The organism is Kitasatospora sp. NPDC048365 (genome assembly GCF_043200835.1).
GTDB classification, from domain to species: Bacteria; Actinomycetota; Actinomycetes; order Streptomycetales; family Streptomycetaceae; genus Kitasatospora; species Kitasatospora terrestris.
On the sequence record NZ_JBICYJ010000031.1, the window covers coordinates 1 to 57,671 of the forward strand.

The window sequence follows — 57,671 nt, forward strand, 5'->3', positions numbered from 1 at the left end:
CCCCCCCCCCCCCCCCCCCCCCCCCCCCCCCCCCCCCCCCCCCCCCCCCCCCCCCCCCCCCCCCCCCCCCCCCCCCCCCCCCCCCCCCCCCCGGCGGCTTGCGTGTCCCCGTCCGGTCAGACGGCCGGGAACGGGTCCAGGTCCGGCTTGAGCACCTGGCCCGGCGCCGGCACGGCCTGGTCCACCAGGTAGGAGGTGACCAGCGCGTTCAGCGCCTTGGAGCGGCCGACCGCGCAGTGCTCGATCACGTCGACGGTCACCAGCACCGCGCTGTCCAGCTCGCGCTGCATGTTCTGCGCGAACCGGTACTGGGTGGCCGGGTCGTAGAGGTTGCCGATCACCATCAGCGGGTTGGCGGTGTGCCGGTTCCACGGGCCCGCGTACCGCTCGACCTCGCGGGCCGGGGCCGGCCAGGTCGCGCAGGCCGGCGCGTCGAAGGCCTGGTAGCGGCCGAAGGTCGGCGCCTCGATCTCCCAGGCGCGGGCGATGTTGGCGAACACCTTCGGGTTCGACGGGTACGGCTTGTCCTGGCAGTTGACGCCGTAGTAGGAGTCGTCCGAGGTGTACGGGGTGTCCGCCGGGACCTCGCGGAGCGCGTTCGGGGCCGCCACGGCCAGCGCCTCGGCCTCCGCCACCGGGACCTGCGGCTCGGCCGCGAGGCCGAAGGTCTGCGCCGGGGAGATCACCTGCTGCAGGGCCTGCAGCGAGCGGGCCAGCGGGGCCTGCCGGGTCTGCGCGTACAGCGCGTTGGCGACCTCGCTCGTGAAGGTCGACAGGGTGACCACCGAGCCGTTCGGCAGCGTCACCGGGCCGGTCCGCAGGTGGTCGCGGATGGCGTCGAACTTGGCCCGGGTGTCGCCGGCGCCGAACGCGCAGCGCGGCGCGCCGACCGCCGCGCAGCGGCGCAGGTACTCGTCCAGCGCCAGCTCGAAGCCGCCGGCGGCGCGCTGCCGGTCGTACTCCAGGCCGTTGTGCAGGCGCAGCTGCGGGTCGACGTTGCCGTCGACGATCACCGCGCGGACCTTGCTCGGGTACATGTTGGCGTAGGTGGCGCCGATCAGCGTGCCGTAGGAGAAGCCGGCGAAGGTCAGCTGCCTGTCGCCGACGGCCTGGCGCATCCGGTCGAGGTCGCGCACCACGTTCATGGTGGACATGTGCTCGATCAGCGGGCCGGCGTTGCGGCCGCACGCGGTGGTGTAGTCGCGGGTCGCGGCGAGGGTGTCGCCGATCTCGGTCGCGGTGACGGGCACGCCGGTCATCCGGTTGAAGACCGCGTCGGCGTCCTCGGTGGTGGTGAAGCAGCGCAGCGGGTTGCTGCGGGCCACGCCGCGCGGGTCGAAGCCGACCAGGTCGAAGCTGTCCGTCACCCGCTTCTCGAACCGGGTGGTGGTGGCCCACAGGTAGCCGCTGCCGCCGGGGCCGCCGGGGTTGAGGAAGAGCGAGCCGATCCGCTTCGCCGGGTCGGCGGCCCGGCGGCGCATCATCGCGATGCCGATCTTCTCGCCGTTCGGGTGGGCGTAGTCCAACGGCACGGGGTAGACGGCGCAGTCGTAGATCCCCGGGTCCGGCTTGGACGGATCGGGATTGCACGGGGTCCACGCCACCGGGTCGACCTTCGGCGCCACCGGTGCGGGGTCGGCCGTGGCCGCCCCGGCCGAACCGGCGACCAGGGCGAGCGCGCCGGCCAGTGCCACCGCCGCCGCGGGCATACGGAGCCGCAACAAGGATGTACCTCCTCGGGTGTCGGGCAAACCCGGTCAGCGTGGCACTGCCGTCCGCTCAGCGGAATACCTCACGATGATGAAAGCTTTTCAGTTTATTTACCATTCAGGCGAGTTGACTCTCGGCGGCCGCCGCTTCGCGGGCGAACGCGTGCAGCAGGTCGTGCAGCCGGTAGTGCCCGGGCAGGTCCTGGAGCAGCAGGTTCTCGTCGACCAGCGCCTCCAGCTCCGCGCAGGCGGCGGCCGGGTCGAGCGCGGCGGCCGCGGCGGTCGAACGCGCGGTGTAGTCGCGGCCCGGGTGGGCCGCGAGCATCCGGAAGAACCGCCGGCCGGGCTCCGGCAGCCGCCGGTAGGAGAGCTCGAAGGCGGTGCGCAGCGAGCGGTCGCCGGCCGCGATCGCCCGCAGGCCGCCGACCTCCAGGTGTTCGGCCAGGTCGGGCAGGCCCCAGGCGGGCCGGGCGCGCAGCCGGGAGGCGGCCAGCGCCAGGGCGAGCGGGAGCCGGCCGCAGAGCCGGGCGATGTGCCGGGCGGCCTCGGGGGCGGTGGCGATCCGCTCGGGCCCGGCGACGGCGGCCAGCAGGTCGACGGCCTCGTGCGGGCCGAGCGGGTCGAGTGCCAGCGTGGTCGCGCCGTCCAGGCCGGCCAGCCGGCGCCGGCTGGTGACCAGCACCAGGCAGCCCGGCCCGGCCGGGACCAGCGGGCGGACCTGCGGCTCGTCGGCGGCGTTGTCCAGCAGCAGCAGTGCCTCGCGGCCGTGCAGGCGGTCGCGGAACAGCGCGGCGCGGTCGTCCAGCCCGGCGGGCACCCGGGCCTCGTCCACGCCGAGCGCGCGCAGCAGCCCGTCCAGGACGTCGGCCGGGTCCAGCGGTTCGTGGTCCGGGTCGAAGCCGCGCAGGTCGACGTAGAACTGGAGCTGGCTGAACCGGCCGGCCCGGGCCAGCTCGTGGGCCGCGCGGACCGCGAGGCGGGTCTTCCCGACCCCGGCCATGCCCTCGATCGCGGTGACCTGGACGGTGGCGGGCGAGCCGACCGGTCCGGCCGCTGCGTCGAGCAGCGCCGCGAGTTCGGCGCCGCGCCCGGTGAAGGTCGCCAGGTCGGCCGGGAGTTGGCGCAGGACGGTGACCGGGCCGGGCGGGGTCCGGCCGGCCGGGGCGGCCGGCTCGCCGGGGGCGGGCCCGTACCGGGTGTGCGCGGCGGCCGGGCCGGCCGGGCCGAGCAGCCGCTGGTGGAGGGCGGCGATCTGCGGGCCGGGCTCGATGCCGAGGTCGGCGGCGAGCGCGGCCCGCAGCCGGCGGTAGACCGCGAGCGCCTCGGCGCGCCGCCCGGCCGCCGCCAGGGCCTCGATCAGCAGCGCGTGCACGCCCTCGCGGTGCGGTTCCTCGGCGGCCAGCCGGCGCAGCACCCGGACGGCCTCGGCGGTGCGGCCCAGCCGCAGGTCGGCCCGGGCGGCGAGTTCGGTCAGCTCGATCCGGGCCTCCAGCCAGCCCGGCACCTCGTCGCGGTGCAGCGGGTCGGAGGGGACGTCGGAGAGCGGGACGCCGCGCCACAGGTCCAGCGCGGCGGCGGTCGAGCGGGAGACGGTCTGCCAGTCGCCGCGCCGGGCGGCGGCGCGGGCCGCCTCGCCGTGCGCGCCGAAGATGGTGGCGTCCAGTTCGGTGTGCGGGTCCAGGTCGATCCGGTAGCCGGAGCCGGTGGTCTCGATCCGTACGGCCGCCTCGCCGAGCAGCCGACGCAGCCGCAGGACGTGGCTGCGCAGGGTGGCCCCGGCGGCCCGGGGCGGCTCGTTGCCCCAGACGGCGTCGGCGAGTTCCTCCACCCCGACGGTCTGGTTGGGACGGCACAGCAGGCTCGCCAGCAGGACCCGGACGCGGGACGGCACGGTGACCGTCGAGCCTGCGACGCGGATCTCCAGGGGCCCCAGGAGGCCGAACCAGATCGTGCCACCGGCCATGACTCCCCCGAAGGACTCGCGCGGTCTGCGGTGTGATTGAACCCACATTGAACAGTTCCCGTCAATGAGCGGTGCATGCCGCACACCGCTTGAACACGACTTGCACAGACCTTCCATCGGACTTGAACGCCGGTCCGCCAGGCTGTCCGGCGTTGATCGCGTCGAAGATCCTCCGCCGCCTGCCGATTGGTGATGATCCCGTTGCTTGCTCTGGAAGTGCTGACGTGACCGAGAACGATTCCGTGCCGGCCGGCCGGCTCGCCCGGCTGATCCCCGCCGACCCGCTCCGCCGCCGACTGCTGGCGATCCGCTTCGCCGGCGCGACCGGCCGCGGCGTCTTCCTCAGCGGCAGCGTCGTCTACTTCACCCTGCACGTCGGGCTGTCGGCCGGTCAGGTCGGCCTCGGCCTGTCCGCGTCGGGCTTCGCCGGACTGGTCTCCTCGGTGCTGTTCGGCATGATCGCCGACCGGGTGCACAAGCGGACCCTGCTGTGCGCGCTGGTCGGCCTGGTCGCGGTGGGCTTCGGCCTGTACTCGCTGGTCTCCACCGCCACCGAGTTCTACGTCCTGGTGGTGCTGATCGCCTTCCTCGACTACGGCACCGGACCCACCGAGAGCGCGATCGTCGCCACCCTGGTGCCGGACGGCGAACGGGTCCGGCTGAACGCCATGATGCGCTCGGTGTTCAACATCGGCTTCAGCGCCGGCATCGGCGTCGCCGCCGTCGCCGCGCTGAGCGAGCGGCTGCTGGTGCTGATCCCGATCGGCTCCGCGGTCCTGCTGGGGGCGGCGGCCGTGCTGGTCACCCGGCTGCCGGCCGGCGCCCCGACCGGTACCGCCCGCCGGCCCCGCCTGTTCGGCGCGGTGCGGGACCTGCGCTACCTGAGCGTGGTCGGGCTGTCCGCCGTGCTCGCCTCGCACATCAGCCTGCTGATGGTGGTGCTCCCGCTGTGGACCCTCACCGAGACGGGCGTCCGGCCCTTCCTGGTCCCGCTGCTGCTGGTGATCAACACGGTGTTCGTCATCTTCTTCCAGGTCAGGGCCAGCCGGGGCGCGGAGACGGTGGCCGGCGCCGCCGCCACGGGCCGACGGGCCGGCCTGTGGATCGCGGCCGGCTGCGCCGCCGTGTCGGTCACCGCGGTGTGGCACGACGCCGTGCTGGCCGCCGCCGCCGTCGTCGCCACCGTGCTCGCGCTGTCGGTGGCCGAGGTGATGCAGGCGTCCTCCGCCTGGGGCCTGGCCTTCGGACTCGCCCCCAAGCACGCCGCGGGCGAGTACCTGGGCGCCTTCGACCTGCACGTGGCCGGACAGAACGTGGCCGGCCCGGTCCTGCTGTCCGGACTGGTCATCGCCCAGGGCTTCTGGGGCTGGATGGCGGTCGCCGGCCTGATGGTCGCCGCCGCGCTGCTGATCGGACCGGCCGCCCGCCGCAGCGCCGAGGCGATGGCGGCCAAGTCCGCCGAGGCCGGGGCCGAGGCCCCCGCGGCCGCGGAGGAGACGGTATGACCGGCGTCGGCCGCGCCTCCTTCACCCAGGAGCGCTTCTACTTCCTCAACGAACTCCAGCCCGGCAACCCCGCCTACGTGGTCGCCTTCGCGCTGCGCATGGAGGGCGCCCTGGACCGGGCCGCGCTGCGCGACGCGCTGCACCGGGTGGCCGCCAAGCACGAGGTGCTGCGGACCGGATTCGCCGTCCGGGACGGCGAGCTGGTCCAGCGGGTGGCCGAACAGGCGGAGCCGGAGATCACCCTGCGGGACGCCGGCCCCGCCGACCGGGCCGGCCAGGACGCCGAACTGCGCGCCCTGGTCGCCGCCGAGGCGGCCCGGCCGTTCGACCTGGCCGCCGGGCGGGTGCTGCGCGCCCACGTGGTCTCCTGGACCGCGGACCAGCACGCCCTGGTGGTGCTGGTCCACCACATCGCCTGCGACGGCTGGGCGGTCGGGCTGCTCCTCGACGACCTCGCCGAGGAGTACTCCACCGGCGCCGGCGCGCCCGCCGGACCGAGCTACCTGGACTACGCCCGGGCGCAGCGCGCGCTCTGGTCGAAGAACACCCGGCGGCTCGACCACTGGCACCGGACGCTGGCCGACGCGCCCCGGCTGACCCTCCGCACCGACCACCCCCGGCCGGGCGTGCTGAGCTTCGCCGGCGCGGTGCTGCGCCGCCCCGTCGATCCGGAGCTGATCGGCGCCCTGACCGCCTGGGCCAAGGAGCGCGGCACGACCCTGTTCGGCGTCGCGCTCACCGCGTACGCCAAGGTGCTGGCCGCGTACGCCCGGCAGCAGGAGGTGGTGATCGGCGTCCCGGTCGCCAACCGGCTGGACGAGGAGGAGGAGCGGCTGGTCGGCTGCCTGGTCAACACCCTGCCGATCCGGGTCGACCTCACCGGGGACCCGGACTTCGCCGCGCTGACCGCCCGCACCTGGCGCACCGCGCTCACCGCGCTGGGCCACCAGGACGTGCCGTTCGAGCAGATCGTGCGGGCCGTCGGCGGGGAGCGGCAGCTCAGCCACGCGCCGCTGTTCCAGACCATGCTGACGGTGCAGAACTTCAGCTTCACCGTGCCGGAGTTCGCCGGGCTGCGCACCACCGAGGTGGACGTGGAGATCGAGGCGGCCAAGTTCGACCTCGCGCTCACCCTGGACGTCTCGACCCGGACCCCGTTCCTGCGCGTCGAGTACTCCACCGAGCTGTTCGAACCGGCCACCGCCGAACGGCTGTTGGACCAGTACCACACCCTGCTCGCCGCCGTCGTCGGCGACGGCGAGCCGGACCTGGTCGCGCCGGACGAGCACCACCGCCTCACCGTCGGGTGGAACCCGCCCGTCCCCGAGCGGGCGGCCGAACACCCCTCCGTCCTGGGCGCGTTCGTCGGCCACGCGGCCCGTACCCCGGACGCGGTGGCGCTGGTGCACCGGGGGACGAGCGTCTCGTACGGCGAACTGGACCGCTGGTCCGACCGGATCGCCGCCGGGCTGGCCGCCGCCGGCGTGGGCCGCGGCGACCGGGTCGGCCTGCTGCTCGGCCGCTCGCCCGTCGTGGTCGCCGCGATCCTCGGCGTGTGGAAGGCCGGCGGGGTGTACGTCCCGCTCGACCCCGAGTACCCCCGGCCGCGGCTGGAACTGATCCTGGCCAGCGCCGCGCCCGCCACCCTGCTGGTCGAGCCCGCAACCCTCGGCCCGGCCCGCGAGCTGGCGGGGGAGCGCACCCTGCTGGACGCCACCACCCTGGACGGGCCGACCCCGGCGGACGGGGCGCTGCCCGCGCCGGACGACCTCGCCTACCTCATCTACACCTCCGGCTCCACCGGCGTGCCCAAGGGCGTGATGGTCCGTCACCGCGGCCTGAACGCGCTCTGCGACCCCACCCCGGCCGGCCTGGAGACCGGCCCCGGCGACCGCTGGCTGGGCGCCCACTCCTTCTCCTTCGACGTCTCGGTCTGGGAGATGTGGGGCGCGCTGTCCTCCGGCGCCCGGCTGGTCGTCGCCGACCAGGCCGACCTGGTCGACCCGTCGCGGCTGGCCCGGCTGGCGCACACCGAGCAGGTCACGGTGCTCAGCCTCACCCCCGGCGCCCTCTACCGCCTGCTCCCGCCGTTCTTCGACACGCTCGGACCGGGCAAGTCCCCGGTGCGGTACGTGGTGCTGGCGGGCGAGGCGCTGAGCTGGTCCCGACTGGCCTCGCTGGTCGACCCGGAGCGGATGCCCGCGGTCTTCGTCAACATGTACGGGATCACCGAGGGCACCATCCACGTCACCGTCGCCCAGGTCCCGGCCGCCGACCTCGGCGAGGTGCGGGACGGCGACATCGGCGTGCCGCTGCCCTCCGCCCGCTGCTACGTCCTGGACGGCCGGCGGCGGCCCACCGGCGTCAACGTGCCCGGCGAGCTGTACGTCGGCGGCGACCTGGTCGCCGCCGGGTACCTCGGCATGCCCGAGCTCACCGCCGCCCGCTTCGGCGCCGACCCGTACGCCCCGGGCACCCTCTACCGGACCGGCGACCTCGCGCTGTGGGCGCCGGACGGGCGGCTGGTCTACCTCGGCCGGGAGGACGCCCAGGTCAAGATCCGCGGCTTCCGGGTGGAACTCGCCGACGTGGAGGCCGCGTTCCTGCGCCAGGCGGGCGTGCGCTCCTGCGTGGCCGCGGCCGAGGCCGACGAACTGGTCGCCTTCGTGGTCGCGGACCCCGCCCTCGGGGAACGCGAACTGCGCGCCCTGGTCCGCGAGGAGCTCCCCGGCTACCTGGTGCCCTCCCGGATCGTCCCGGTGGAGCGGATCCCGCTGAACGCCAACGGGAAGATCGACTCCCGGCGGCTGCTCGCCGAGGCCGCCGGCCCCGCCCCGGCCGCCCCGGCTCCCGCGTCCGCCGCGTCCGCCGAGCACCGGTCCGGCGACCGGTCACTGACCGAGCGGATCCGGGCGATCTGGGCCGAGGTGCTGCGTCGCCCGGACCTGGAGGCCGGCGACAACTTCTTCGACGTGGGCGGCCACAGCTTCGCCCTGATCACGGTGCAGCAGCGGATGGCGGAGATCGGCCTGGAGATCTCGGTGACCGACCTCTTCCGCTTCGGCACGGCGGCGGCCTGCGCCGCCCACTTCCGGCCGGCGCCGACCGCGCCCGCCGCCGACGAACAGCTCGCACAACGCCGGCAGGGCCGCGAACAGCTCGCCCGCCGGCGGCGACTGAGCAGAGGGGACGAGCATGCCTGACGACCTGGGACAGGACCGGATCGCCATCATCGGGATGGGGATCCGGCTGCCCGGCGCCGGACGGGACCTGGACCGCTTCTGGCACAACATCGAGCACGGCGTCGAGGCGATGAGCTTCTTCGACCGCGAGCAGCTGCGGGGCTGGGGCTGCCCGGAGGAGGTGATCGACCACCCGGACTTCGTCCCCGCCCGCTCGGTGATCGAGGACCACGACTGCTTCGACGGCCGGCTGTTCGGCTACTCGCCGCAGGACAGCGTCCTGATGGACCCGCAGCAGCGCGTCCTGCTGGAGTGTGCCTGGAGCGCCCTGGAACACGCCGGCCACCCGCCGATCGCCCCGGACGGCAACCGGGTCGCCGTGCACGTCGGCACCGGACTGAACGCCTACCTGCTCGACGTCCTGTGGCCCAACAAGCGCGCCGTGAAGGCCGCGGGCGGCCTGCAGATCCTCAGCTCCAGCGACAAGGACTACGCCGCCACCCGGATCGCCTACAAGCTCAACCTCCAGGGCGCCGCGTTCACCGTCCAGACCGCCTGCTCCACCTCGCTGGTCGCGGTCCACCTGGCGGTGCAGAACCTGCTCACCTACGAGGCCGACCTCGCCCTGGCCGGCGCCGCCTCGGTCGCCCCGCCCACCCGGCGCGGCCACCTCCACGAACCCGGCGGGATCCTCTCGCCCGACGGCCGCTGCCGGCCGTTCGACCGCGCCGCCCGGGGCACCGTGGGCGCGGACGGCGGCGCCGTCGTCGTGCTCAAGAGGCTGGAGGACGCGCTCCGGGACGGCGACACCGTGCACGCGGTGATCGCCGGCACCGCCGCGCTCAACGACGGATCCCGCAAGGCGGGCTTCACCGCCCCCGGCGCCGACGGCCAGGCCGCCGCGATCCGCGCCGCGCTGGCCGTCGCCGGCCTCGAACCGGACGCCGTCGGCCTGATCGAGGCGCACGGCACCGGCACCATCCTCGGCGACCCGATCGAGGTCTCCGCGCTGCGCGCGGTCTTCGACACCGACCGGCCGGACCGGCAGCCGGTCGCACTCGGCGCGCTCAAGTCGATCATGGGGCACCTGGACACCGCGGCCGGCGTGGCCGGCCTCGTGAAGACCGTCCTCGCCCTGCGGCACCGGACCATCCCGCCGGTCGCCCGCTTCACCGAGGCCAACCCGGCCCTGGACCTGGACAAGTCGGTGCTCTACGTGCCCACCGAGGCCGCCGAGTGGCCCGCGATCGACGGGATCCGCCGGGCCGGCGTCAGCTCCTTCGGCATTGGCGGCACCAACACCCACGTCGTGCTGGAGGAGGCCCCGCCCGTCCACCGGACCGGCCGCCGGCGCCGCCCCGCCAGCGAACTGGTGCTGGTCTCCGCGAAGACCGAGGACGCCGCCACCCGCGGACTGGCGCGGCTGAACGAGCACCTCGCCGACCTGCCCCCCGAGGACCTGCCCGACCTCGGCTTCACCCTCCGCACCGGCCGGGTCGAGTTCCCCTGGCGCGGCTGCCTGGTCCGCACCCCCGACGAGGAGCTCAAGCCGCTCCGCCCGGTCCGCCGGGCCCGCCCGCACAACGCCGAGCGCGGCGTCGCCTACTACTTCACCGGCGGCGGCCGGGTGCCCGGCAGCCCGCACACCTACAACCTGGACCCGCACTTCCGGGCGATCGTCGACCGGGGCTACGCCGAACTGCGGCTCCCCGAGGGCGAGTACGACCACGACACCCGGCACCTGGCGCTCCGGTTCGCGCTCGCCATGGGCTGGGTGGACGCGCTGCGCCGGCGCGGCGTCCGCCCGGCGGCCCTGACCGGCCAGGGCATCGGCGCACTCTCCGCGGCCTGCGCCGCCGAGGTGCTGACCTTCACCGAAGCGATCGGCCTCGTCCTGCGCCGGCCGCGCGACGGCATCCGCCCCGCCCCGGCCGCCGTCCCGCTGTACACCCCGGACGGCACCCCCGTCGGCGCCGACCAGGCCGCCGACCTCGACTACTGGACGGCCCGGCTGTACGAACCGCACGACCGCGAGTTCAGACAGCCGGACACCGGGCCCGACGTGGCCGCCTGGGTGGAGATCAACACCCAGGCGCTGGCCCGCGTCGACGTGGAGCTGCCACCGCTCTCCAACGGCTACGACCGGCTGCTCGCCACCGTCGGCCTGCTCTGGGAGATGGGCATCGGCGGGCCCTGGGACCCCGAACTCGACCGGGGACTGCGCCGGATCCCCGCCCCCGGCTACTCCTTCACCCCCACCCGCCACTACCTCGACATCCCCACCGCGACCACGGAGAGGCACCCGTGATGAGAGAGCACCAGGACACGGCACCCGCCACCGGGTTCGCGCAGCTCTGGATGGAGGTCCTCGGCGTCGACGAGGTCGACCCCGACGACGACTTCTTCGACCTCGGCGGGCACTCGCTCGCCGCACTCCGGCTGTCCACCCTGATCCGGCAGGACCTCGGCCTCGCCGTCGAGCTCACCGACGTGCTGGAGAACCCGCGCTACGGCGACCTGCTGGCCGTCGCCGTCCAGGCCGCGCCGGAGCGCGTCGCCGAAGGCGGCCGGGCATGACCGTGCCGGACACCCCGCTCGACACCCGGACCCCGCTCGCCGCGTGGATCCCGCTGCTCGTCGACCTCCTCGGCCTCCCGGCCGAGGAGGTCGCGGCCCGCTCCCGGCAGGAGTCCTTCACCGCGCTCGGCGGCACCTCCCTGCAGGCCATCGCCCTCACCGCGGACGGCCAGCGCCACCTCGCCCGGGACGTCGAGGTGGCCCGGCTGCTCGGCACCCTCCCGCTGGCCGAGGCGCTGGCCGGAGCCCGGGCGTACGTCCGCACCGACCCCGCCCCGCGCCCGGCCGGCGCCGAACCCCGCGACCGGGAGCTGCTGCCCGGTCAGAAGGCCATGCTCGCCGCCCACCTGGCCGGCCGCGACCAGGCCTACCACCTGATGTTCACCCTGCAGCCGGACGGCCCGCTCGACCCCGACCGCACGCAGGCCGCCCTTCACGCCCTCACCGCCCGGCACGAGTCGCTGCGCACCCTGTTCACCGAGCACGCCGGGGGCGCCCGCCGGACCGTCCTGCCCGCCGGCCACACCCCGCGCCTGCTCCACCAGCGACTGCCCGACGGCACCGACCCTGTCCGCGCCGTCCACGAGCTGTACGGACGGCGCGCCGCCGAACTGCTGCGCCCTTTCGAACAGCCGCCGGTGGTCTTCGTCCGCACCGACACGGGGGAGCGGACCCTGCTCACCGTCCTGGTGCACCACGTGCTGGCCGACGGCTGGAGCATCGGCGTGCTGTGGCGCGAGTTCGCCCGGCTCCACCAGGACGGCCCGGCCGTGCTGCCCGCCACCGCGCCCTCCCCGGACTGGACCGCCACCCGGCTCGCCGCCAAGGAGGCCGACGGCACGCTCGCCGCCGCCACCGACCGGGTCACCGCCAGGCTGGCCGGCGCCCCGCTGGTCGCCGCCCTCCCCGGCGACCACCCCCGCGCCGAGGAGGCCGACGGACGCGGCGAACGGCTGCTCCTCGCACTCGAACCCGCGCTCGCCGACGCCGTCGAACGGCTCGCCCGGCACGCCCGCACCACCGTCACCTCCGTCCTGCTCGCCGCCTGGGCCCTCGCCGCCGCCCGCCGCGCCGCCACTGATGACCTGTTGCTCGGCGTCGCCGCCTCCGGCCGGTCCGAGGCCGGCATGGCCGACCTCGTCGCCCTCTGCACCCGGATCGTCCCGGTCCGCTGCCGCACCGGCGGGCGGCAGACCGCCACCGACTACGTCCGCGCCACCGCCGCCGCGCTCGCCGACGCCGTCACCGACGCCGACCTGCCCTTCGCCCACGTCGTCGGCGCCCTCGCCGGAGAGGTCGACGGCAGCCGCAACCCGGTCGCCCAGATCGGCTTCGCCGCCCACCACGACCTGGTCCCCGACAGCTTCGACACGGCGGACGGCAGCCGGTGGCAGGTGCACGAGGGCCACTGCCACGGATCGGTCTTCGACGCCCTGCTGTTCGTCCAGGACTGGTCGCGGCGGCCCCGCCTGGCCGTGGAGTACGCGAGCTCCGCCCAGAGCGCGGCCGACGCCGGCGAGCTCACCGAATCCTTCCGGGCCGTCCTCGCCGAACTCGCCGCCCGGCCCGACCGGCCGATCGACGAGGTCACCGGCCTCTCCGCCGCCCAGCACCGCAGACTCGCCGAACTCGGCGACGGCACCCCGTTCGCCACCGACGACGACCTGTGGACCCGCTTCGAGCAGCAGGCCGCGAGCCGGCCCGACGCGCTCGCCGTCGACGACCCGTATGCCGGTGTCACTCTGACGTACCGTCAACTCCATGCCCACGCCCTCGCCCAGGCCGAGCGGCTGCGCGAGGTCGGCGTCCGCCCCGGCGACCGGGTGGTGCTGGAACTGCCCCGCTCCGCGGCCGAGGCCGTCGCCGTCCTCGGCGTGCTCAGCCTGCCCGCCGCCTACGTCGCCGTCGACCCCGGCGTCCCCGCCGACCGCCGTGCCCGGATCGCCGCCACCACCACCCCCACCGCCCGCATCGGCGGCACCCCCGACGACCCCGCCCTCACCGCCGTCCCCACCTGCCCACCCGCCACCTTCCCGGAGCCGGCCCAGCCCACAGCGGCCGACCACGCAGCCGCCGTCCCGGCCGTTCTGGCCGGTCCGTCGTCAGGCGGCACGCCTGCCGTCCCGCAGGGATCCCCGGTGGCCCTCCTCCCGGAGGGGGTTCCGGCTGCTGCCGGCGCCCGTGCCGGGGCGGCGGCGTACATCTCCTTCACCTCCGGCACCACCGGCGAGCCCAAGGGCGTCGTCGTGCCGCACCGCGCGGTGTTGCGACTGGCCGACGACGAGCGGCTGTTCGCCGACCCCGCCGCCGGTGTCCGGATGCTGCGGCTCTCCCCGCTCGCGTTCGACGCCTCCACCCTGGAGCTGCTGGTCCCGCTCGCCACCGGTGGCACGGTGGTCGTCCACCCGCCCGAGGAGCCGACCCCCGCCGGCCTGGCCGCGTTCCTGCCGGCCTCCGGCACCACCCACGCCTGGCTGACCTCCGGCCTGTTCCACCTGGTCGCGGACCACCGCCCGGAGGCGTTCGCGGGCCTGCGGCAGCTGTTCACCGGCGGCGGCGTGGTCTCGCCGGACCACGTCCGCCGGGTGCTGCGCCGGTGCACCGGCCTCCGGGTCACCAACGGTTACGGCCCGACCGAGAACACCACGTTCACCGCGGTCTGCCACGCGGACGGCGCGCACGAGGTGCCCGACCCGTTCCCGATCGGCTCCCCGGTGCGCGGTACGGCGCTGCGGATCGTGGACGCCGCCGGCCGCCCGGTGCCGCCGGGCGCGGTCGGCGAACTGCGTGCCGCGGGTGCGGGTCTGGCCGACGGCTACCTGGGCGATCCGGAGCGCACCGCCGAGGTGTTCACCGACCTCGCGGGGCTCCGCGAGTACCGGACCGGAGACCTGGTCCGCTGGGGTGCCGACGGCCGGCTGCGCTTCCTGGGCCGGGCGGACCGGCAGGTGAAGATCGCCGGTCACCGGGTCGAACCGGTGGCCGTGGAGCGCCGGATCCGGGAGCAGCCCGGGGTGCTGGACGCCGTGGTGTTCCTGGCCGCCGAGCGGCTGTGCGCCGCGGTCAAGGCCCCGGACGGGCTGCTGGCCGCGGTCCGCGAGGCGGTCGAACCCGGCCTCGCCCCGTACGAGCGCCCGCAGCGCTGGCTCGCCGTGGATGCCTTCCCGCTGGACCGCAACGGCAAGGTCGACCTGCGCGCCCTCGCCGCCCTCGCCGCACCGCCCTTCCTCACCGCACCACCCGCTCTCACCGCGCCGTCCACGCTCACCGCACCACCGCCCGAGACCGCATCCGCCCCCGCCGCCGTGCCCACCGCCGTGCCCGCCGCCGACCTGGAGGAGCTGATCTCCGAGGCTTGGGCCGAGGTGCTGGGCACCGACGACTTCGACCCGGACGAGGGCTTCTTCGACGTGGGCGGCGACTCGCTGGGCGTGGCGCTGGTCCGCCGCCGGCTCCAGGAGCGGCTCGGCGGCCGGCCGATCCCGCTGACCGACCTCTACCGCTTCCCCTCCGTGCAGGCCCTGGCCGCCCACCTGCGCACGACGACCACGGGAGTTCCGAGATGAGCCAGGAGATCGCCGTCGTCGGCATGGCCGGCCGGTTCCCCGGCGCCGCCGACCTGGATGCGTACTGGTCGAACGTGCTGGCCGGTCGGGTCACCGTGAGCCGGCTCGGCCGGGCCGAGCTGCTGGCCGCGGGGGTGCCCGCCGAGCGGGTGGACGACCCGGGCTACGTTCCGGTGCGCGGTGCCGTGGCCGACCCGGAGCTGTTCGACTCCGCGTTCTTCGGTGTTCCGCCGCGCGAGGCGGACCTGATGGACCCCCAGCAGCGGCTGTTGTTGCAGACCGCCTGGGAGGCGCTGGAGTCCGCGGGCCTGCTCACCGACGGCGTGCCCGGCCGGGTCGGGGTGTTCGCCGGTGCGGGCTTCAACTACTACCTGCAGCAGCACGTCCTGGCCGATCCGGAGGTGCTGGAGACGGACGGGCTGCTGTCCGTGGTCCTCACCAACGAGAAGGACCACCTGGCGACCCGGATCGCGTACCGGCTGGGTCTCGGCGGCCCGGCGATCACCGTCCAGACCGCCTGTTCCACCTCGCTGACCGCCGTGCACCTGGCCTGCCAGAGCCTGCGCACGGGCGACTGCGACGTGGCCCTGGCCGGCGGCGCCTACCTCGCGCTGCCGCAGGAGTCCGGCTACCAGTACGAGCCGAAGGGCATCATGTCGCCGGACGGCAGCTGCCGTCCGTTCGACGCGGGCGCCAACGGCACCGTGCCCGGCAGCGGTGTGGGCATGGTGGCGCTCAAGCGCGCCGAGGACGCCCGCCGGGACGGCGACCTGGTGCTCGCGCTGATCTCCGGGTCCGCGGTCAACAACGACGGTGCCGCCAAGGTGGGTTACACCGCGCCGGGGGTGGCGGGCCAGGTCGACGTGCTGGCCCGGGCGTACGCGGCGGCCGGGGTGGATCCGGGCACGGTCGGCTACCTGGAGGCGCACGGCACCGCCACCGAGGTCGGCGACGCGATCGAACTCGCCGCCCTGCACGAGGTGTTCGGCGGCACCGGGGCCGGCTGCTCGCTCGGCTCGGTCAAGGCCAACATCGGGCACCTGTCCGCGGCCGCCGGTGTGGCGGGCCTGATCAAGGCGGTCCTGGCGCTGCGGCACCGGCAGCTGCCTCCGCTGGCCGGGCTGACCGAGCCGCGGGCCGAACTGCTGGACCCGAAGAGCCCGTTCACCGTGGACACGGTGGCCCGCGACTGGCCCGCCACCCCCGGTCGGCCGCGCCGCGCCGCGGTCAGCTCCTTCGGCCTGGGCGGCACCAACGTCCACCTCGTCCTCACCGAGGAAGTGTCTCCCGAGCCCGCCGAACCCGCCCCCGCCGAAGCGGGCGTGGACCCGGAGCTGCTGGTGGTCTCCGCCCGTACCGAGGAGGCGCTGGGCACCGCCGCCGAACGGCTCGCGACCCACCTGCGCGACCACCCCGAACTGCCGCTGCGCGACGTCGCGGTGACCACCCGCGAGCACCGCCGGCACTTCCCGCACCGCCTCGCCGTCCTCGCCGGCGACCCGGCGGCCGCGGCCAAGGCGCTGACCGCGGCCCCCCGCCGCACCGCGCTGCGCCGGCCCGAGGTGGTCCTGCTCTTCCCCGGCCAGGGCGCCGAGGCGCCCGGCATGTCCGCCTGGCCGTACGACCGCTACCCGGGCTTCGCCGCCGACCTCGACCGGGGCGCCGACCACGTCCGGGGCCTGCTCGGCGTCGACCTGCGCGAGCTGCTGCTCGGCAGCGACCCGGACGGGCTGGTCCACCGGACCGACCTCACCCAGCCCGCGCTGGTCCTGCACGAGTACGCGCTGGGCCGCCTGCTGCTCTCCTTCGGGGTGCGGCCGGCCGCGCTGATCGGCCACTCGGTGGGCGAGTTCGCCGCCGCGGCCCTGGCCGGGGAGCTCGCGCTGACCGAGATGCTCCGGCTGGTGGCGGAGCGGGGGTCGCTGATGCAGCGCGCCCCGGAGGGCAGGATGCTGGCCGTCCTCGCCGCCGAGCCGGTGGTCCGCCGCCACCTGGACGGCCTGCCCGAGCTGGACCTGGCCTCGCTCAACGCCCCCGAGGTCGCGGTGGTGTCCGGACCGGTCGAGCCGATGCTGCTGCTGCAGGACCGGCTGGCGGCCGAGGGCGTGCCGCACCGGCCGCTGCCCGCCCGCCGCGCCTTCCACTCCCGGATGATGGCCGAGGCGGCCACCGCGCTCGGCACGGTGGCCGCGGGCATCCCGGCCCGGCCCGCCACCGTCCCGGTGGTCAGCACCGTCGACGGCCGGGTGCTGCCCAAGGGCGGCATCCGCCCGCCGGGCTACTGGGCCGGGCAACTGCGCAGCCCGGTCCGGTACCAGGCCGCAGTGGAGGCGGTCGCCGACCGCTCCCGGCTGGTCCTGGTCGAGGTCGGCCCGGGCACCGGCCTGATCGGCAGCGCCCGGCAGATCCCGGCCGTCCGGGACGCCGCCACCGTCGCCCTGCAGCCCCGGCGCGGTGAGCTGCTCGGCGGCCTCGGGCAGCTCTGGGCGCACGGCGTCGACCTGGACTGGGCCGCCGTCCGGGCCGGCGCCCCCACCGCCCGGGTCGCCCTGCCCACCCACCCCTTCGCCGCCACCCGGCACTGGCTGGCCGCGCCGACCCCGGCCGCGTCTGCCGACCCCGCGGCCGACAACGCCGCAGACCCCGCCGCCGTCGACGCCGACGACCCGCTCGCCCTGGTCCTCGACATCTGGCGCACCCTGCTCGGCGTCCCCGACGTCGCCGCCGACTCCGACTTCTTCACCCTGGGCGGCGAGTCCCTGCTCTTCATCCGGATGATCTCCCAGGTGCAGCGCCGGCTCGGCACCCCGATCGACATCGGCGCCCTCGCCGACTCCCCGACCCCGCGCGCCATCGCCGCCCAGGTGGTGGCCGGATGACCGCCCGCACCGACCTCCGGACGCTGCTCGGCTTCAACCCCGACCCGACCCCGGCCCCGCGCACCCCCGTCCACGAGGCGATCTGCCGCCAGGCCGCCCGCACCCCCGAGGCCGTCGCCCTGCGGTACGGCGACACCGCGCTCACCTACCGGCAACTGCTGGACGACGCGGCCGTGCTGGCCGGCCGGCTCAGGGGCCGCGGCATCGGCCCCGGTACGGCGGTCGGCCTGGCCGCCCGGCGCGGCCCGGAGCTGGTCACCGCCGTCCTCGGCATCCTGCTGTCCGGCGCCGCGTACGTCCCGCTCGACCCGCAGCACCCGCCGGCCCGGCTGCGCCGGATGCTGGAGTCCACCCGGGCCGCCCTGCTGCTCACCGACGGGGCCGCGCCGCTGCCCGACGACCTGCCGGTCCCGGTCCTCCCGGTCACCGGCACCGCGCTGGTCGGCGCCCCGGTGGACTGGCGCTCCCTCACCGCCGGGCCGTCCGTCGTCGACGGGCTCTGCTGCGTCATCTTCACCTCCGGCTCGACCGGCGAGCCCAAGGGCGTCGAGCTGACCCACGCCGCCCTCGCCAACCGGCTGGCCGGCATGCTGGAGCGCCACCGGCTCGGCCCCGGCGACGTGCTGCTGCAGAAGACCCCGTACACCTTCGACGTCTCGCTCTGGGAACTGCTGCTCGCCTTCCTCGCCGGTGCCACCCTCGCGGTGGCGCCGCCGGAGGCGCACCGCGACCCGCAGGCCCTGGTCGAGCTGGTCAGGCGGTACGGCGTCACCATGGTCCACTTCGTGCCGTCGATGCTCGCCCTGTTCGTCACCGAGCCCGGGGTCGAGGAGTGCAGCACCCTGCGCACCGTCCTGTGCGGCGGCGAGGCGCTGCCGCCGCGGCTCGCCGACACCCTGACCGCCGCCCTGCCGCAGGCCGAGGTGCACAACATGTACGGCCCCGCCGAGGCCACCATCGACGTCACCGGGTGGCGGTGCCGCCCGCGGGAGACCGGCGACCTGGTCCCGATCGGCCGCCCGCTCTCCAACGTCCGCGCCTACGTCGTGGACGAGTACGGCGAGCTCGCCCCGGTCGGCGTCCCCGGTGAACTCCTGCTCGCCGGGCCCTCGCTGGCCCGGGGCTACGCCGGGCGGCCCGACCTCACCGCCGAGCGCTTCGTCGACCTGCCGGTCGCCGGCCGCACCGAACGGGTCTACCGCACCGGGGACCTGGCCCGCTGGGCCCCGGAGGGGCACCTCGACTACCTCGGCCGGATCGACACCCAGGTCAAGATCCGCGGCCAGCGCGTCGAACTCGGCGAGATCGAGGCGACCTTGCGCCGCCACCCCTCCGTCCGCCACGCCGTCGCCGTGCTGCGCGAGGGCCGCACCCTGGTCGCCTACGCCGTCCCCGTCGACGGGCCCCCGGACGCCCTCGACGAGGCCGGCCTGCGCGCGCACCTCGCCGAGCACCTGCCCGAGCACATGGTCCCGGCGAGGATCGTCCCGCTCGCCGAGATCCCCACCACCGCGCACGGCAAGGCCGACCGCAACGCCCTCCCGCCCCCGCCCCGCCGTCGGCGCACCGAGCACTGAAACGCAGAAGGACCCCAGCTCCGCTGGGGTCCTTCAGTGGTGTCCGAGGGGGGACTTGAACCCCCACGCCCGATAAAGGGCACTAGCACCTCAAGCTAGCGCGTCTGCCATTCCGCCACCCGGACAAGGTGTCTGTCGTTGCGGCTCCGTGCCGCGCTGACAGGAGTAACAGTAGCAGTGATCGCCTGCGACTCCCAAAACCGTCCCCGCGGCCGCACCGGGGTCGGGAACTGCGGGAATGGCCTTGGGACGGGCGGCGGGCTGGGAGAGGATGGCGGACAGGTGCCCCGGGGCGGGCTGAGGACGAGGTGGGAGCGTGGTGGAAGCATGACCGAGGCCAGCGGACGTACGGTGACGGCCGAGTCGGAGGTCGCCGAGATCTGCCGTGACCTGATCCGGATCGACACCAGCAACTACGGGGACGGCTCGGGCCCGGGCGAGCGCAAGGCGGCCGAGTACGTGGCCGAGCAGCTCGCCGAGTTCGGGCTGGAGCCGAAGATCTACGAGTCCGCCAAGGGGCGGGCGTCCACCGTGGTGCGGATCGAGGGCGAGGACCGGTCGCGGCCGGGCCTGCTGATCCACGGCCACACCGACGTGGTTCCGGCCAACGCCGACGACTGGACCCACCACCCCTTCTCCGGGGAGATCGCCGACGGCTGCGTCTGGGGCCGCGGCGCGGTGGACATGAAGGACATGGACGCGATGACCCTGGCGGTGGTCCGCGACCGGCTGCGCACCGGCCGCAAGCCCCCGCGCGACCTGGTGCTGGCGTTCGTCGCGGACGAGGAGGCGGGCGGCACGTACGGCGCCCGCTACCTGGTGGACAAGCACCCGGACCTGTTCGAGGGCGTCACCGAGGCGATCGGCGAGGTCGGCGGCTTCTCCTTCACCGTCAACGACCAGGTGCGGCTGTACCTGGTGGAGACGGCGGAGAAGGGCATGCACTGGATGCGTCTGACCGTCGAGGGCCGGGCCGGGCACGGTTCGATGGAGAACGACGACAACGCCATCACCGAGCTGTGCGAGGCGGTCGCCCGTCTCGGCCGGCACCGCTTCCCGCTGCGGATCACCAAGACCGTGCGGGCCTTCCTGGACGAGCTCTCGGACGCGCTGGGCGTGCGGCTCGACCCGGAGAACATGGACGAGACGCTGAAGGTGCTCGGCGGCATCGCCAAGATGATCGGCACCACGCTGCGCAACACCGCGCAGCCGACCATGCTCGGCGCCGGCTACAAGGTGAACGTGATCCCGGGCCAGGCCACCGCGCACGTGGACGGCCGCTTCCTGCCCGGCTACGAGGAGGAGTTCCTGGCCGAGCTGGACAGCGTGCTCGGCCCCCGGGTGAAGCGCGAGAGCCTGCACTACGACAAGGCGCTGGAGACCAGCTTCGACGGCGACCTGGTGGAGGCCATGCAGAGCGCGCTGCGCGCCGAGGACCCGATCGCCCGCGCGGTGCCGTACTGCCTGTCGGGCGGGACGGACGCCAAGTCCTTCCAGGACCTCGGCATCCGCTGCTTCGGCTTCGCGCCGCTGCAGCTGCCGCCGGACCTGGACTTCGCCGGCATGTTCCACGGCGTGGACGAGCGGGTGCCGGTGGACGGCCTGAAGTTCGGCGTCCGGGTGCTGGACCGGTTCCTCGACGCCTGCTGAGGCACGTCCCGACCGTCCCGACCGCCCTCCTGGTCGATCATCCGTTCTTCCTATCACCGGTGCGGGTGAATCCGTGGCCGCCTCCGTTTCCCCTGCGAAGGCGCCTCGTTCACCCGTATGCAGCCCGGGGGAAAGCGGGCTGCGGATATCGACCAGGAGGAATACATGAAGGCCAAGAAGATCGCTGCCGTTGCCGCTGCCACCGGTGGCCTGGTGCTCGCCGGCGCGGGTGCCGCCGCCGCCCACGGCGGTGCGTCCGCCGCCGGTGTCGCCACCAACTCCCCGGGCGTGCTGTCCGGCAACCTGATCCAGGTTCCGGTCCACGTCCCGGTCAACGTCTGCGGCAACACCATCAGCGTGATCGGCCTGCTGAACCCGGCGTTCGGCAACAACTGCCAGAACTTCTGAGCCGGGGCCGTCCGCTGCCGACGGTCACGTGACACCCGCGCCCCCGAGCGGAGGATTCGCCGCTCGGGGGCGCGTGCTTTTCGCCTTCACCACCACGCCGTTCGATTTTCTCACCCGATCGGATGAACGGGCGGAATCCGGCCGATCCTTTGTCGCCGGAGGTCGTTGTGTCTGTACCGGCGAGGAAATCGTCAAGTATTCCGACAATCAGAAATCAGGGGAGTCAATGCGACAGGTCGCAAAGAAGGGCCTCCTCACTGCCATGGCCACCGGCAGTGTGCTGGCCTCGACCGCAGGCTACGCGTACGCGGCGGGGAGCGACGCCCAGGGCGCCGCGGCCGGCTCGCCCGGTGTGGGCTCCGGCAACGCGGTCCAGGCGCCCGTGGACATCCCCGTGAACGCCTGCGGCAACACCATCAACGTGATCGGCCTGCTCAACCCGGCCTTCGGCAACAACTGCGGCAACACGAGCGGCGCGCACACCGGCGGCTCGCACACCGGCTCCGGCAGCCACGCCGGCTCCTCGGCGAGCGGCTCCACCACCGGCTCGCCCGGCGTCGCCTCCGGCAACAACGTCCAGGCCCCGATCAACGCCCCGGTCGACGCGTGCGGCAACTCGGTCAACGTGGTCGGCATCGGCAACCCCGCGTTCGGCAACGACTGCGGCAACCACGCCGCCCCGCACCACAAGCCGCCCACCACCCCGCCCGGCGACGACTGCCCGCCCGGCCACCCGGGCGACCGCACCCCGCCGGCCACCCAGACGCCCCCCGGCACCGGCTCCACCGGCGGCAACCACACCCCGCCCGCCACCGAGACCCCGGGCGGGACGAACGGCACCCCGCGCACCGGCGGCGGCACCCCGGACAGCGGGGTCGTCCCGGCCTCGTCGACCACCACCACGGCCACCCCGCGCACCGTCGACACCGCCGCGGCCGAGACCGCGGCCGGCGACCGGCTGGCCTCCACCGGCGTCTCCGGCCTGGAGCTGCTCGCCCCGACCGGCGCCCTGCTGCTGATCGGCGGCGGCGTGCTCTACCGGCGCTCCCGCGTCTCCGCCGGGGTCTGACGGCGCTCGCGCGTCCGGGCCGGGGTCTCCGGCCTCCGGCCTGCCGCACCGGGCCTTCCGGGCACCCGCCCGGGAGGCCCACCCGCGTGCCCGCTACCAGCTGCTGCGGACCTGCCGGATGATGCGGCGGCGCAGCAGCACCGTCCGACTGCCGTCGGGGTAGAGGCGCAGCCGGTCCAGCTCCCAGTGGCCGTACTCGGCGTGCTCGGTGAGGAGCTGCCGGGCGGCGTTGCGGGTGGTGCCGCGCGGCAGGCGCAGCGACTGGTACTCGTACTCCGGCTGCCGGACCGGGTTGGGTCGCGTCAAGGCGTCTCCTCTGCTGTGCGCTGCTGCAAGCGTACGACTCGGGGCCGACACGGCCGGATCGTCCACCATGAGCCTCGCCGGTGTCCGAGCTGACCGTCAATCAGTTTTGGTACCGAGGAGAGGGATACCCGATCCGGCCGCGGGAACGCTCGCCGTGACCGCTTCGCGACCGGCACAGAACCACCCGGATCGGACATCAGGGCGGAACTTGTCGTGAATTAACGGCCGTAGGTGACAACCGCTGTGCGTGTCGTCGGCAGGTGGGGATAGCGTCTGCACCATGTCTGATGCCGCGCAGCTGACCATTACCGAGGTACGGGCCGCCGCCGAGGCGGTCAAGGCCGCCATCGACCGCCACCTGCAGGCGGTCTCCAGCACCGTCGAGGCCGGGGATCCCGCCGTTGTCAGCGCCTACGAGGAGCTCGCTGCGGCGGCGATCGCCTACGACCAGATCCTGTACGAGGTGTACGACGAGGTCACCCCGTTCGAGGTGCCGGGCGACGAGCCCGGCGGGACGTACCGGGGCCCCGACCACCCGGAGGCGATCAGCGTGCTGATCCGCCGGGACTACCTGATCACCGACCCGAAGCGGCTGCGTGCGCAGGCCGAGCGGGTCGACGCCGAGCTCACCCCCGGCGGCGGCGAGGACGGCGGCGTGACCGCCGCGATCGGCGCGGTGTTCAGCGAGTTCGAGCCGGACGAGATCGCCGCCCGCGCGGAGGAGTTCGGCCTGGAGGAGGGCGACTCCACGCTGTGGGTCTCCGCCACCGAGCCGAGCGAGCCCGGCGAGTGGCTGCCCGAGCCGTTCGAGGGCGCCGACCCGGAGCTGCTGATCTGCCGCTTCGACGTCAGCGAGGTCTACGACGACGAGCTGGACGGCTACGAGACCGAGGACGGCGAGGACTGAGTCCTGCCGTGAACACCGAGGGGGCGTGCGGGCCGTCCGCACGCCCCCTCGGGCCGTCTCGCGGGCCCGCCCTCCGTGGGCGGGCCCGTTGTGCTACTGCTCGATCAGGATCGCCCGCAGCCGGGTGGTCCGCTCCTGGGCCGGCCGCTCGGCCACCGCCTGGGCCAGCGCCGGGCCCGCGGCGTGCACCACCGACAGGTGCCGCTCGGCCCGGCCGAACGCCGTGTACACCCACTGCCGGGTCAGCCCGGCCGCCGCGTCCTCCGGCAGCACCGCCACCACGGCGGGCCAGCGCCGGCCGACCGCCTGGTGCGCGGTGACCGCCCAGCCGTGCCGCAGCTTCGCCGCCTGCGCGGGCGAGAGCGTCAGCCGCTCGCCGTCGCTCAGCTCCAGGTGCAGGCCGGCCGCGTCGCCGTCCAGCACCCGGCCCGGGACGTTGACGCCCAGCGCGGGGGAGTGCACCACCCGGTCGCCCGGGTCGAAACCGCCGAACCGGCCCGGACCGGGGTTCAGCCGGGCCTTCGCCGCCGCGTTCAGCGCCCGCGTACCGGCCGCGCCGCCGTGGCCCGGCGTCAGCAGCACCGTCTGCTCGGCCGGGATGCCCAGCGCGCGCGGAATGGAGTCCGACAGCAGCTGCACCGCCCGGTGCACCGCCTCGCCGGCGTCCTTCACCCCGAGGATGACCACCTCCTTGTCCGGCGCCTCGACGGCCGACAGCTCGCCGATGCCGATGCCCGACACCAGCTCGCCGATCGGCCCGAAGTCCGGCGTCCGGGACGCCACCGCCGGGCATGCCCTGGCCGCCAGCAGGTCGGCGAAGAACCGGCCGGGGCCCGCCGACCAGAGCTGGCCCGGGTCGCCGCTGAGCACCAGCCGGGTGCCGTCCGCGAGCGACTCCAGCAGGGTCGCCGCGAGCTCCACGTCCAGCAGCGGCGCGTCCAGCACCAGCAGCACGTCCAGCGACAGCGTGCCGTCCACGGACCGGCCCGGGCCGGCGGCGCCCGCCAGCAGCGCGCCCAGCGGCACCACCCGCTCCCGCGCGGGGGAGCCCTCCGGCAGCATCGCCACCAGGCCGTCCCGGCCCTGGTCCGTCCAGGTCGCCGCCCACGCGCGCAGGCCCAGCCCGTGCGCCGCCGCCAGCAGCGCGGCGACCTCGCCGCGCGCCGCCTCGCCGCCGGTGTGCAGCACCACGCCGCTCTCCGCCGCCGCCCGGATCAGCGCCGCGGCCGAGGAGGACGCCGCCGCCCCCGCCGCCTCCTCCCAGGCCGCCGGACCAGGCTGCACCGGGGCGCCGCGGTCGTCCGCGCCGGCCGGCTCCGAACCGTCGTCCGCTCCGCCGTCCTCGGCGTCCGGTTCGGCGTCGGCCGCCTCCTCGGCGGTGTCCTCCGCCGGAGCGCCCGTCAGGGCCGCCCCGTACTCCTCGTCGTCGCCCGGCACGAACGTGGACATCACCCGGACGAGACCGTCCGCGAGGCTCTCCTCCGCCAGCGCCAGGCGCTCCAGCGCGAGGACGGTCCGCATCGGCGGCTCCTCGTCCTCGTCCGCGGCGGCGCCCGGACGCCCCGGCAGCTCCTCCTGGAACGCCATCACCCGCCCGTCGACCACCACCGCCTGCAGCGCGGCCGCCGGATCGGGCAGCCCCAGCCGCTCCAGCCCGGCGGACACCTCGCCGATCTCCTGCGCCGAGTGCCCGCGCAGCGCGGCCTGCTCCAGCAGCCACGGCACCAGGGCCTGCGCCCGCCGCGGGTCCCCGGGGCCGGCCTCGGCGCCCAGCAGGCCGCGGGCGAACCCGTCCGCGTGCTCGGGCCGGACGCCGGGCAGCGCCAGCACCGCCCACGGGTCCTCGCGCAGCAGCTGCGCCGCGCCCTCGCCGAGCTCCGCGACCGCAGGGCCGGCCAGCGCGGCGGGCGCCCCGCCGGCGGTGAGGACCTCGGTGGTGGCCTTCAGCGCCGCGGCCCGTTGCTCGTCCGTGACCGCGCCGCCGGACGGCGCCTCCGGGCCCGCCGGACCGGCCTGACCCGTCTCGGACGTGCCGACCGCGCGGATCGCCTCCGCGAGCGCGGCGACCGTGCCCGCCCGCTCCTCGGGTGCCGTGCGCCCGGTTTCGGTCATGGGTCAAAACTCCTTACGGCCGGCCGCCTACAGCTCCGTCCAGCCCTGGTCCGGGTAGCGGTGCGTCGGGGCCGACACGTCGTCCAGCGCACCGCGGATCTCACCCGGAAGCGTAAGGGCCTCGACCGACAGTGATGTCTGCAGCTGGGCGGCGGTCCGGGCGCCGAGCAGCGTGCTCGCCACCCCGGGCCGGTCGCGGACCCAGGCGAGGGCGACCTTCAGCGGGGTGGAGGCGAGCCCGTCGGCGGCGGTGGCGAGGGCGTCGACGATCCGCCGGGAGCGCTCGCCGAGGTACGGCTGGACGAAGCCGGCCAGGTGCGGGGAGGCGCCACGCGACTCGGGCGGGACGCCGTGCCGGTACTTGCCGGTGAGCACGCCCCGGCCGAGCGCGGAGGAGGCGATCACGCCGATCCCGGCGTCCAGCGCGGCGGGCAGCACCTCGCGTTCGATGCCGCGCTGCAGCAGCGAGTACTCCATCTGCGTCCCGGCCAGCGGCACCCGCCCGGGGTGGCCGAGCTGCCAGGCGGCGGCCTTGGCGAGCTGCCAGCCGCTGTAGTTGGAGACACCCACGTACCGGGCCCGGCCGGAGGCGACGGCCAGGTCGAGCGCGTGCAGGGTCTCCTCGCCGGGGGTGGCGGGGTCGAAGGCGTGGACCTGCCACAGGTCGACGTAGTCGGTGCCGAGCCGGCGCAGCGAGGCGTCCAGGGCGGAGAGCAGGTGGCCGCGGGAGGTGTCGAAGCGGCGGCCGGTGGCGCCGGTCGAGCCGGCCTTGGTGGCGATGACCAGTTCGGAGCGCGGGACGAGCCCGTCGGTGAGCCGGGAGAGCAGGTACTCGGCGCCGCCGTCGGCGTACACGTCGGCGGTGTCGACCAGGGTGCCGCCGGCGTCGACGAAGGCCTTGAGCTGTTCAGCGGCCTCGTGCTCGTCGGTGTCCCGGCCCCAGGTCATGGTGCCGAGCCCGAGCCGGGACACCCGAAGTCCCGTCCGGCCGAGGTGTCGCTGTTCCACGGGTTGGCCTCCGTAGGCTGTCTTTCGCGGTGAACGCGCAGGTGGGGAGAGGTTCCACCCGCCGCTGGCTGAGCGTAGCGGCGTTTCCTGCCGGCTCCCGTGCGACCCGCAGACGCGGGCCGGCGGGACGTGACGCAGGCCACGCCTACCGGCCAGTAGCATGACCTGCGCCGCCGCGGCTACGGTGACGGCACCACCGACTGGAAGGCTTGGGCACGCAGATGCGACTGGGTATCAACCTCGGTTACTGGGGACTGGGCATGGACGCCGACAACATCGCCGTCGCCCAGGAGGCGGACCGGCTCGGCTACGACGTCTGCTGGGCCGCCGAGGCGTACGGCTCGGACGCCGCCACCGTGCTCTCCTTCGTCGCGGCGAAGACCGAGCGGATCGACGTCGGCTCGGCGATCTTCCAGATCCCGGCCCGCACCCCCGCGATGACCGCGATGACCGCCGCCACCCTGGACACCCTCTCCGGCGGCCGCTTCCGGCTGGGCCTCGGCGTCTCCGGCCCGCAGGTCTCGGAGGGCTGGTACGGCGTCAAGTTCGACAAGCCGCTGGCCCGCACCCGCGAGTACGTGGAGATCATCCGCAAGGCGATGTCCCGCGAGCGCCTGGTCCACCAGGGCGCGAACTGGACGCTTCCGCTGCCCGACGGGCCCGGCAAGCCGCTGAAGCTCACCGTTCACCCGGTGCGCGAGCACATCCCGCTGTACATCGCCGCGATCGGCCCCAAGAACCTCGAACAGACCGGCGAGATCGCCGACGGCTGGCTCGGCATCTTCTTCGCGCCCGAGCACGCCGCCCTCTCCGTCGACCCGCTCGCCGCCGGCCGCGCCAAGGCCGGCCTCACCCTGGACGGCTTCGACCTCTGCCCCACCGTCAACCTGGCGGTCGGCGAGGACGTCAAGGCCGCCGCCGACGGCCTGCGCTCCTACGCCGCGCTCTACATCGGCGGTATGGGCAGCAAGGAGAAGAACTTCTACAACCAGCTCACCCGCCGCATGGGCTACGAGCAGGCCGCCGACGAGATCCAGGAGCGCTACCTCGCCAAGGACTACGCCGGCGCCGCGGCCGCCGTCCCGCACGACCTGATCGACGCCACCGCCCTGCTCGGTACCAAGGAGCGGATCGCCGACCGCATGCAGGCCTACGCCGACGCCGGCGTCACCACCCTCACCCTCGCCCCCTCCGGCTTCGGCCTGGAGGAGCGCGTCACCGCCCTGCGCACCGGCATCGAGGCCCTGGAGCTCGCCGGCCTCGCGTAGCGGGCGGCCGCTACAGCCAGCCGGAGCGCTTGAAGACGCGGTGCAGGAAGAGGCAGACCACGGCCATCACGCCGACCGCGGCCGGATAGCCCCAGGGCTGCCGCAGCTCCCACATGTGCTCGAAGTTCATGCCGTAGATGCCGGCGATCATGGTGGGGACGGCGGCCAGGGCGGCCCAGGCGGAGATCTTCCGCATGTCGCTGTTCTGCTGGACGCTCACCTGGGCGAGGTTGGCGCTGAGGATGTCGGTGAGCAGCCGGTCCAGGCCGTCGACCGCCTCGTTGACCTTGGCGAGGTGGTCGGCGACGTCGCGGAAGTACGGGCGCAGCCCGTCCGGCACGAACGGCACCCAGGCCGACGGCCAGGCGGGGGCGGCCTGCCCGGAGAGCCGGCGGGCGGGTTCGGCGAGCGGCAGGGTGCCCCGGCGGAAGGCGACCACCTGGCGCTTGAAGGCGTAGATCTGCTCGGCCAGGCCCGTGGTCCGGCCGGGGGCGAAGACGGTGGCCTCCAGCTCGTCCAGGTCGTCCTGGAGGGCGCCCGCCACGTCCAGGTAGCTGTCGACGACCAGGTCGAAGACCGCGTACAGGACGGCGGCGGGGCCCTCGCGGAGCAGTTCGGGCTGCTTCTCCAGCCCGGCCCGCAGGTTCTTCAGCGGGCTGTCCCTGCCGCGCCGCACGGTCATCACGTACGCGTCGCCGAGGATCACCATCACCTCGCCGACCGAGATCGGCTGCCCGTTGCCGTGGTGGCCGACGGTCTTGACCACCATGAAGACCGAGTCGTCGTAGACGTCCAGCTTGGGCCGCTGGTGGGAGGTGACGACGTCCTCGACGGCCAGCGGGTGCAGGCCGAACTCGGCGGTGACGTGCTCGAACTCCTCGGCGGTGGGCTCGAACAGGCCGATCCAGACGAAGCCGTCACCGGCGGCGCGCACCGCGTCCAGGGCGTCCGAGAAGTCCGCGGGCCCCGTGGTGCGGTGGCCGTCCAGGTAGGTGGCGCAATCGACGATCATGCGGGTCATTGTGGCCTGCCCCGGGCCGCCTGCGCGCCCCATCCGGGCAAGCCGCGGGGAAGGCGCGGAGGAAGGGCGGTACCCGCCACCGCCGCGGGCGGCACGCCGTAGGCTTGGCCGCATGCCCACGCTGCTGCTTGTCCGCCACGGCCGTTCGACCGCCAACACGGCCGGGATCCTGGCCGGCTGGACGCCCGGCGTCGACCTCGACGAGACCGGGCGCGCGCAGGCCGCCGAGCTGCCCGGGCGGCTGGCCGGCATCCCGCTGGCGCAGGTGGTCAGCAGCCCGCTGGAGCGCTGCCGGCAGACGGTCGAGCCGCTGCTCGCCGCCCGGCCCGAGCTCGGTGCCGCCGCGCTGGACGAGCGGATCGGCGAGTGCCACTACGGAGACTGGACCGGCCGCCCGCTGCGCGAGCTGGCCGAGGAGCCGCTGTGGCGCACCGTCCAGGACCACGCCTCGGCGGCCGCCTTCCCCGGCGGCGAGTCGCTGCGCGAGCTCAGCCACCGCACCGTGACCGCCGTCCGCGAGTGGAACGACAAGATCGCCGTCGAGCACGGCCCGGACGCGGTCTGGCTGGCCGCCAGCCACGGCGACGTGATCAAGGCGGTGGTCGCCGACGCGCTCGGCCTGCACCTGGACCACTTCCAGCGGATCTCGGTCGAGCCCTGCTCGGTCACCGTGATCCGGTACACCCCGCACCGGCCGTTCCTGCTGCGCCTCGGCGACACCGGCGGGCTGTCCGGCCTGGCGCCGAGGCCCGGCGGCCCGGCGCACGCGCCCGGGCGCGAGGGGGACGCGACGGTCGGCGGGGAGACCGGTACGGCGTAGGGTGGCGGTGGAAGAACCGGCACTCCGTGCCCCGTCCGCCCAGACCCCCCGTTCGCCAGTCCCGATCCGGAGCGAGAGCGTGCCCCGTCAGGTCTTCTTCTACGACCAGCCCGAGCGATTCGTGGCCGGCACCGTCGGCCAGCCCGGTGCCCGGGCGTTCTACCTGCAGGCCAGTTCGCGGGGCCGGATCACCAGCGTGCTGCTGGAGAAGGGGCAGGTCGCGGCGCTCGCCGAGCGGATCGAGGAGGTCCTGGACGAGGCGCTGCGCCGCACCGGCGGCGACTCCGCCATCCCGGCGGTCGCCCCCGCCGACCTGATCGACAGCGCTCCGCTGGACCTGCCGCTGGAGCAGGAGTTCCGGGTCGGCACCATGGCGCTCGCCTGGGACGGCGTCGAGGAGTGTCTGGTGGTCGAGGCGCAGGCGTACGTCGAGGAGCCCGAGGACGTCGAGGAGACGGACGAGGGCACCGCCTTCGACGACGAGGACGGGCCCGACATGCTGCGGGTGCGGCTCAGCGGCGCGATGGCCCGGGTGTTCGCCAAGCGGGCCCTGGAGCTGGTCGACGCGGGCCGCAAGCCCTGCCCGTTCTGCAACCTGCCGCTCGACCCCGAGGGCCACCTCTGCCCCCGCGCGAACGGCTACCGGCGCTGACCGTGGACGCCGCCGAGCAGGAGCACGAGCCGGAACGCGGGCACGAGCAGGAGCCGGAGGAGGCGCTGCCGGGCACCGACCCGGTCACCAGCGCCGCCCTCGCCGCCGACCCCGCCACCGCGCTCGCCCTGCTGCGGGAGGGCGTGCTGGAGATCCACGGGCGGCTCACCGACGCCTCCAACGCCGTCCTCTACTGCACCGTCACCCTGGACGGCCTGACCGCGCCGTGCGTCTACAAGCCGGTGGCCGGCGAACGCCCGCTCTGGGACTTCCCCGACGGCACCCTGGCCGGCCGCGAGGTCGCCGCGTACGAGATCGCCGCGGCCACCGGCTGGGCGCTGGTCCCGCCGACCGTGCTGCGCGAGGGCCCGGCCGGCCCCGGCATGGTGCAGCTGTGGATCGAACCCGACCCCGAGGCCCCCGAACTGCTCGCCCTGCAGGACCCGGCCGGGCCCGAGGACGGCTGGCTGCCGATCGTCCGCGCCGAGGTCGGCGAGGGCCGGGTCGCGCTGCTGGTCCACCGCGACGACCGGCGGCTGCGCCGGCTCGCGGTGCTCGACGCGGTGCTCAACAACGCCGACCGCAAGGGCGGCCACTGGATCGGCGCGGCCGACGGCCGGATCTACGGCATCGACCACGGCGTCACCCTGAACACCGAGGACAAGCTCCGCACCCTGCTCTGGGGCTGGGCCGACCAGCCGCTGCCGGACGAGGCGCACCCCGTGCTGAAGGCCCTCCTCGCCGACCTGGACGGCCCGCTCGGCGCCCGGCTGGCCCCCCACCTGACCGCCGCCGAACTGGACGCCCTGCGGACCCGGACCGCCCGGCTCGCCGAGACCGGACGCCACCCGCTGCCGTCGGCTGACTGGCCATCTATTCCCTGGCCGCCGGTCTGATACCGAAGCGAAACCGGGCGGAAGCGGAATCCAGCCGATCCAGTCAACTGGTTGGTCTTTCAAATGATCGCAAGGTTAGAGTCGGTGCCATGCATGCCTGGCCCGCCTCCGAGGTTCCCGCCCTGCCCGGTCAGGGGCTTCCCCTGCGCATCCACGACACCGCCACCGGCACCGTCAGAACGGTCGAGCCCACCGGCCCGACCGCCCGGCTGTACGTCTGCGGCATCACCCCCTACGACGCGACCCACCTGGGCCACGCTGCCACCTACAACACCTTCGACCTGGTGCAGCGGGTCTGGAAGGACGCCGGCCACGACGTCCTCTACGTACAGAACGTCACCGACGTCGACGACCCGCTGCTGGAGCGGGCCATCGAGACCGGCCAGGACTGGACCGAACTCGCCGAGCGCGAGACCGCCCTGTTCCGCGAGGACATGACCGCCCTGCGGATCCTCCCGCCGGCCCACTACGTCGGCGCCGTCGAGTCCATCCCGTGGATCGTCCCGCTGGTGAAGAACCTGCTGGCGAGCGGCGCCGCGTACGAGCTCGACGGGGACATCTACTTCTCCGCCGACGCCGACCCGCGCTTCGGCGGCGTCTCCGGCCTCAGCCGCGAGGAGATGCTCCCGGTCTTCGCCGAGCGCGGCGGCGACCCGCAGCGCCCCGGCAAGAAGCACCCGCTGGACGCCATGCTCTGGATGGCCGCCCGCCCCGGCGAGCCCGCCTGGGACACCGAGCTCGGCCACGGCCGGCCCGGCTGGCACATCGAGTGCGTCGCCATCGCGCTGCAGTTCCTCGGCATGTCCTTCGACATCCAGGGCGGCGGCAGCGACCTCTCCTTCCCGCACCACGAGATGGGCGCCGCGCACGCCCAGGTCGCCACCGGCGAGCACCCGTACGCCCAGGCGTACGTGCACGCCGGCATGGTCGGCCTGGACGGCCACAAGATGTCCAAGTCGCGCGGCAACCTGGTGTTCGTCTCCGCCCTGCGCCGCGACGGCGTCGACCCGGCCGCGATCCGGCTCGCGCTGCTCGGCCACCACTACCGCAGCGACTGGGAGTGGACCACCGGCGACCTCGACGCCGCCACCGCCCGCCTGGCCCGCTGGCGCGCCGCCGTCTCCCGCCCCGACGGCCCGTCGGCCGAGGGCATGCTCGCCGCGGTCCGCGAGGCCCTCGCGAACGACCTGGACGCCCCCGCCGCCCTCGCCGCGGTCGACGCCTGGGCCACCACCCAGGAGACCGACGGCGGCACCGACATCGGCGCCCCGGGCCTGGTCTCCCGCACCGTCGACGCCCTCCTCGGCGTAGCGCTCTGAATCACCAGGGGCTCGGGGAACCTCGCGGTTCCCCGAGCCCCTGTCGCGTCACTTCTACTCTTCTTCGTCGTCGTCCTTGGGACGGTCCGTCGCGTGGCCGGTGCCCGTGATGGGCTTCTCGCCGGTGGGGCCGAGGTTCTCGCGGCGGCGGAGGTAGCGCTCGAACTCGCGGGCGATCGCGTCGCCGGACGCCTCGGGGAGCTCCGCGGTGTCCTGCGCCTCCTCCAACTGCTGGACGTACTCGGCGACCTCGGTGTCCTCCGCGGCGAGCTGGTCCACGCCGAGCTGCCAGGCCCGGGAGTCGTCGGTGAGCTCGCCCGGCGGGATGCGCAGGTCGAGCAGGTCCTCGAGCTTGTTGATCAGCGCCAGGGTGGCCTTGGGGTTGGGCGGCTGGGCGACGTAGTGCGGGACGGCGGCCCACAGGGTCACGGCGGGGACGCCGGCGTGCGCGCAGGCCTCCTGGAGCACGCCGACGATGCCGGTCGGGCCCTCGTACTTGCTCTCCTCGAGGTCGAGGGTGCGGGCGAGCGCCGCGTCGGAGGTGACGCCGCTGACCGGGACGGGCCGGCTGTGCGGGGTGTCGCCGAGCAGCGCGCCGAGGATGACGACCAGTTCGACGCCGAGTTCGTGGGCGAAGCCGAGGAGTTCGTTGCAGTAGGAGCGCCAACGCATGCTGGGCTCGATGCCGCGGACGAGCACCAGGTCGCGGGTCTTGGGCTCGGTGACCCGGACCACCGAGAGCCGGGTGGTGGGCCAGGTGATCCGGCGGACGCCGCCGTCCAGCCAGATGGTGGGGCGGTTGACCTGGAAGTCGTAGTAGTCCTCCGCGTCGAGCGCGGCGAAGACCTTTCCGCCCCAGGTGTCGTCCAGGTGGCCGAGCGCCGCGGAGGCGGCGTCCCCGGCGTCGTTCCAGCCCTCGAAGGCGCAGATCATCACCGGGTCGATCAACTCGGGAAGGTCTTCCAGCTCGATCACCCAGTGTCTCCCTCCACCACGCGTGGAACCCTCGCTCCACGCCTCCCTACCTGCCCAGCCTACGGGCATTGATGCGCCCGTGGAGCGGCCCGCGCCTGGCCGGTGCGAGGCAGCAAGATTACCGGTCGGAGCCGGTTCGACCGAGTGATTTGCAACCGAACGCAAGCGGCTTGCGTAGTTTGCAGTACACTCGCCGCCATGACACGACGACTTGCCGAGGTGGCCAAGAAGGTCGGAGTGAGCGAGGCAACCGTCAGCCGTGTGCTGAACGAGAAGCCGGGCGTCTCCGAGTCGACCAGGGCCGCCGTGCTGACCGCCCTGGACGTGCTCGGCTACGAGCGCCCGACCCAGCTGCGCGGCGAGCGCGCCCGGCTGGTCGGCCTGGTCCTGCCGGAGCTGAGCAACCCGATCTTCCCGGCGTTCGCCGAGGCGGTCGGCGGTGCGCTGGCCGGCCAGGGCTTCACGCCGGTGCTGTGCACCCAGACCGCGGGCGGGGTCTCCGAGGCCGACTACGTGGACCTGCTGCTGGAGCAGCACGTGTCGGGCGTGGTCTTCTTCGGCGGCCTGTACGCGCAGGGCGACGCGCCGCACGACCACTACCAGCGGCTGGCCGAGCGCAGCCTGCCGACCGTGCTGCTGAACGCGGCGATCGAGGACCTGGACTTCCCCCGGGTGTCCTGCGACGACGCGGTGGCGGTGGAGCAGGCGGTGGGCCACCTGCGGCAGTTGGGGCACACGAGGATCGGCCTGGTGCTCGGCCCGGCGGACCATGTGCCCTCGCAGCGCAAGCTGGCGGCGGCCCGCGCGACCATGCAGCGGCTCGGCCTGGAGCTGCCGGACCAGCACGTGGAGCGGGCGCTGTTCAGCCTGGAGGGCGGGCAGGCGGCGACCACCCGGCTGCTGCGCCAGGGGGTGACCGGCGTGGTGTGCGCGAGCGACCCGCTGGCGCTCGGTGCGGTGCGCGCGGTGCGCCGGGCGGGCCTGGCGGTGCCGGACGACGTGTCGGTGGTCGGGTACGACGACTCCTCGTTCATGATGTGCACGGACCCGCCGCTGACCACGGTCCGGCAGCCGATCGAGGCGATGGGCCGGGCGGTGGTGGATCTGCTGGTCGGCGAGATCGCCGGGGTCCGGGTGACCCATGACGAGCTGCTGTTCGAGCCGGAGTTGGTGGTGCGCGGGTCGACCGCGCCGGCCCGCGAGCGGGGCTGAGCCGTCGACCGCCGTTCCTGCAAACTCTGACGTGTATCGCGCAAATCGGCGATGACGCTCTCGTCCTGGACACCTGTCTATGATTGCTGGACAGTTGTCCAGGGCGAGGGAGTCTCAGGTGTTGGTGGTCGCGAACGTGCTGGTGGGGCTGGTGGCCGCGCTGCACGGCTACATCCTGGTGCTGGAGATGTTCCTCTGGGAGCGCAGGCCGGGCCACGACCTGCACGGGTTCGACGCGGAGATGGCCCGGGCCACGGCGGCGCTCGCCGCCAACCAGGGCCTGTACAACGGCTTCCTGGCCGCCGGCCTGCTCTGGGGCCTGCTCGCCGACGACCCCACCGGGCGCCAGGTGCAGATCTTCTTCCTGTCCTGCGTGATCGTCGCCGGCCTGTACGGTGCCGCCACCGCCAACCGCCGGATCCTGCTGGTGCAGGCGCTGCCCGGGGCCCTGGCGCTGGCCGCGGTGGTGGCGGCCGGGTGAGCGCCGGGGTGAGCGGCGGGGCGGGCGACCCCCGGGCCGAGCGGACCAGGGCGGCGCTGCGGGCCGCGCTGCTCGCCGAGTGCGAGCGGCAGCCGCTGGACCGGGTCAGCGTCTCCGCGCTGGCCCGCCGGGCCGGCGTCGGCCGGGCCACCTTCTACCTGCACTACGAGGACCTGCGGGCGCTCGCCGTCGACGCCTGCGGCGAGGTCGTCCGGGACGCGGTGGACGCCCTGCACGCCTGGCGGGGCCTGCCCGACCCGGCCGTGCCGCCGCCCGCCCTGGTCGAGTTCCTGACCGGCGCGGGGGAGCGGGCCGCGCTCTACCGCTCGCTGCTCACGCCCGGCGGCGGCGGACCGCTGGGCGAGCTGATGCACCAGCAGCTGGGGGAGCGCAGCCGCCGCGAACGCGAACTGCGCGGCGCCGCCCACCCGGACGTGGTCGCCGCCGCGGTCGCCGCCACCTTCACCGCCCTGCTCGCCGACTGGCTGCACGGGCGCCTGCCCGGCAGCGCGGCCGACCTGGCGGGGCACAGCTGGCGGCTGCTGATCGCCCTGCACCGCGCGGTCTGAGGGCGGGGCGGGCCGGCCCTCAGAGGGTCCAGCGCTGGGCGTCGGTGCCGTTGCAGGTCCAGATCTGCAGCCGGGTGCCGGCGGCGGTCGCGCTCAGCGGGGAGTCCAGGCAGTGCGGGGACGGGGTGCTGCGCAGCGCCCCGTCCCGCGGCCACCACTGCTGGGCGCCGGTGCCGTTGCAGTCCCACAGCCGGACCGGTGTCGCGTCGGCGGTGCCGCTGGCGGCCACGTCCAGGCACTTGCCGAGGGCCCGCAGGGTGCCGTCGGGGGCGAGCGTCCACTGCTGGGCGTCGGTGCCGTTGCAGTCCCACAGCTGGACGGGGGTGCCGTTCGCGGTCCGGCTGCGGTCGACGTCCAGGCACTTGGCGCCGGGTCCGGTCACCGGGCCGGTCCGGGGTTGCGCGGGGCCGACGTCGAAGGAGGGCGGCCGGTTCTCGGGCGCGCTGCCCCAGCCCGGGTCGGGGGTGTCGGCCAGCGTGTACGACAGCGTCCCGCCGCCGCGGACGAGCTCCTCGCTCAGCCACGGCCGTCCGCTGGGCGTCCCGTCCACCGACAGCGCCCGGACGTAGCGGGTGGCCGTGGACGCCCCCGGGGCCGTGATGTCGATGGTGGCGCCGTTGCCCCGGCGCACGGTGATCGCCGGGAACAGCGGACTGGCCAGTACCAGTTCGGCCCGGCCGGGGGCCTGCGGATACATGCCGAGGCCGGCCCACACCGCCCAGGACGACATCGCGCCGAGGTCGTCGTTGCCGGGCACGCCGCCCGGGGTGTCGGCGAACAGTTCGGTGAACGCCCGCCGGACCACGTCCTGGGCGCGGTCCGGGCGGCCCGCGTACACGTACGCCCACGGGGTGTTGAACGAGGGCTCGTTGCCGAGGTAGGCGTGGATCGAGCGGTCCCCGGCGTTGAGCTCCCGGAAGAACTCGTCCAGCCGGGCGAGGACCGCGCCGTCGCCGCCCATCGCGTCGTACAGCCCGCGGTGGTTGTAGGGCACCATCCAGGTGTACTGGGCGGCGCTGCTCTCCACGAACCCGTCGAGCTGGTCCGGGCGGAAGTCCGGCCAGTCGTGGTCCGCGCGGCGCGGCTGGAGGTAGCGGCTGCTGCCGTTGAAGAGGTTGCGCCAGCCGGTGGCCCGGTGGGCGAGCAGGTCGTACGTGTCCGCGTCGCCGAGCCGGGCGGCGAGCTGGGCGAGCGCGAAGTCGGTGGTGGTGTACTCCAGCGCGGTCGACACCGGGCCGCCCACGCCCGGCGTGCCCACCGGGACGAACCCGACGGTGTCGTACGGGTCGTGGCCCGGGCGCTGCCGGTCGTCGCCGCGCCCGGCGACCGCCCGGGCGAGCAGCCCGGCCCGGTCGAAGTCGGTGGCGCCGAACGCGGCGAGGGTGGCGGCCATCGCGGGCAGCGGGTCGCCGACCATCACCCCGGTCGGCCCGTTCGCCACCGTCCAGCGGTCGAACCAGCCGCCGCTCGCCGCCTGGTCGACGATCGACTGCCCGATGTCCGAGGCCTCCTGCGGGGCGAGCAGGGCGACCAGCTGGATCTGGCTGCGGTAGACGTCCCAGCCGGAGAAGGTGGCGTACTGGGTGTGGCCGGGCCTGGCCCGCCGGATCCGGCTGTCGAAGCCCGGGTAGCGCCCGTCGGCGTCGCTGAGGACGGACGGGTGCAGCAGCGAGTGGTACAGCGCGGTGTAGAACACCCGCCGCTGCGCGGTGGTGCCGCCGCCGACCGCGATCCGGCCGAGCCAGGCGTTCCAGGCCTGCCGGGCGGCGTCCGCGGCCCGGTCGAAGCCGGTGCCGGCGGGCTGTTCCGCCAGGTTGGCGCGGGCCCCCCCGACGTCGACGAAGGACAGCCCGACCCGGACGGTGACGGTCCGGGAGGCGTCCAGGTCGAAGCCGATCAGCGCCTTCGCCCCGGACGAGGCCGGTGCCCGGTCGCCGCCCTCCGCCGGCCGCGGAGCGGTCGGGGCGGGCAGCCCGGCGACCGGGTGCCCGGGGGTGCGCGGGGCGACCGTCGTCCCGCCGGTGGCGCTGAGCACGCTCGGCCCGACCCCGGCCGGGCCGAGGATGCCCGCGGTGCGCAGCGGCCGGTCGAACACGGCGTGGAAGTGGATCCGGTACCGGTTGCCGGTACCGCAGAAGCCGCCGCTCTCGGTCCAGCCGGACACCGAGTCGGTGCCGATGGTGAGCGACCCCTCGGCGCTGTTGAACGCCCGGCCGGCGTCGATCGTCAGCGCGCCGGTGTGCCCGGCCGGGAAGCCGAAGCGCGCGACGCCGGTCCGCAGGCCTGCGGTCAGTTCGGTGGTGACGCCGTTGTCGAGGGTCACCCGGTACGTGCCGGCGCCGGCCGACTCGTTCGCGTGGGAGAAGGTCGCGACGTCCACCGGCAGGTCGTCGAGGGCCGGCATGAACGGGGTGGTGCCGTAGTCGAGGCAGCCCGCGCCCGAGATGTGGGTCAGGCTGAAGCCGGTGATCCGGTTGTCGTCGTGGTTGTAGCCGCCGCCGTTCTGGTACATCACGGTGTCGGGGCTCCACTGGACCATGCCCAGCGGGGCGGTCGCGCCGGGGAAGGTGTCCCCGGCGGCGCCGCCGTTGCCGTAGTACGGGGCGTCGGCGCGCGTCCCGATCATCGGGTCCACGTACTGCGCCGGGTCCTCGATGCCGACCCGGGTCGGGCCCGCCGCCCGGGCGGGTGCGGCGGCGGCACCGAGCAGCAGTCCCGCGACGACGGCCGTCAGCACGCGGGCGGGAACGGACGGACGGAGCACGACGCCTCCCGGCGGGGCACGGAAACTCTCCGGCCCAGCTCAGCACGGGTGGGCCGGCCCGCCCGGACGCCCCGCCCGGGGGCTCACCCGGCCGGCGGTCAGCACCAGCCGTCGCGGTAGGCCGTCCAGTGGTCCGGGGTGGCGGTGAAGTCGACGTACAGCGCGAGGCCGAAGTTGGCCCGGCCGTTCTTCCCGAGGCCGAGCCGGGCGCCGCGGACCGCCGCGCGGACGGTCTCGGCCGCGCCGCGGTGCGCGGAGGTGTCGTCCCAGTACGCGGGCAGGCCCATCAGCAGGTCCACCGACGGCGGGGTGACCTCCAGGGCCAGCTTCGTCTGCTGGGCGACGTACCCGCCGTACAGCGACTCCACCGGCATCGCCGTGTCGTAGGACATCACCGCGACCTGGTCGACCCGCCGGGCGACCTCGGCGAAGTACGACTGGGACCACCACTTGCCGTGGCCGCTGAGACCGGTGGTGATGACGTGCAGGCCGGGCAGCGGGTCGATCTGCGGGGCGGCCACCGAGAACGGCCGGTCCGCCGCCCGGGTCACCTCGTGCACCCGGTCCAGCAGCGCGAGGAACCCGGCCGAGTCCGGCCGGACCGGCTCCATGTCGAAGTGGACCCCGTCGAAGCCGACGTCCAGCACCTGCCGGGCCGAGGCGGTCACCCGGTCCCGGACGTCCGCGCGGTCCAGGTCCAGCCCGTCCTTCTCGGGCCGGACCACGTCGCCGAGCCAGGACTGCACCCGCACCCCGGGCAGCGCCCGGTGCGCCCGGTCGAGGAAGTCCTTCGCCTTCGGGTAGAGCGCCGGGTCGAGCGAGCCGTCGTGCGCCAGCGGCCCGGTGTGCACGTACAGGTCGCGGATGCCGGTGCCGGCCATCCGCTGGGCGAGCGCGGCGAGCTCCGCGTCCCCCTTGCGGCCGTCGACCCAGGCGTGGCCGAGCCAGATCGCGTCGCGCCCGCGGGTCCGCGCGTCGGTGGCCGGGTCGCCGGCGTACTCCAGACGCAGCGCGCCGGCGGCTCCGGCGACCGGCAGCAGCACCAGTGCGAGCACCGCCGCGAGCGACACGCCGATCCGCCGTCCGCGTGTCCAGGACCGCCACCTGGTGAGCGGTGAAGCCAGAAATCCCATGATCAACCCCCATCCCTCGTGGAACCAGGACGCCCACGATGCGGAATGGGTTCCGTACGGAGGCACCGGTCCGGATACCCTGACCGCGTGCGTCCCGGATTCCGGAGGGGCGCATAGCCGACAGCCGTCGCACCCAGGGAGCAGCCCCATGGCCACCGTCGTCCCCGCATCCAGCAGCCCCCAGCAGCGCGCGAGCGCGCTGCGCGAGGCGCTCGCCACCCGTGTCGTCGTCGCCGACGGCGCGATGGGCACGATGCTCCAGGCGCAGGACCCGACGCTGGAGGACTTCCAGCAGCTCGAGGGCTGCAACGAGATCCTGAACGTCACCCGCCCGGACATCGTGCGCTCGGTGCACGAGGCGTACTTCGCGGTCGGCGTGGACTGCGTGGAGACCAACACCTTCGGCGCCAACCACGCGGCGCTGGGGGAGTACGACATCCCCGAGCGGATCTTCGAGCTGTCCGAGGCGGGCGCGCGGATCGCCCGCGAGACGGCGGACGCCTTCGGCGCCGAGGACGGCCGGCAGCGCTGGGTGCTGGGTTCGATGGGCCCGGGCACCAAGCTCCCCACCCTCGGCCACACCACCTTCGACGTGCTGCGCGAGGGCTTCAGGCTGAACGCGGCGGGCCTGATCGCCGGCGGCGCGGACGCGCTGCTGGTGGAGACCAGCCAGGACCTGCTGCAGGTCAAGGCCTCGGTGCTGGGCATCAAGGACGCGCTGGCCGAGGCGGGCCTGGACCTGCCGATCCTGGCCCAGGTCACGGTGGAGACCACCGGCACCATGCTGCTGGGCTCGGAGATCGGCGCGGCGCTGACCGCGCTGGAGCCGCTGGGCATCGACTTCATCGGCATGAACTGCGCCACCGGCCCGGCCGAGATGAGCGAGCACCTGCGCTACCTGGCGAAGAACGCCCGGATCGGCCTGTCCTGCATGCCGAACGCGGGCCTGCCGGTGCTGACCAAGGACGGCGCGCACTACCCGCTGAGCCCCGAGGAGCTGGCGGACGCGCACGACGCCTTCACCCGGGAGTACGGCCTGTCGCTGGTCGGCGGCTGCTGCGGCACCACCCCCGAGCACCTGCGCCAGGTGGTCGAGCGGGTGCAGGGCCGGCCGATCGCCGTCCGCGACCCGCAGCCCGAGCCGGCCGCCGCCTCGCTGTACCAGCCGGTGCCGTTCCGCCAGGACACCTCGTACCTGGCGATCGGCGAGCGGACCAACGCCAACGGCTCGAAGAAGTTCCGCGAGTCGATGCTGGCGGGCGACTGGCAGGCCTGCGTGGAGATCGCCCGCGAGCAGATCCGCGAGGGCGCCCACCTGCTGGACCTGTGCGTGGACTACGTCGGCCGCGACGGCGTCGCGGACATGAAGGAGGTCGCCGCCCGGCTGGCGACCGCCTCGACCCTGCCGATCGTGCTGGACTCCACCGAGCCGGAGGTGCTGCGGGCCGGCCTGGAGCACCTCGGCGGCCGCGCGGTGCTCAACTCGGTCAACTACGAGGACGGTGACGGCCCCCAGACCCGGTTCGGCCGGATCGCCTCGCTGGCCCGGGAGCACGGCGCCGGCCTGATCGCGCTGACCATCGACGAGGAGGGCCAGGCCCGCACCGCGGAGAAGAAGGTCGCGATCGCCGAGCGGCTGATCGACCAGCTGACCGGCGAGTACGGCGTCGACGAGGGCTCGATCCTGGTCGACTGCCTGGCCTTCACCCTGGGCACCGGCCAGGAGGAGTCCCGCCGGGACGGCATCGAGACCATCGAGGCGATCCGCGAGCTGAAGCGCCGTCACCCGGCGGTGCAGACCACGCTGGGCCTGTCCAACATCTCCTTCGGCCTCTCCCCGGCCGCCCGCGTGGTGATCAACTCGGTCTTCCTGAACGAGTGCGTGGAGGCCGGTCTCGACTCGGCGATCGTGCACGCGGCGAAGATCCTGCCGATGGCCCGGATCCCCGAGGAGCAGCGCCAGGTCGCCCTGGACCTGGTCTACGACCGCCGGACCGAGGGCTACGACCCGCTGCAGAAGCTGCTCCAGCTCTTCGAGGGCGTCAGCTCGGCCTCGGTGAAGGCGTCCAAGGCGGAGGAGCTGGCGGCGATGCCGCTGGAGGAGCGCCTGCAGCAGCGGATCATCGACGGTGAGCGCAACGGCCTGGAGGCCGACCTGGACGAGGCGCTGACCACCCGTCCGGCGCTGGAGATCATCAACCAGACGCTGCTGAGCGGCATGAAGGTGGTCGGCGAGCTGTTCGGCTCCGGCCAGATGCAGCTGCCCTTCGTGCTCCAGTCCGCCGAGGTGATGAAGGCCGCGGTGGCCCACCTGGAGCCGCACATGGAGAAGTCCGACGCGGACGGCAAGGGCACCATCGTGCTGGCCACCGTGAAGGGCGACGTCCACGACATCGGCAAGAACCTGGTCGACATCATCCTGTCCAACAACGGCTACAACGTGGTCAACCTGGGCATCAAGCAGCCGGTCTCGGCGATCCTGGAGGCCGCGCAGGAGCACCGGGCGGACGTGATCGGCATGTCCGGCCTGCTGGTGAAGTCCACGGTGATCATGAAGGAGAACCTGGAGGAGCTGAACCAGCGCGGCCTGGCCGCCGACTTCCCGGTGATCCTCGGCGGCGCGGCGCTGACCCGCGCGTACGTGGAGCAGGACCTGCACGCGATCTACCAGGGCGAGGTCCGCTACGCCCGGGACGCCTTCGAGGGCCTGAAGCTGATGGACGCGCTGGTCGCGGTCAAGCGCGGGGTGCCCGGGGCGGCCCTGCCGGAGCTGCGCCAGCGCCGGCACGCGCGGGTCGAGGTGGAGGAGCCGGAGGAGGTCAACCTCGGGCAGATCCGCTCGGACGTCGCGGTGGACAACCGCCTGCCCGCGCCGCCGTTCTGGGGCGACCGGATCGTCAAGGGCGTCCCGTTCCAGGACTACGCGTCCTGGCTGGACGAGGACGCGCTGTTCAAGGGCCAGTGGGGCCTGAAGGCGGCCCGCTCCGGCGGCCCCTCGTACGAGGAGCTGGTGGAGACCGAGGGCCGGCCGCGGCTGCGGATGTGGCTGGACCGGCTGCAGACCGAGGGCTGGCTGGAGCCGGCCGTCATCTACGGCTACTTCCCGGCCAACTCCAAGGGCGACGACCTGATCGTCTACAACGAGGACGGCTCGGAGCGCACCCGCTTCACCTTCCCGCGCCAGCGGCGCGGCCGCCGGCTGTGCCTGGCGGACTTCTTCCGCCCGGAGGAGTCGGGCGAGCGGGACGTGGTGGCGCTGCAGGTGGTCACCATGGGCAACCGGATCTCCGAGGCCGCGAACGAGCTGTTCGCCGCCAACTCCTACCGCGACTACCTGGAGCTGCACGGCCTGTCGGTGCAGCTGGCCGAGGCGCTGGCCGAGTTCTGGCACGCCCGGGTCCGCTTCGAGCTGGGCTTCGGCGACGAGGACCCGCAGGACGTGCGCGACATGTTCGCCCTGAAGTACCGGGGCGCGCGCTTCTCGCTCGGCTACGGCGCCTGCCCGGAGCTGGAGGACCGCGCCAAGATCGCCGAGCTGCTGAAGCCCGAGCGGATCGGCGTGGTGCTCTCCGAGGAGTTCCAGCTGCACCCCGAGCAGTCCACCGACGCGATCGTCATCCACCACCCCGAGGCGAAGTACTTCAACGCGCGGTAATCCGTACGCTGCGCAGCGTTCGACACATCCGTGCCGACCGGGCGTAAGCTTGATGATCCTGAACGGGCCGGTCCGCTCACCAGCGGGCCGGCCTGTGCCATCCCCTGGGGAAGGACCACATCCATGACGACCGTCTCGACCACCACCCGCCTCGGCGGCGGCGAGGGCAGCGGACTGCAGGCGGTCCTGCTCGACATGGACGGCACTCTGGTCGACACCGAGGACTTCTGGTGGCAGGCCGAGGCGTCGCTCTTCGCCGAGCTGGGCCACCGGCTCGACCAGGCCGACCGGGCCCGGGTGGTGGGCGGGCCGATGACCCGCGTGATCGACTACCTGGTGGCCAGGACCGGCGTGAGCCTCTCGCCGGCCGAGCTGACCGTGCTGATCAACCAGCGCTTCGTGGACCTGCTGGCCGGCGGCGTGCCGCTGATGCCCGGGGCCGAGCTGCTGCTGAACACGCTGAACGCGCACGGCGTCCCGGCCGCCCTGGTGTCCGCCTCGCACCGGCACATCATCGACATCGTGCTGGAGAGCCTGGGCGCCCACCACTTCGCCTTCACGGTGGCCGGTGACGAGGTCGCGCGGACCAAGCCGCACCCGGACCCGTACCTGGCGGCGGTCGCCCGGTTCGGCGCCGAGCCGGCCCGCTGCGTGGTGGTCGAGGACGCCCCGACCGGCGTGCTGGCCGCCGAGGCGGCCGGCTGCCCGGTGATCGCGGTGCCCTCGGTGGCCGTGATCGAGCCCGGGCCGGGCCGCACCGTGCTCTCCTCGCTGGAGCAGGTCGACCTGGAGCTGCTGCGGAGCCTCACCGCGGCCCGGGTCTGACGTCCGGTGTGAGATTGGTCTCTCTTCGGGTGAAAACCGCTGCCGCACCGCGCTGCTGTGACAACGGACGGTGGTCGGCGGTCAGGGAGAAATCGGGCATTGCCTGACAACTCGTCGATTCCTCCGAACGGGGTACCGCTCGACGGTTCACCGGTTGTACGACTGCCCGATATTCGTACGCGGTCCATGTGGCAGGCTACGTCCGATCACGGTCGTACCAACCCCCTCGCGGACAGCCGCCACACCCCCGGCGGAGGACTCGAGGGCACCGGCTCAGGCCGGCCGCTCGCGTAAGGAACTCACCCCGCATGACTATGCCCAACCGCCTGGCCGTGCTCAGCTGCGCCGCGCTGGTCGCCACCACTGCCGCTGGTTGCGCCTCCGTGGAGAAGGTCGCCGGGGGCGGCGACTCGGGCGGTGGCGCGATCACCATGGGTACCACCAACGTGACCAGCGTGCTGGACCCGGCCGGTGCCTACGACGCGGGCTCCTGGCTGGTGCTCAACAACACCTTCCAGTCGCTGCTGCGCTTCCCGGCCGGCGCGACCGTGCCGCAGCCGGACGCCGCGCAGTCCTGCGAGTTCACCGGCGCGGACACCATGACCTACCACTGCACCCTGCGCAGCGGCCTGAAGTTCTCCAACGGGCACCCGCTGACCGCCGCGGACGTGGCGTACTCGGTCGACCGGATGAAGAAGATCAACGACCCGTCCGGCCCGTCCTCGCTGCTCGCCACCATCAAGTCGGTGGAGGCCAAGGGCGACGCCGAGGTGCTCTTCCACCTCAGCGCCCCGGACGCGGTGCTCCCGGCGAAGCTGGCCTCCGCCGCCGGCGCCATCGTCGACCACCAGGTCTTCCCGGCCGACAAGCTGCTCGACAACAGCAAGCTGATCGGCTCCGGGCCGTACAAGATCGACTCGGTCGAGACGGCCAACAACGCGCCCAGCAAGGTCACGCTCTCCGCCAACGGCGAGTACAAGGGCGAGGCCCAGCTGCAGAACAGCAAGTTCGTGCTGCGCTACTTCGACAAGCCGGACGCGCTGAAGGCCGCGCTGGACGGCGGCGAGATCGACCTCGCCGACAACAGCCTGGAGCCCACCGCGGCCACCCAGATCAAGGCCGACCAGCTGACCGGCAAGGGCGACCTCAAGGTCGCCGAGGGCGAGACCGGCGAGACCCGCTACCTGGTCTTCAACACCAAGGACGCCACCGCCGGCAACCAGGCCGTCCGCCAGGCCGCCGCCCAGCTGCTGGACCGCAAGGCGCTGGCCCGCGACGTCTACGCCAACACCGTCCAGCCGCTGTACTCGGTCGTCCCGGCCGGCATCACCGGCCACAACACCGCCTTCTTCGACAAGTACGGCGAGCCGGACGCGGCCAAGGCGAAGAAGATCCTGAACAACGCGCACGTCACCACCCCGGTCAAGCTCGACCTGACCTGGTCGCGCGCCCGGGTCGGCGCCGCCGAGCTGGAGCTGGTGAAGAAGCAGCTGGAGGCCAGCGGCCTGTTCCAGGTCACCGTCGAGCAGCAGCCGGACTGGAAGAAGTACCAGGCCGAGTGGAAGGCCGGCAGCTACCAGGCGTACACCGTCGGTTGGACCCCGGACTACGCCGACCCGGACGACTACATCAGCCCGCTGGTGGTCGAGGGCGGCGCGTACCACAACAGCTGGGACGACCCGAAGATCTCCGGCAAGCTGGTGCCCGACTCGATCAAGCTGACCGACCGCACCGCCGGCGGCGCCTACGGCCAGATCCAGAACATCGTGGCGGACGCCGTCCCGCTGCTGCCGCTGTTCCAGAACAAGGCGTTCTACGTCTCCAAGACCAACATCACCGGCGTCGACGCGACCGTCGACAACACCGGCGTGTTCCGCTTCTGGGAGATCGGCCGCGGCAAGAAGGCCTGACGCCCGCACGGAAGGGCCCGCCCGGGAGACCGGGCGGGCCCTTCCGCGTTCCCGCGCTACAGCGTGCCGGGGCGCACCAGCCCGGACTCGTAGGCGTACACCGCCGCCTGCACCCGGTCGCGCAGCTGGAGCTTGGTCAGCACGTGGCCGACGTGCGTCTTCACCGTGGTCTCGCTGACGAACAGCTCGCCCGCGATCTCCGCGTTCGACAGGCCCTTGGCGACCAGCCGCAGCACCTCCACCTCGCGCTCGGTCAGCACCGTCAGCGCCTGCGGCGGCGCCTCGTCGCCCGAGGGCAGTTTGGTGGCGTACATGTCCAGCAGCCGGCGGGTCACCGAGGGCGCGAGCATCGCCGCGCCGTCCGCGACCACCCGGATCGCCTGCACCAGCTCCTCGGCCGGCACGTCCTTGAGCAGGAAGCCGCTGGCCCCCGCCCGGAGCGCCTCCACCACGTACTCGTCCAGGTCGAAGGTGGTCAGCACCAGCACCTTCGCCGGGCCGTCGCGGCCCGGGCCGGAGATCCGCCGGGTCGCCTCCACCCCGTCCATCCGCGGCATCCGGATGTCCATCAGCACCACGTCCGGCTGCAGCGCGCGGACCTGGTCCAGCGCCTGCTGCCCGTCCCCGGCCTCGCCCACCACCACCAGGTCGGACTCGGCCTCCAGGATCATCCGGAAACCGGTGCGCAGCAGCGGCTGGTCGTCCACCAGCAGCACTCGGATCGTCACCTACGACTCCTTGCTCACGACAGGATCCCCCGTGGGATCGTCAGGCCTTCTCGCCAGTGGGAGCGGGTACGGCGGCGGCGTGCCGCCGAACTCCGGGCAGCTGGCCCGGTGGTCGCACCAGTCGCACAGCCGGTTGCGGGTCGCCGGGAAGTCCCCGGTCGCCACCGCCTGCGAGATCGCCTGCCACAGCGCCTGGAGCTTGCGCTCCACCGACAGCAGGTCGGCCTCGTCCGGGTCGTAGGTGACCACGTCACCGCCGCCGCCGAGGTAGACCAGCTGCAGCCGCTTGGGCACGACCCCCTTCCAGCGCCACACCACCAGGGCGTAGAACTTCATCTGGAACATCGCCTTGCCCTCGAAGTCCCGGGAGGGCGCCCGGCCGGTCTTGTAGTCCACCAGCCGGACCTCGCCGGTCGGCGCGACGTCCACCCGGTCGATGTACCCGCGCAGCAGCAGCCCCGACTCCAGGGCCGTCTCCACGTACAGTTCACGCTCCACCGGGTGCAGACGCGTCGGGTCCTCCAGCCGGAACCACTTCTCCACCAGCTTCTCGGCGTCCCCGAGCCAGCGGCCGAGGCCCTCCGTGTCGTCCTGGGGGAACAGCCCCGCCAGCTCCGGGCGCTCGGCCAGCAGCCGGTCCCACTGCGGGGTCAGCAGCGCGAGGGCCCGCTCCGGGGTCCGCTCGGCCGGCGGGTGGTCGAACAGCCGCTCCAGCACCGCGTGCACCAGGGTGCCCCGGGTCGCCGCCGCACTCGGCGGCTCCGGCAGCCGGTCGATCACCCGCAGCCGGTACAGCAGCGGACAGGTCATGAAGTCCCCCGCGCGCGACGGGGACAGCCCGGTCGGCGCGGCGGCCGCCCGCACGGGGGCGGTGTCGGCGGCGTCGGTGTGCATGGCACCGACCCTATAGGGCGGCCGAAGCGGGTATAGGACGGACAGAGGGGCGCGCGGAGAATCCTGCAAGAGATCACGTAGCGTACGACGGTGAGTCGGAGCGAAGGGGCAACCGTGAGCGACCAGAGACCGGACGGCCCGCAGCCGCGGGGCGGCATCCTGATGGGGCGGCCGTTCGGCGTGCCGGTGTACGTCACGCCCTCCTGGTTCGTGGTCGCCGGGCTGATCACCTGGCTGTTCGGCGGACGGCTCGCCGACGTGCTGCCGGAGCTGGGCTACACCCGCTACCTGGTGGCCCTCTCCTTCGCGGTCGCCTTCTACGGCTCGGTGCTGGTCCACGAGCTCGCCCACACCCTGGTCGGCCTGCACTACAAGCTGGGCGTGCGCCGGATCCAGCTGCAGTTCCTCGGCGGCATCTCCGAGATCGAGAAGGAGGCCGAGACCCCCGGGCGGGAGTTCTGGCTGGCCTTCGTCGGCCCGCTGCTGTCGCTGGTTCTCGGCGGCGGCTTCTGGCTGGCGATGCGCGCCGTCGAGCTGGAGTCGGTGCCCGGGGTGCTGCTGGCCGGCCTGATGGTCTCCAACCTGGTGGTCGCCGCGTTCAACCTGCTGCCGGGCCTGCCGCTGGACGGCGGACGGCTGCTGCGGGCCGCGGTCTGGAAGCTCACCGGCAGTCCGATGCGCGGCACGGTCGCCGCGGTCTGGGCCGGCCGGGCGCTGGCCGTCGCGGTGCTGATCGGCCTGCCGATGATCAGCGCCTCCCGGTCGGGGGTCGACCAGACCACCGGCGAGGCCCTGCTGGACGGCGTGCTGGCGGCGATCCTGGCCTTCATCATCTGGAACGGCGCCGGCAACAGCCTGCGCAACGCCCGGCTGAAGCAGGTGCTGCCGGAGCTGAGCGTCCGGGCGCTGGCCCGCCGCTCGATCGACGTGACCGCGGACACCCCGCTCGGCGAGGCGCTGCGCCGGGCCCACGAGGCGCAGGCCGGCGCGATCGTGGTGGTGGACAGCGGCGGGGCGGCGATCGCGGTGGTGAAGGAGGCGGCGGTGAGCGCCGTCCCGGAGCACCGCCGCCCGTGGGTCGCGGTCTCGGCGGTCTCCCGCGACCTGGAGCCGGGCCTGCGGATCCCGGTGGACCTGGCCGGCGAGCAGATCCTGGACGCGCTGCGCCGCGCCCCCGCCACCGAGTACCTGGTGGTCCGGCCGGACGGCAGCGCGTACGGGGTGCTCGCCCTGACGGACCTGGAGCGCCGGCTGACCGCGGCCCTGACCGGACGCTGAACCGATCATGTGGTCGGCGGAGCCTCCGGGCTCCCGTAGGATTGCCCCCATGTCCGAACCGACCGGTGCCGCCCGCCGACGCGGGCCCTTCCAGGTCGGGGACCAGGTCCAGCTGACCGACCCCAAGGGCCGCCACTACACGTTCACGCTCCAGGCCGGGAACCAGTTCCACACCCACAAGGGTGCGTTCCCGCACGACGAGCTGATCGGCGCTCCCGAGGGCACGGTCGTCCGCACGACGGGCAACGTCCCGTACCTCGCGCTGCGCCCCCTGCTCCCCGACTACGTCCTGTCCATGCCGCGCGGCGCCGCCGTGATCTACCCCAAGGACGCGGGTCAGATCCTGGCGATGGCCGACATCTTCGCGGGTGCCCGCGTGGTCGAGGCCGGCGTCGGCTCCGGCGCGCTCTCCACGTACCTGCTGCGCGCGGTCGGCGACACCGGCATGCTCGCCTCGTACGAGCGCCGCGAGGACTTCGCGGAGATCGCGAAGGGCAACGTCGAGCGCTACTTCGGCGGCCCGCACCCCGCGTGGAAGCTCACCGTCGGCGACCTCCAGGACAACCTGGTGGAGTCGGACGTGGACCGCGTCATCCTCGACATGCTGGCCCCCTGGGAGTGCCTGGACGTCGCGTCCAAGGCGCTCGTCCCCGGCGGTCTGATCTGCTGCTACGTGGCCACCACCACGCAGATGTCGCGGACCGTCGAGGCGCTGCGCGAGCACGGCACCTTCACCGAGCCGCAGGCCTGGGAGACCATGGTCCGCACCTGGCACCTGGAGGGCCTGGCGGTCCGCCCGGACCACCGGATGATCGGCCACACCGGCTTCCTGCTCACCGCCCGCCGGCTCGCCGACGGCGTCGAGCCGCCGCTGCGCCGGCGCCGCCCCGCGAAGGGCGCCTACGGCGAGGACTACGACACCAACGAGCCCGAGCTGTCGCTCGCCGAGCGGGCCGCGGTCCGCAAGGCCCAGCGGCAGGCGGCGGCCCACGAGGGACGCGAGCTCGACTGACCGCGGGAAGGGCGGGGCCACCGGGCCCCGCCCTTTCACGTTTTCCGCACATCTTCGCAGGTGGGAGGCGGTTGACGACCCGTCCGGCCGGTGTGCGAGGATGCACGCTCACAGCACGCGCTTGGGAGGGACGGCCGGGTGGAGACAGTGGTCGAGGTGGCCGAGGACGTGACGACGAGGCAGACTCCCGCCCATGCCCGCCCGGGGCTGCGGCACTGGGCACTGGTGGCCGCCGGCTGCGCGGCCGTGGTGGGCGGCGCGCTGGCCGCGACCAGTGCCACCGGGGCGGTGACCACCGCCCGTCCCGCGGCCCCCTCCGGGAAGCCCGCACCGGTCGCCGCGCCCGACCCGGCGAAGGCCGAACTTCCGCTGGACTGCGGACCGTTCCCGGTCGCGGTGAGCCTCAAGGCCGGCGCCGACCTGGGCAAGGGCCCGATCACCGTGGTCGCCGCGCACTGCCAGGCCGACCTGGGCACCCCGCCGGACGCGGTCTACCTGCTGGTGAACGGCCCCGGGAAGCCTCAGGTCGCGGCCACCCTGGTCGAGGACACCGAGAACCTGACCGTCACCCAGCTGGCGATACGCAGCGACGGCACCGTCCGCGCCCGGGCCAAGGGCTACTCCTCGGACGACGTGCCGCGTTTCGCCCCCGACCTGGACCTGCAGCTCAACTGGGCGGAGAAGGACGGCCAGTGGGTGCGCTCCACCGCGAAGGCCGCCGTCGGTCAGGTCTGACGCCCGCTCGCTACTCGGCGTCGGGGCCGTACACCTCGACGCCGTCCGCGACCCGGCGCACGTGGATGCAGTCGCCCGGGCACTCCTTGGCGGAGTCCACCACGTCCTGAAGCAGCGTCAACGGCACCGGCGCGGTCTCGCCCGGCTGCTGGCGCAGCTCGTCGTCCTCGCCCTTCACGTACGCCAGGCCGTCGATGTCCAGCTCGAAGACGTCCGGCGCGTACTGCGCGCAGATGCCGTCGCCGGTGCACAGGTCCTGGTCGATCCACACCTCGAGCGCCTCGCCCGTCCCCGCCATTGCCCCTGCCGTTCTGCTCACCGATGCCCCGGTTTCGGGGACATTCCTGTCACGATACATCCGGCCTGCATTGAACCTCCGGGCGGTGGGCATCTCCAGTACCAGAGGGGAAGCACTCAAGGGCGAAGATCGGACACGCCTGATCCATCTTTCTGATCTAGGGGTTTACACGACCCTGGTCCCAGGTAGGTTTGGGTCGTCCAGCTCCCCCAGGAGGAGGTGAGGACCGTGGCAGCCCACGATGACGACTACAACCGCAGCCCCGGCAGGCCGGCTCGTGGTTCCGACGAGGCCGCGCAGGTCTCGTACCTCGAGCAGGAGATCGCCGTGCTGCGGCGCAAGCTCGCGGAATCGCCCCGCAGCTCGAGGGTTCTCGAGGAGCGGATCGTCGAGCTCCAGACCAACCTGGCCGGTGTCACCGCCCAGAACGAGAGGCTCGCCGCCACCCTGCGCGAGGCCCGCGACCAGATCGTGGCCCTCAAGGAGGAGGTGGACCGGCTCGCCCAGCCGCCCGCCGGGTTCGGCACCTTCCTCACCGCCAACGAGGACGGCACCGCCGACATCTTCACCGGCGGCCGCAAGCTCCGTGTCAACGTCAGCCCGAGCGTCGAGCTCGACGACCTGCGCCGAGGCCAGGAAGTCATGCTCAACGAGGCGCTGAACGTGGTCGAGGCGATGGAGTTCGAGTCCATCGGCGACATCGTCACCCTCAAGGAGGTCCTCGAGGACGGCGAGCGCGCGCTGGTGACCGGGCACACCGACGAGGAGCGGGTGGTCCGGCTCGCCGAGCCGCTGCGCGCCCTCACCCTGCGCCCCGGCGACGCACTGCTGCTGGAGCCGCGGTCCGGCTACGTGTACGAGGTGGTCCCGAAGTCCGAGGTCGAGGAGCTGGTCCTCGAGGAGGTCCCGGACATCGACTACCGGCAGATCGGCGGCCTCGGCACCCAGATCGAGCAGATCCGGGACGCGGTCGAGCTGCCGTACCTGCACGCCGACCTCTTCAAGGAGTACGAGCTGCGCCCGCCCAAGGGCGTGCTGCTCTACGGCCCGCCCGGCTGCGGCAAGACGCTGATCGCCAAGGCGGTCGCGAACTCGCTGGCCAAGAAGGTCGCCGAGGTCACCGGCCGCCCGCAGGGCAAGAGCTACTTCCTCAACATCAAGGGCCCCGAGCTGCTCAACAAGTACGTGGGCGAGACCGAGCGGCAGATCCGCCTGGTCTTCCAGCGGGCCCGGGAGAAGGCGAGCGAGGGCACGCCCGTCATCGTCTTCTTCGACGAGATGGAGTCGCTGTTCCGCACCCGCGGCTCGGGTGTCAGCTCGGACGTGGAGAACACCATCGTCCCGCAGCTGCTGGCCGAGATCGACGGTGTGGAGGGCCTGGAGAACGTCATCGTCATCGGCGCCTCCAACCGCGAGGACATGATCGACCCGGCGATCCTGCGGCCCGGCCGCCTGGACGTCAAGATCAAGATCGAGCGGCCGGACGCCGAGGCGGCCAAGGACATCTTCTCCAAGTACCTGAAGGGCTCGCTGCCGTTCCACGCGGACGACCTGAAGGAGCACGACGGGTCGGTGCCGGGCACCGTCGCCGCGATGATCCAGTCGGTGGTCGAGCGGATGTACTCGGAGACCGAGGACAACCGCTTCCTGGAGGTCACCTACGCCAACGGTGACAAGGAAGTCCTGTACTTCAAGGACTTCAACTCCGGCGCGATGATCCAGAACATCGTGGACCGGGCGAAGAAGATGGCCATCAAGGACTTCCTCGACCACGGCCAGCGCGGCCTGCGCGTCTCCCACCTGCTCGCCGCCTGCGTCGACGAGTTCAAGGAGAACGAGGACCTCCCCAACACCACCAACCCGGACGACTGGGCCCGGATCTCCGGCAAGAAGGGCGAGCGGATCGTCTTCATCCGCACGCTGGTCACCGGGAAGCAGGGCGCCGAGTCCGGCCGCTCCATCGACACCGTCGCCAACACCGGACAGTACCTGTAGTTGCGACGCCGACCTCCGTGCGGGGGGGGGGCCCCCCCCCCCCCCCCCACGGCGCGTCTCAAGGTTCCGTCCACACGGGCAAGGAGGGCCGCATGACCGTACGGCGCGTGATGGGGATCGAGACCGAGTACGGCATCTCCGTACCGGGCCACCCGAACGCCAACGCCATGCTCACCTCGTCCCAGATCGTCAACGCCTACGCGGCGGCGATGCACCGGGCCCGCCGGGCCCGCTGGGACTTCGAGGAGGAGAATCCGCTGCGCGACGCCCGGGGCTTCGACCTGGCCCGCGAGGTGGCGGACGCCAGCCAGCTCACCGACGAGGACATCGGCCTGGCCAATGTCATCCTCACCAACGGGGCCCGGTTCTACGTGGACCACGCCCACCCCGAGTACAGCTCGCCCGAGGTCACCAACCCGCGCGACGCCGTGCTCTGGGACAAGGCCGGCGAGCGGATCATGGCCGAGGCGGCGCAGCGCGCCCTGGAACTGCCCAACGGCCAGCGGATCCACCTCTACAAGAACAACACCGACAACAAGGGCGCCTCGTACGGCACCCACGAGAACTACCTGATGAAGCGGGCGACGCCGTTCGCCGACATCGTCCGCCACCTCACGCCGTTCTTCGTCTGCCGCCAGGTGGTCACCGGCGCCGGCCGGGTCGGCATCGGCCAGGAGGGCGGCGCGGACGGCTTCCAGCTGAGCCAGCGGGCGGACTACTTCGAGGTCGAGGTCGGCCTGGAGACCACCCTCAAGCGACCGATCATCAACACCCGCGACGAGCCGCATGCCGACGCCGAGAAGTACCGCCGGCTGCACGTGATCATCGGGGACGCCAACCTCTCCGAGATCTCCACCTACCTCAAGCTCGGCACCACCTCGCTGGTGCTGGCGATGATCGAGGACGGCTTCATCGCCGTCGACCTGGCCGTCGACCAGCCGGTGCGCACCCTGCACCGGGTCTCCCACGACCACGCGCTGACCCAGCTGATCCAGCTGCGCAGCGGCCGCAAGCTGACCGCGGTGCAGCTCCAGATGGAGTACTGCGAGCTGGCCCGCAAGTACGTGGAGGACCGCTACGGCGACGACGCCGACGAGCAGACCGTCGACGTGCTGGCCCGCTGGGAGGACGTGCTGGGCCGCCTGGAGCGCGACCCGATGAGCCTGTCCCGGGAGCTGGACTGGGTGGCCAAGAAGGAGATCCTGGAGGGCTACCGCCAGCGCGACGGGCTGGACTGGGACAGCCCCCGGCTGCAGCTGGTCGACCTGCAGTACAGCGACGTGCGCCCCGACAAGGGGCTGTACAACCGTCTGGTGGCGCGCGGCCGGTTCGAGCGGCTGCTGACCGAGGACGAGGTCGACCGGGCCGTGGGCAAGCCTCCGGAGGACACCCGGGCGTACTTCCGCGGCCGCTGCCTGGAGCAGTACGCGGACCATGTCGCGGCGGCCTCCTGGGACTCCGTGATCTTCGACCTGCCCGGCCGGGACAGCCTCCAGCGCGTTCCCACGATGGAGCCGCTGCGCGGCACCAAGGAGCACGTAAAGGAGTTGCTGGACCGGTGCCGCACGGCCGAGGATCTGGTCCGGGTGCTGTCCGGAGGGTAACTTTTCGATCACCTGGGGTGAACGTTCCCGAAATGGGAATCATCCGGGTGAGCGCGGAACGTTGAACGAGAACACCGATTGAGCGGGGTGAGGGAAATGGCTGGTAAGGACACCGGCGGTGGCCAGCAGCGGGCCAACCGCTCTTCCGAGGAGGTCGAGGAGCAGGCTGCGGAGACGCAGGCCTCCGACGAACTCAAGGAGCGCCAGGAAAAGCTCAACGACGACGTGGACGCCGTCCTGGACGAAATCGACGAGGTCCTGGAATCCAATGCGGAGGATTTCGTCCGCGGATTCGTGCAGAAGGGCGGCGAGTAGGAGGGGGGAGAATCCCCCTTCCGGCCGGGCCGCGGGCGTGCTCGTCGCGCCCGCGGCACGATCTTCTCTCCACCGCGTTGGTCGCGCCCGCGAACCGGGTAGGGTCCGGGTCATCAGTAGTGATCTTCAACCTGGAAGGACACGTGTGGAAGCCAACCTCACCGGCACCGGGCGTCTGCCGGCTGCCTTCCTGACCCCCGGGTCCTCGTCGTTCCTCGACTTCCTCTCCGCCCACCAGCCGGAGCTGCTGCCCGGCCGCCGCACCCTCCCCGAGGGCATGACGGTGGAGGCGCCGCACGGCACCACCATCGTCTCCGCGGTGTTCGACGGCGGCGTGGTGATCGCCGGTGACCGCCGGGCCACCATGGGCAACGTGATCGCCCAGCGCGACATCGAGAAGGTCTTCCCGGCCGACGAGTACAGCGCGGTCGGCATCGCCGGCACCGCTGGCCTCGCGGTCGAGATGGTCCGCCTGTTCCAGCTGGAGCTGGAGCACTACGAGAAGATCGAGGGCACCGTGCTCTCGCTGGAGGGCAAGGCCAACCGACTCACCACGATGATCCGCTCCAACCTGGCGATGGCCATGCAGGGCCTCGCCGTGGTGCCGATCTTCGCGGGGTACGACCTGGACCTCGGCCGGGGCCGGATCTTCACCTACGACGTCACCGGCGGCCGCTCCGAGGAGCGCGGCTTCGCCGCCACCGGCTCCGGCTCGGTCTTCGCCCGCGGTTCGATGAAGAAGCTGTACCGCGACGACCTGTCCGCGCAGCAGGCCGCCACCCTGGCCGTCCAGGCCCTCTACGACGCGGCCGACGACGACTCCGCCACCGGCGGGCCGGACCTCGCCCGCAAGATCTTCCCGATCGTCTCGGTGATCACCGAGGACGGCTTCGAGCGCCTCTCCGAGGACCGGGTCTCGGAGATCGCCGTCTCCATCACCGACCAGCGCCGCGAGCACCCCAACGGCCCGCAGGCCCCGCTCCTCTAGTCCGCCACTACCGAAGAGAAGGGACGAACCCCGGTGTCGACACCGTTCTACGTCTCGCCCCAGCAGGCCATGGCGGACCGCGCGGAGTACGCCCGCAAGGGCATCGCCCGCGGCCGCAGCGTGGTCGTGCTCACCTACGCCGACGGCATCGTGTTCGTCGCGGAGAACACCTCGCGGGCCCTGCACAAGGTCTCCGAGATCTACGACAAGATCGCCTTCGCGGCGGTCGGCCGCTACAACGAGTTCGAGAACCTGCGCATCGGCGGCGTCCGCTACGCCGACCTGCGCGGCTACTCCTACGACCGGGCCGACGTCACCGCCCGGGGCCTGGCCAACGTGTACGCGCAGACCCTCGGCACCATCTTCTCCTCGGTCGGCGAGAAGCCGTACGAGGTGGAGCTGGTCGTCGCCGAGGTCGGCCGCACCGGCGAGGACGACCAGATCTACCGGCTCACCCCGGACGGCTCGGTCGTCGACGAGAAGAACTACGTCGCGATCGGCGGCAGCTCCGACTCGATCGGCAGCTACCTCGGGCAGCGCCACCGGGGCGGCCTCGGCCTCGCCGAGGCGCTGCGGATCGCGGTGGACGGCCTCGCCCGGGACCCGAACGGCGGCGCCGCCCGGACCCTCACGCCGAACCAGCTGGAGGTGGCGGTGCTCGACCGCCAGCGCTTCCAGCAGCGGAAGTTCAAGCGCATCCTGGGCAGCCAGCTGGAGCGGCTGCTCAGCGGGGACGAGACGGCGGCCACCGAGGACCAGGCGGCCGACGACTCCGAGTAACACCGTGCAGCAGCACGTGCAGTACCTCGACGAGCAGGGAAGAGGTGCCATATGGATCGCCGAATTTTCGGCCTGGAGAACGAGTACGGCGTCACGTGCACGTTCCGGGGGCAGCGCCGGCTGTCCCCGGACGAGGTGGCCCGGTACCTCTTCCGCCGCGTGGTCTCCTGGGGCCGCAGCAGCAACGTCTTCCTGAAGAACGGCGCCCGCCTCTACCTGGACGTGGGCTCCCACCCCGAGTACGCCACCCCCGAGTGCGACGACGTCACCGAGCTGGTCACCCACGACAAGGCCGGCGAGCGGATCCTCGAGGGCCTGCTGGTCGACGCCGAGCGGCGGCTGCACGAGGAGGGCATCGCCGGCGACGTCTACCTGTTCAAGAACAACACCGACTCGGCCGGCAACTCCTACGGCTGCCACGAGAACTACCTGGTCGCCCGGCACGGCGAGTTCTCCCGGCTGGCCGACGTGCTGATCCCGTTCCTGGTCACCCGCCAGCTGATCTGCGGCGCCGGCAAGGTGCTGCAGACCCCGCGCGGCGCGGTCTACTGCGTCAGCCAGCGGGCCGAGCACATCTGGGAGGGCGTCAGCTCCGCCACCACCCGCTCCCGGCCGATCATCAACACCCGGGACGAGCCGCACGCCGACGCCGAGCGCTACCGGCGCCTGCACGTCATCGTCGGCGACTCCAACATGTCGGAGACCACCACCCTGCTCAAGGTCGGCGCCACCGACCTGGTGCTGCGCCTGATCGAGGCCGGCGTGGTGATGCGCGACCTCACCCTGGAGAACCCGATCCGGGCGATCCGCGAGGTCAGCCACGACCTGACCGGCACCCACCAGGTCCGCCTCGCCAACGGCCGGGAGGCCAGCGCGCTGGACATCCAGGAGGAGTACTACTCCAAGGCGCTGGAGTTCGCCGAGCGCAAGGGCATCAACACCGGCACCATCGCCCGCGTCCTCGACCTGTGGGGCCGCACCCTGGAGGCGGTCCGCACCGAGGACCTGGCCCGGGTCGGCGACGAGATCGACTGGATCATGAAGTACCGGCTGATCGAGCGGTACCGCGACAAGCACCAGATGACCATGTCCAACCCGCGGGTCGCCCAGATCGACCTCGCCTACC

General features: G+C 73.6%; 43 protein-coding genes and 1 tRNA gene (1 of these 44 running past the window's edge). 31 read left to right on the top strand and 13 right to left on the bottom strand.

Annotated features, from left to right (window positions below; translation table 11 throughout):
* Positions 1-116: 116 nt before the first annotated feature.
* Together ACGFX4_RS27610 and ACGFX4_RS27615 are read right to left on the bottom strand one after the other, a co-directional pair.
* Positions 117-1,724, bottom strand: a complete 1,608-nt coding sequence (locus ACGFX4_RS27610; RefSeq protein WP_393079682.1) for an alpha/beta fold hydrolase — start codon at positions 1,722-1,724, stop codon at positions 117-119.
* A 103-nt stretch (positions 1,725-1,827) separates the two neighbouring features.
* Positions 1,828-3,672 (bottom strand): BTAD domain-containing putative transcriptional regulator, encoded by a 1,845-nt coding sequence (locus tag ACGFX4_RS27615; RefSeq protein WP_393079685.1) that lies wholly within the window; start codon positions 3,670-3,672, stop codon positions 1,828-1,830.
* Between the two features lie 224 nt (positions 3,673-3,896).
* On the opposite strand from ACGFX4_RS27615, the gene ACGFX4_RS27620 reads away from it, so the two are divergent.
* From ACGFX4_RS27620 to ACGFX4_RS27650, 7 genes are read left to right on the top strand one after another with little or no spacing between them, the layout of a single operon-like run.
* The gene (locus ACGFX4_RS27620; protein WP_393079687.1) at positions 3,897-5,177 is read left to right on the top strand and encodes an MFS transporter; all 1,281 of its coding nucleotides are present in this window, start codon (positions 3,897-3,899) and stop codon (positions 5,175-5,177) included.
* The gene (locus tag ACGFX4_RS27625; protein WP_393079690.1) at positions 5,174-8,380 is read left to right on the top strand and encodes an amino acid adenylation domain-containing protein; all 3,207 of its coding nucleotides are present in this window, start codon (positions 5,174-5,176) and stop codon (positions 8,378-8,380) included. The genes ACGFX4_RS27620 and ACGFX4_RS27625 overlap by 4 nt, the downstream gene beginning before the upstream one ends.
* Positions 8,373-10,667, top strand: a complete 2,295-nt coding sequence (locus ACGFX4_RS27630; protein WP_393079693.1) for a beta-ketoacyl synthase N-terminal-like domain-containing protein — start codon at positions 8,373-8,375, stop codon at positions 10,665-10,667. Before ACGFX4_RS27625 ends, ACGFX4_RS27630 begins: the two co-directional genes overlap by 8 nt.
* Positions 10,667-10,936, top strand: coding sequence for an acyl carrier protein (locus ACGFX4_RS27635; RefSeq protein ID WP_393079696.1), 270 nt, complete (start codon positions 10,667-10,669; stop codon positions 10,934-10,936). Before ACGFX4_RS27630 ends, ACGFX4_RS27635 begins: the two co-directional genes overlap by 1 nt.
* Positions 10,933-14,502: an amino acid adenylation domain-containing protein gene (locus ACGFX4_RS27640; RefSeq protein ID WP_393079698.1), complete on the top strand. Its 3,570-nt coding sequence runs from the start codon at positions 10,933-10,935 to the stop codon at positions 14,500-14,502. Before ACGFX4_RS27635 ends, ACGFX4_RS27640 begins: the two co-directional genes overlap by 4 nt.
* Positions 14,499-17,381 (top strand): type I polyketide synthase, encoded by a 2,883-nt coding sequence (locus ACGFX4_RS27645; protein WP_393079701.1) that lies wholly within the window; start codon positions 14,499-14,501, stop codon positions 17,379-17,381. Before ACGFX4_RS27640 ends, ACGFX4_RS27645 begins: the two co-directional genes overlap by 4 nt.
* The gene (locus tag ACGFX4_RS27650) at positions 17,378-18,958 is read left to right on the top strand and encodes an amino acid adenylation domain-containing protein (RefSeq protein ID WP_393079703.1); all 1,581 of its coding nucleotides are present in this window, start codon (positions 17,378-17,380) and stop codon (positions 18,956-18,958) included. The genes ACGFX4_RS27645 and ACGFX4_RS27650 overlap by 4 nt, the downstream gene beginning before the upstream one ends.
* Before the next feature lie 37 nt (positions 18,959-18,995).
* Here the strand turns inward: ACGFX4_RS27650 and ACGFX4_RS27655 are convergent.
* Positions 18,996-19,083 (bottom strand) — tRNA-Leu (locus ACGFX4_RS27655).
* A gap of 202 nt (positions 19,084-19,285) precedes the next feature.
* Here ACGFX4_RS27655 and ACGFX4_RS27660 point away from each other — a divergent pair.
* From ACGFX4_RS27660 to ACGFX4_RS27670, 3 genes are all read left to right on the top strand, one after another.
* Positions 19,286-20,608, top strand: coding sequence for a M20/M25/M40 family metallo-hydrolase (locus ACGFX4_RS27660; RefSeq protein WP_393079706.1), 1,323 nt, complete (start codon positions 19,286-19,288; stop codon positions 20,606-20,608).
* Between the two features lie 165 nt (positions 20,609-20,773).
* A complete protein-coding gene (locus ACGFX4_RS27665; protein WP_393079709.1) occupies positions 20,774-21,016 on the top strand; it encodes a chaplin in 243 nt (80 codons plus the stop codon).
* Positions 21,017-21,242: 226 nt separating this feature from the next.
* On the top strand, positions 21,243-22,085 hold the full coding sequence (locus tag ACGFX4_RS27670; protein ID WP_393079712.1) for a chaplin family protein: 843 nt from the start codon (positions 21,243-21,245) through the stop codon (positions 22,083-22,085).
* A 93-nt stretch (positions 22,086-22,178) separates the two neighbouring features.
* Here ACGFX4_RS27670 and ACGFX4_RS27675 read toward each other — a convergent pair whose 3' ends face one another.
* Positions 22,179-22,391 (bottom strand): DUF5703 family protein, encoded by a 213-nt coding sequence (locus tag ACGFX4_RS27675; RefSeq protein WP_345700057.1) that lies wholly within the window; start codon positions 22,389-22,391, stop codon positions 22,179-22,181.
* Positions 22,392-22,671: 280 nt separating this feature from the next.
* Between ACGFX4_RS27675 and ACGFX4_RS27680 the strand changes: the two genes are divergently transcribed.
* A complete protein-coding gene (locus tag ACGFX4_RS27680; RefSeq protein WP_393079715.1) occupies positions 22,672-23,298 on the top strand; it encodes a hypothetical protein in 627 nt (208 codons plus the stop codon).
* A 93-nt stretch (positions 23,299-23,391) separates the two neighbouring features.
* On the opposite strand, the gene ACGFX4_RS27685 is transcribed toward ACGFX4_RS27680, so the two are convergent.
* Both ACGFX4_RS27685 and ACGFX4_RS27690 read right to left on the bottom strand, forming a co-directional pair.
* Entirely contained in the window at positions 23,392-25,410 is a 2,019-nt protein-coding gene (locus tag ACGFX4_RS27685) for an ATP-binding domain-containing protein (RefSeq protein ID WP_393079718.1), read from the bottom strand.
* Positions 25,411-25,437: 27 nt separating this feature from the next.
* A complete protein-coding gene (locus ACGFX4_RS27690; RefSeq protein WP_393079720.1) occupies positions 25,438-26,418 on the bottom strand; it encodes an aldo/keto reductase in 981 nt (326 codons plus the stop codon).
* A 221-nt stretch (positions 26,419-26,639) separates the two neighbouring features.
* On the opposite strand from ACGFX4_RS27690, the gene ACGFX4_RS27695 reads away from it, so the two are divergent.
* On the top strand, positions 26,640-27,686 hold the full coding sequence (locus ACGFX4_RS27695; RefSeq protein WP_393079723.1) for an LLM class F420-dependent oxidoreductase: 1,047 nt from the start codon (positions 26,640-26,642) through the stop codon (positions 27,684-27,686).
* A gap of 10 nt (positions 27,687-27,696) precedes the next feature.
* Here ACGFX4_RS27695 and ACGFX4_RS27700 read toward each other — a convergent pair whose 3' ends face one another.
* Positions 27,697-28,698, bottom strand: coding sequence for a magnesium and cobalt transport protein CorA (locus ACGFX4_RS27700; RefSeq protein ID WP_393079726.1), 1,002 nt, complete (start codon positions 28,696-28,698; stop codon positions 27,697-27,699).
* A gap of 121 nt (positions 28,699-28,819) precedes the next feature.
* On the opposite strand from ACGFX4_RS27700, the gene ACGFX4_RS27705 reads away from it, so the two are divergent.
* The 4 genes from ACGFX4_RS27705 (at position 28,820) to mshC (ending at position 32,394) form a co-directional block, all read left to right on the top strand.
* A complete protein-coding gene (locus ACGFX4_RS27705; RefSeq protein ID WP_393079728.1) occupies positions 28,820-29,527 on the top strand; it encodes a histidine phosphatase family protein in 708 nt (235 codons plus the stop codon).
* A 79-nt stretch (positions 29,528-29,606) separates the two neighbouring features.
* Positions 29,607-30,179, top strand: coding sequence for a DUF3090 domain-containing protein (locus tag ACGFX4_RS27710; RefSeq protein WP_393079731.1), 573 nt, complete (start codon positions 29,607-29,609; stop codon positions 30,177-30,179).
* A gap of 65 nt (positions 30,180-30,244) precedes the next feature.
* Positions 30,245-31,075, top strand: coding sequence for an SCO1664 family protein (locus tag ACGFX4_RS27715; RefSeq protein ID WP_393079924.1), 831 nt, complete (start codon positions 30,245-30,247; stop codon positions 31,073-31,075).
* Positions 31,076-31,164: 89 nt separating this feature from the next.
* On the top strand, positions 31,165-32,394 hold the full coding sequence (gene mshC, locus ACGFX4_RS27720; RefSeq protein WP_393079734.1) for a cysteine--1-D-myo-inosityl 2-amino-2-deoxy-alpha-D-glucopyranoside ligase: 1,230 nt from the start codon (positions 31,165-31,167) through the stop codon (positions 32,392-32,394).
* Between the two features lie 54 nt (positions 32,395-32,448).
* On the opposite strand, the gene ACGFX4_RS27725 is transcribed toward mshC, so the two are convergent.
* The gene (locus ACGFX4_RS27725; RefSeq protein WP_393079737.1) at positions 32,449-33,369 is read right to left on the bottom strand and encodes a PAC2 family protein; all 921 of its coding nucleotides are present in this window, start codon (positions 33,367-33,369) and stop codon (positions 32,449-32,451) included.
* Between the two features lie 198 nt (positions 33,370-33,567).
* Here ACGFX4_RS27725 and ACGFX4_RS27730 point away from each other — a divergent pair, with 198 nt between their 5' ends.
* The 3 genes from ACGFX4_RS27730 to ACGFX4_RS27740 all read left to right on the top strand — a co-directional run bounded on the left by ACGFX4_RS27730 (position 33,568) and on the right by ACGFX4_RS27740 (position 35,631).
* Positions 33,568-34,581 (top strand): LacI family DNA-binding transcriptional regulator, encoded by a 1,014-nt coding sequence (locus tag ACGFX4_RS27730; RefSeq protein ID WP_393079740.1) that lies wholly within the window; start codon positions 33,568-33,570, stop codon positions 34,579-34,581.
* 79 nt (positions 34,582-34,660) lie between these two features.
* Positions 34,661-35,062, top strand: a complete 402-nt coding sequence (locus tag ACGFX4_RS27735) for a DUF1304 domain-containing protein (protein ID WP_393079743.1) — start codon at positions 34,661-34,663, stop codon at positions 35,060-35,062.
* Positions 35,059-35,631 (top strand): TetR/AcrR family transcriptional regulator, encoded by a 573-nt coding sequence (locus ACGFX4_RS27740; protein WP_393079746.1) that lies wholly within the window; start codon positions 35,059-35,061, stop codon positions 35,629-35,631. Before ACGFX4_RS27735 ends, ACGFX4_RS27740 begins: the two co-directional genes overlap by 4 nt.
* 19 nt (positions 35,632-35,650) lie before the next feature.
* Here the strand turns inward: ACGFX4_RS27740 and ACGFX4_RS27745 are convergent, their stop codons facing one another.
* Together ACGFX4_RS27745 and ACGFX4_RS27750 are read right to left on the bottom strand one after the other, a co-directional pair.
* On the bottom strand, positions 35,651-38,395 hold the full coding sequence (locus ACGFX4_RS27745) for a GH92 family glycosyl hydrolase (protein WP_393079749.1): 2,745 nt from the start codon (positions 38,393-38,395) through the stop codon (positions 35,651-35,653).
* Between the two features lie 98 nt (positions 38,396-38,493).
* On the bottom strand, positions 38,494-39,528 hold the full coding sequence (locus ACGFX4_RS27750) for a hypothetical protein (RefSeq protein WP_393079751.1): 1,035 nt from the start codon (positions 39,526-39,528) through the stop codon (positions 38,494-38,496).
* Positions 39,529-39,676: 148 nt separating this feature from the next.
* Between ACGFX4_RS27750 and metH the strand changes: the two genes are divergently transcribed.
* The 3 genes from metH (at position 39,677) to ACGFX4_RS27765 (ending at position 45,918) form a co-directional block, all read left to right on the top strand.
* Positions 39,677-43,183: a methionine synthase gene (metH, locus tag ACGFX4_RS27755; protein ID WP_393079754.1), complete on the top strand. Its 3,507-nt coding sequence runs from the start codon at positions 39,677-39,679 to the stop codon at positions 43,181-43,183.
* Between the two features lie 123 nt (positions 43,184-43,306).
* On the top strand, positions 43,307-44,008 hold the full coding sequence (locus ACGFX4_RS27760) for an HAD family hydrolase (protein ID WP_393079757.1): 702 nt from the start codon (positions 43,307-43,309) through the stop codon (positions 44,006-44,008).
* A 308-nt stretch (positions 44,009-44,316) separates the two neighbouring features.
* A complete protein-coding gene (locus ACGFX4_RS27765; RefSeq protein WP_393079760.1) occupies positions 44,317-45,918 on the top strand; it encodes an ABC transporter substrate-binding protein in 1,602 nt (533 codons plus the stop codon).
* Between the two features lie 56 nt (positions 45,919-45,974).
* Here the strand turns inward: ACGFX4_RS27765 and ACGFX4_RS27770 are convergent, their stop codons facing one another.
* Together ACGFX4_RS27770 and ACGFX4_RS27775 are read right to left on the bottom strand one after the other, a co-directional pair.
* The gene (locus ACGFX4_RS27770) at positions 45,975-46,646 is read right to left on the bottom strand and encodes a response regulator (protein WP_393079763.1); all 672 of its coding nucleotides are present in this window, start codon (positions 46,644-46,646) and stop codon (positions 45,975-45,977) included.
* A complete protein-coding gene (locus ACGFX4_RS27775; RefSeq protein WP_393079766.1) occupies positions 46,647-47,540 on the bottom strand; it encodes a RecB family exonuclease in 894 nt (297 codons plus the stop codon).
* A 114-nt stretch (positions 47,541-47,654) separates the two neighbouring features.
* Here ACGFX4_RS27775 and ACGFX4_RS27780 point away from each other — a divergent pair, with 114 nt between their 5' ends.
* From ACGFX4_RS27780 to ACGFX4_RS27790, 3 genes are all read left to right on the top strand, one after another.
* The gene (locus ACGFX4_RS27780) at positions 47,655-48,818 is read left to right on the top strand and encodes a site-2 protease family protein (protein ID WP_393079769.1); all 1,164 of its coding nucleotides are present in this window, start codon (positions 47,655-47,657) and stop codon (positions 48,816-48,818) included.
* Positions 48,819-48,867: 49 nt separating this feature from the next.
* Positions 48,868-49,830, top strand: a complete 963-nt coding sequence (locus ACGFX4_RS27785; RefSeq protein WP_393079772.1) for a tRNA (adenine-N1)-methyltransferase — start codon at positions 48,868-48,870, stop codon at positions 49,828-49,830.
* Positions 49,831-49,968: 138 nt separating this feature from the next.
* Positions 49,969-50,565 (top strand): hypothetical protein, encoded by a 597-nt coding sequence (locus ACGFX4_RS27790; protein ID WP_393079775.1) that lies wholly within the window; start codon positions 49,969-49,971, stop codon positions 50,563-50,565.
* Between the two features lie 10 nt (positions 50,566-50,575).
* Here the strand turns inward: ACGFX4_RS27790 and ACGFX4_RS27795 are convergent, their stop codons facing one another.
* Complete coding sequence (locus tag ACGFX4_RS27795) at positions 50,576-50,863, bottom strand: ferredoxin (RefSeq protein ID WP_393079777.1); 288 nt, start codon at positions 50,861-50,863, stop codon at positions 50,576-50,578.
* A gap of 228 nt (positions 50,864-51,091) precedes the next feature.
* Between ACGFX4_RS27795 and arc the strand changes: the two genes are divergently transcribed.
* The 6 genes from arc to pafA form a co-directional block, all read left to right on the top strand.
* Positions 51,092-52,858, top strand: a complete 1,767-nt coding sequence (gene arc / locus ACGFX4_RS27800) for a proteasome ATPase (RefSeq protein ID WP_393079780.1) — start codon at positions 51,092-51,094, stop codon at positions 52,856-52,858.
* Positions 52,859-52,950: 92 nt separating this feature from the next.
* Positions 52,951-54,462: a depupylase/deamidase Dop gene (gene dop / locus ACGFX4_RS27805; protein ID WP_393079783.1), complete on the top strand. Its 1,512-nt coding sequence runs from the start codon at positions 52,951-52,953 to the stop codon at positions 54,460-54,462.
* 96 nt (positions 54,463-54,558) lie between these two features.
* Entirely contained in the window at positions 54,559-54,777 is a 219-nt protein-coding gene (locus ACGFX4_RS27810; RefSeq protein ID WP_393079786.1) for a ubiquitin-like protein Pup, read from the top strand.
* A gap of 145 nt (positions 54,778-54,922) precedes the next feature.
* A complete protein-coding gene (gene prcB, locus ACGFX4_RS27815) occupies positions 54,923-55,765 on the top strand; it encodes a proteasome subunit beta (protein WP_393079788.1) in 843 nt (280 codons plus the stop codon).
* 33 nt (positions 55,766-55,798) lie between these two features.
* Positions 55,799-56,545: a proteasome subunit alpha gene (gene prcA, locus ACGFX4_RS27820; RefSeq protein WP_393079791.1), complete on the top strand. Its 747-nt coding sequence runs from the start codon at positions 55,799-55,801 to the stop codon at positions 56,543-56,545.
* 51 nt (positions 56,546-56,596) lie between these two features.
* Positions 56,597-57,671: the 5' portion of a Pup--protein ligase gene (gene pafA, locus ACGFX4_RS27825; protein ID WP_345700086.1), read on the top strand. It continues 287 nt past the right edge of the window; the window shows 1,075 of its 1,362 coding nt (coding positions 1-1,075); the start codon lies at positions 56,597-56,599; its stop codon lies beyond the right edge, outside the window.

Bases quoted from the DNA above. Each gene is read 5' to 3' on its own strand.
- ACGFX4_RS27775 (WP_393079766.1), bottom strand. From the start codon at position 47,540: ATGCACACCGACGCCGCCGACACCGCCCCCGTGCGGGCGGCCGCCGCG.
- ACGFX4_RS27685 (WP_393079718.1), bottom strand. From the start codon at position 25,410: ATGACCGAAACCGGGCGCACGGCACCCGAGGAGCGGGCGGGCACGGTC.
- dop (WP_393079783.1), top strand. From the start codon at position 52,951: ATGACCGTACGGCGCGTGATGGGGATCGAGACCGAGTACGGCATCTCC.
- ACGFX4_RS27670 (WP_393079712.1), top strand. From the start codon at position 21,243: ATGCGACAGGTCGCAAAGAAGGGCCTCCTCACTGCCATGGCCACCGGC.
- ACGFX4_RS27730 (WP_393079740.1), top strand. From the start codon at position 33,568: ATGACACGACGACTTGCCGAGGTGGCCAAGAAGGTCGGAGTGAGCGAG.
- ACGFX4_RS27760 (WP_393079757.1), top strand. From the start codon at position 43,307: ATGACGACCGTCTCGACCACCACCCGCCTCGGCGGCGGCGAGGGCAGC.
- ACGFX4_RS27695 (WP_393079723.1), top strand. From the start codon at position 26,640: ATGCGACTGGGTATCAACCTCGGTTACTGGGGACTGGGCATGGACGCC.
- ACGFX4_RS27635 (WP_393079696.1), top strand. From the start codon at position 10,667: ATGAGAGAGCACCAGGACACGGCACCCGCCACCGGGTTCGCGCAGCTC.
- ACGFX4_RS27750 (WP_393079751.1), bottom strand. From the start codon at position 39,528: ATGGGATTTCTGGCTTCACCGCTCACCAGGTGGCGGTCCTGGACACGC.
- ACGFX4_RS27735 (WP_393079743.1), top strand. From the start codon at position 34,661: ATGATTGCTGGACAGTTGTCCAGGGCGAGGGAGTCTCAGGTGTTGGTG.
- ACGFX4_RS27765 (WP_393079760.1), top strand. From the start codon at position 44,317: ATGACTATGCCCAACCGCCTGGCCGTGCTCAGCTGCGCCGCGCTGGTC.
- ACGFX4_RS27660 (WP_393079706.1), top strand. From the start codon at position 19,286: ATGACCGAGGCCAGCGGACGTACGGTGACGGCCGAGTCGGAGGTCGCC.
- ACGFX4_RS27640 (WP_393079698.1), top strand. From the start codon at position 10,933: ATGACCGTGCCGGACACCCCGCTCGACACCCGGACCCCGCTCGCCGCG.
- ACGFX4_RS27785 (WP_393079772.1), top strand. From the start codon at position 48,868: ATGTCCGAACCGACCGGTGCCGCCCGCCGACGCGGGCCCTTCCAGGTC.
- ACGFX4_RS27810 (WP_393079786.1), top strand. From the start codon at position 54,559: ATGGCTGGTAAGGACACCGGCGGTGGCCAGCAGCGGGCCAACCGCTCT.
- ACGFX4_RS27665 (WP_393079709.1), top strand. From the start codon at position 20,774: ATGAAGGCCAAGAAGATCGCTGCCGTTGCCGCTGCCACCGGTGGCCTG.
- ACGFX4_RS27630 (WP_393079693.1), top strand. From the start codon at position 8,373: ATGCCTGACGACCTGGGACAGGACCGGATCGCCATCATCGGGATGGGG.
- metH (WP_393079754.1), top strand. From the start codon at position 39,677: ATGGCCACCGTCGTCCCCGCATCCAGCAGCCCCCAGCAGCGCGCGAGC.
- ACGFX4_RS27625 (WP_393079690.1), top strand. From the start codon at position 5,174: ATGACCGGCGTCGGCCGCGCCTCCTTCACCCAGGAGCGCTTCTACTTC.
- mshC (WP_393079734.1), top strand. From the start codon at position 31,165: ATGCATGCCTGGCCCGCCTCCGAGGTTCCCGCCCTGCCCGGTCAGGGG.
- ACGFX4_RS27795 (WP_393079777.1), bottom strand. From the start codon at position 50,863: ATGGCGGGGACGGGCGAGGCGCTCGAGGTGTGGATCGACCAGGACCTG.
- ACGFX4_RS27700 (WP_393079726.1), bottom strand. From the start codon at position 28,698: ATGATCGTCGATTGCGCCACCTACCTGGACGGCCACCGCACCACGGGG.
- ACGFX4_RS27705 (WP_393079728.1), top strand. From the start codon at position 28,820: ATGCCCACGCTGCTGCTTGTCCGCCACGGCCGTTCGACCGCCAACACG.
- ACGFX4_RS27650 (WP_393079703.1), top strand. From the start codon at position 17,378: ATGACCGCCCGCACCGACCTCCGGACGCTGCTCGGCTTCAACCCCGAC.
- ACGFX4_RS27615 (WP_393079685.1), bottom strand. From the start codon at position 3,672: ATGGCCGGTGGCACGATCTGGTTCGGCCTCCTGGGGCCCCTGGAGATC.
- ACGFX4_RS27680 (WP_393079715.1), top strand. From the start codon at position 22,672: ATGTCTGATGCCGCGCAGCTGACCATTACCGAGGTACGGGCCGCCGCC.
- ACGFX4_RS27645 (WP_393079701.1), top strand. From the start codon at position 14,499: ATGAGCCAGGAGATCGCCGTCGTCGGCATGGCCGGCCGGTTCCCCGGC.